Annotated in this window: 29 protein-coding genes; 17 read left to right on the forward strand and 12 right to left on the reverse strand. The window is 74.7% G+C overall.

The features are described from left to right. Positions 1-10 precede the first annotated feature (10 nt). The 9 genes from rimP (at position 11) to T328_RS26795 (ending at position 12,448) form a co-directional block, all read left to right on the forward strand. The gene (rimP, locus tag T328_RS26755) at positions 11-511 is read left to right on the forward strand and encodes a ribosome maturation factor RimP (protein ID WP_496498736.1); all 501 of its coding nucleotides are present in this window, start codon (positions 11-13) and stop codon (positions 509-511) included. A 2-nt stretch (positions 512-513) separates the two neighbouring features. Then, positions 514-1,500 carry a transcription termination factor NusA gene (nusA, locus tag T328_RS26760; protein ID WP_496498737.1) on the forward strand — a complete coding sequence of 329 codons (987 nt, stop codon included), beginning with the start codon at positions 514-516 and terminating at the stop codon, positions 1,498-1,500. 230 nt (positions 1,501-1,730) lie between these two features. After that, complete coding sequence (locus tag T328_RS26765; protein WP_496498767.1) at positions 1,731-2,036, forward strand: YlxR family protein; 306 nt, start codon at positions 1,731-1,733, stop codon at positions 2,034-2,036. 161 nt (positions 2,037-2,197) lie between these two features. Beyond that, positions 2,198-5,224, forward strand: coding sequence for a translation initiation factor IF-2 (infB, locus tag T328_RS26770; RefSeq protein WP_496498738.1), 3,027 nt, complete (start codon positions 2,198-2,200; stop codon positions 5,222-5,224). Between the two features lie 100 nt (positions 5,225-5,324). Beyond that, positions 5,325-5,621 (forward strand): DUF503 domain-containing protein, encoded by a 297-nt coding sequence (locus T328_RS26775; protein WP_496498739.1) that lies wholly within the window; start codon positions 5,325-5,327, stop codon positions 5,619-5,621. A gap of 34 nt (positions 5,622-5,655) precedes the next feature. After that, complete coding sequence (rbfA, locus tag T328_RS26780) at positions 5,656-6,228, forward strand: 30S ribosome-binding factor RbfA (protein WP_496498740.1); 573 nt, start codon at positions 5,656-5,658, stop codon at positions 6,226-6,228. Beyond that, the gene (truB, locus tag T328_RS26785) at positions 6,225-7,127 is read left to right on the forward strand and encodes a tRNA pseudouridine(55) synthase TruB (protein WP_496498741.1); all 903 of its coding nucleotides are present in this window, start codon (positions 6,225-6,227) and stop codon (positions 7,125-7,127) included. The genes rbfA and truB overlap by 4 nt, the downstream gene beginning before the upstream one ends. Positions 7,128-7,365: 238 nt before the next feature. Beyond that, the gene (locus T328_RS26790; protein WP_496498742.1) at positions 7,366-11,322 is read left to right on the forward strand and encodes a serine protease; all 3,957 of its coding nucleotides are present in this window, start codon (positions 7,366-7,368) and stop codon (positions 11,320-11,322) included. A gap of 181 nt (positions 11,323-11,503) precedes the next feature. Further along, complete coding sequence (locus T328_RS26795; RefSeq protein WP_496498743.1) at positions 11,504-12,448, forward strand: bifunctional riboflavin kinase/FAD synthetase; 945 nt, start codon at positions 11,504-11,506, stop codon at positions 12,446-12,448. 200 nt (positions 12,449-12,648) lie between these two features. Here T328_RS26795 and T328_RS26800 read toward each other — a convergent pair whose 3' ends face one another. The 10 genes from T328_RS26800 to T328_RS26845 form a co-directional block, all read right to left on the reverse strand. Then, positions 12,649-13,656, reverse strand: coding sequence for an ABC transporter ATP-binding protein (locus T328_RS26800; protein WP_496498768.1), 1,008 nt, complete (start codon positions 13,654-13,656; stop codon positions 12,649-12,651). A 140-nt stretch (positions 13,657-13,796) separates the two neighbouring features. Continuing rightward, positions 13,797-14,774, reverse strand: a complete 978-nt coding sequence (locus T328_RS26805; RefSeq protein WP_496498744.1) for an ABC transporter ATP-binding protein — start codon at positions 14,772-14,774, stop codon at positions 13,797-13,799. Beyond that, positions 14,771-15,745 (reverse strand): ABC transporter permease, encoded by a 975-nt coding sequence (locus tag T328_RS26810; protein ID WP_496498745.1) that lies wholly within the window; start codon positions 15,743-15,745, stop codon positions 14,771-14,773. Before T328_RS26810 ends, T328_RS26805 begins: the two co-directional genes overlap by 4 nt. Continuing rightward, a complete protein-coding gene (locus tag T328_RS26815) occupies positions 15,742-16,806 on the reverse strand; it encodes an ABC transporter permease (RefSeq protein WP_496498746.1) in 1,065 nt (354 codons plus the stop codon). Before T328_RS26815 ends, T328_RS26810 begins: the two co-directional genes overlap by 4 nt. A 134-nt stretch (positions 16,807-16,940) precedes the next feature. After that, the gene (locus tag T328_RS26820; RefSeq protein ID WP_496498747.1) at positions 16,941-18,848 is read right to left on the reverse strand and encodes an ABC transporter substrate-binding protein; all 1,908 of its coding nucleotides are present in this window, start codon (positions 18,846-18,848) and stop codon (positions 16,941-16,943) included. Positions 18,849-19,183: 335 nt separating this feature from the next. Then, a complete protein-coding gene (locus T328_RS26825; RefSeq protein WP_496498748.1) occupies positions 19,184-23,272 on the reverse strand; it encodes a nucleotide-binding protein in 4,089 nt (1,362 codons plus the stop codon). Between the two features lie 199 nt (positions 23,273-23,471). Then, positions 23,472-25,544, reverse strand: coding sequence for a protein kinase domain-containing protein (locus T328_RS26830; protein WP_496498749.1), 2,073 nt, complete (start codon positions 25,542-25,544; stop codon positions 23,472-23,474). A gap of 25 nt (positions 25,545-25,569) precedes the next feature. Beyond that, positions 25,570-27,816, reverse strand: a complete 2,247-nt coding sequence (locus tag T328_RS26835) for a protein kinase domain-containing protein (protein WP_496498750.1) — start codon at positions 27,814-27,816, stop codon at positions 25,570-25,572. 3 nt (positions 27,817-27,819) lie between these two features. Beyond that, entirely contained in the window at positions 27,820-30,096 is a 2,277-nt protein-coding gene (locus T328_RS26840) for an outer membrane protein assembly factor BamB family protein (protein WP_496498751.1), read from the reverse strand. 28 nt (positions 30,097-30,124) lie between these two features. Next, positions 30,125-32,584, reverse strand: a complete 2,460-nt coding sequence (locus T328_RS26845) for an outer membrane protein assembly factor BamB family protein (RefSeq protein ID WP_496498752.1) — start codon at positions 32,582-32,584, stop codon at positions 30,125-30,127. A gap of 496 nt (positions 32,585-33,080) precedes the next feature. On the opposite strand from T328_RS26845, the gene T328_RS26850 reads away from it, so the two are divergent. From T328_RS26850 to T328_RS26875, 6 genes are all read left to right on the forward strand, one after another. Then, a complete protein-coding gene (locus tag T328_RS26850) occupies positions 33,081-33,599 on the forward strand; it encodes a M23 family metallopeptidase (protein WP_496498753.1) in 519 nt (172 codons plus the stop codon). Between the two features lie 215 nt (positions 33,600-33,814). Beyond that, positions 33,815-34,102 (forward strand): 30S ribosomal protein S15, encoded by a 288-nt coding sequence (gene rpsO, locus T328_RS26855; RefSeq protein WP_496498754.1) that lies wholly within the window; start codon positions 33,815-33,817, stop codon positions 34,100-34,102. Between the two features lie 408 nt (positions 34,103-34,510). Then, a complete protein-coding gene (locus T328_RS26860; protein ID WP_496498755.1) occupies positions 34,511-36,742 on the forward strand; it encodes a polyribonucleotide nucleotidyltransferase in 2,232 nt (743 codons plus the stop codon). Beyond that, positions 36,739-38,133, forward strand: a complete 1,395-nt coding sequence (locus T328_RS26865) for a M16 family metallopeptidase (RefSeq protein ID WP_496498756.1) — start codon at positions 36,739-36,741, stop codon at positions 38,131-38,133. The genes T328_RS26860 and T328_RS26865 overlap by 4 nt, the downstream gene beginning before the upstream one ends. 144 nt (positions 38,134-38,277) lie before the next feature. Further along, on the forward strand, positions 38,278-39,033 hold the full coding sequence (dapB, locus tag T328_RS26870) for a 4-hydroxy-tetrahydrodipicolinate reductase (protein WP_496498757.1): 756 nt from the start codon (positions 38,278-38,280) through the stop codon (positions 39,031-39,033). Between the two features lie 22 nt (positions 39,034-39,055). Further along, positions 39,056-39,499: a hypothetical protein gene (locus tag T328_RS26875; RefSeq protein WP_496498758.1), complete on the forward strand. Its 444-nt coding sequence runs from the start codon at positions 39,056-39,058 to the stop codon at positions 39,497-39,499. A 73-nt stretch (positions 39,500-39,572) separates the two neighbouring features. Here T328_RS26875 and T328_RS26880 read toward each other — a convergent pair whose 3' ends face one another. Continuing rightward, entirely contained in the window at positions 39,573-40,142 is a 570-nt protein-coding gene (locus T328_RS26880) for an SCO5741 family PH domain-containing membrane protein (protein WP_496498759.1), read from the reverse strand. Positions 40,143-40,284: 142 nt separating this feature from the next. Continuing rightward, positions 40,285-40,530 carry a hypothetical protein gene (locus T328_RS26885; protein ID WP_496498760.1) on the reverse strand — a complete coding sequence of 82 codons (246 nt, stop codon included), beginning with the start codon at positions 40,528-40,530 and terminating at the stop codon, positions 40,285-40,287. A 343-nt stretch (positions 40,531-40,873) separates the two neighbouring features. Between T328_RS26885 and dapA the strand changes: the two genes are divergently transcribed. Both dapA and T328_RS26895 read left to right on the forward strand, forming a co-directional pair. Further along, complete coding sequence (gene dapA / locus T328_RS26890; protein ID WP_496498761.1) at positions 40,874-41,773, forward strand: 4-hydroxy-tetrahydrodipicolinate synthase; 900 nt, start codon at positions 40,874-40,876, stop codon at positions 41,771-41,773. A 181-nt stretch (positions 41,774-41,954) separates the two neighbouring features. Continuing rightward, entirely contained in the window at positions 41,955-43,640 is a 1,686-nt protein-coding gene (locus T328_RS26895) for a ribonuclease J (protein ID WP_496498762.1), read from the forward strand. The last annotated feature ends 308 nt before the right edge of the window (positions 43,641-43,948 follow it).

The following is a 43,948-nucleotide window of genomic DNA, read 5'->3' on the forward strand; positions in this document are numbered from 1 at the left end:
AGTCACCCGGATGAGCACCACCCAGAACGAGAGGCTGCGCGATCTGCTGGAGCCGCTCGTCAAGGAACGCGACCTCGACCTGGAGGAGATCGCGCTCACCCCGGCGGGCAAGCGGCGTGTCCTGCGGGTCGTGGTCGACGCCGACGGCGGCGTGGGCCTGGACACCTGCGCGGAGCTGAGCCGGCGCGTCGCGGAGGAACTGGACGCCACCGACGCCATGGGCGATCGCCCGTACGTCCTGGAAGTCACGTCTCCGGGTACGGACCGCCCGCTGACCCTGCCGCGCCACTACCGTCGGGCCGCGGGCCGGATGGTCAAGGTGCGGCTACGGGAGGGCGGCGAGGTCGTGGGACGCATCACCACGGTTGACGACGCGGGGCTGGACCTGGAGGTCCCGGGGGTGAAGGGTCGAAGGCCCGCCGCCCGGCGGCTGGACTTCGGCGAGGTCGCCGGGGCCCGGGTCGAGATCGAGTTCAACCGCAAGGTGACGAAGGACGAGGAGGGCTCGTAGCCGTGGACATCGACATGAGCGCTTTGCGCGGCCTGGTGCGGGAGAAGGAGATCTCCTTCGACCTGCTGGTCGAGGCCATCGAGTCGGCCCTCCTGATCGCCTACCACCGCACCGAGGGCAGCCGCCAGCAGGCCCGTGTGGAGCTGGACCGGGAGACCGGGCACGTCACGGTGTGGGCCAAGGAGGACCCGGACGACGTGCCGGAGGGCGGCGAGGCACGCGAGTTCGACGACACCCCGTCGGGTTTCGGCCGCATCGCCGCGACCACGGCCAAGCAGGTCATCCTGCAGCGGCTGCGGGACGCCGAGGAGGAGATCACCTTCGGCGAGTACGCGGGCCGCGAGGGCGACATCGTCACCGGCGTCGTCCAGCAGGGCAAGGACCCGAACAACGTGCTGGTCGACATCGGCCGGCTGGAGGCCATCCTGCCGGTGCAGGAGCAGGTCCCGGGCGAGGAGTACAAGCACGGCACCCGGCTGCGTACGTACGTGGTGCGGGTGGCCAAGGGCGTACGCGGCCCGTCCGTGACCCTCTCGCGCACCCATCCGAACCTGGTGAAGAAGCTCTTCGCGCTGGAGGTGCCGGAGATCGCCGACGGCTCCGTGGAGATCGCGGCCATCGCGCGCGAGGCCGGGCACCGCACGAAGATCGCCGTACGGTCCACGCGCTCCGGGCTGAACGCGAAGGGCGCCTGCATCGGCCCGATGGGAGGCCGTGTGCGCAACGTGATGGCCGAGCTGGGCGGCGAGAAGATCGACATCGTCGACTGGTCCGACGAGCCGGGGGAGCTGGTCGCCAACGCGCTGTCGCCGGCGCGGGTGAGCAAGGTCGACATCGTCGACCTGGCGGCGCGCTCGGCGCGGGTGACGGTGCCGGACTACCAGCTGTCGCTGGCGATCGGCAAGGAAGGCCAGAACGCGCGGCTGGCGGCGCGGCTCACGGGCTGGCGGATCGACATCCGCCCGGACACGGAGCCGGCGGCGGACTGACGCCCGCGCCGGGTCCGGCCCACCGCCGCCCCCCTCCGGGCCGGAGGGGGGCGGCGGCGACGGACGCGCGAAAACCCGGTCGCTCCGCCGGGACCGGATCACGTATCGTCGGGCCCGCCGTGGGCTGCCTGTCGCCCTGGGCAAGACCCTGGGCAAAACCCTGGGTAAAAACAGCCGTTCGATTGCCACCCCGACGCGGGTGCCCGCCGGTCGGGGAGGTAGACTTGAGCGTGTCTGGCCGGACGCGCGCCCGGGGCTGCCCCGAGCGCACCTGCGTGGGGTGCCGGGTGCGTGCGACCAAAGGCGATCTGCTACGTGTGGTGGAGGCCGGGGGCGCGTGCGTCCCTGATCCCCGCGGTACGCTGCCCGGCCGGGGCGCATATCTGCACCCCGTCAAGGCATGCCTCGACCTGGCGGTCCGCCGTCGGGCGTTCGTCCGGGCCCTGCGGGTCCGGGGGCCGCTCGGCACCGCGGACGTGGATCGTTTCGTGGCGCACGCCGTGCAGGCAGAGCAGACAGAGGCAGAGCAGACATGAGCAGGAAGAAGACGAGCGCCGCGCGAAACCCCGTGCGGCCAGGTACCTCGCGAGTCGGAAGTGGGTCGAGATTGCGATGAGCACTCGATGAGTACGCGATGAGTACGCCCATGCAGAAGTAGCGACGGTCCGGCGGACACCCCCGGACCAGAAGGAGCGAAGTGGCTAAGGTCCGGGTATACGAACTCGCCAAGGAGTTCGGCGTCGAGAGCAAGGTCGTCATGGCCAAGCTCCAAGAACTTGGCGAATTCGTCCGCTCGGCGTCCTCGACAATCGAGGCGCCGGTCGTACGAAAACTGACTGACGCGTTCCAGTCCGGCAACGGCTCGGCTGCGGCCAGGCCCGCCGGCAAGCCCGCCGCGCCGAAGAAGAAGGCCGCCGCCGCCAAGCCCGGCGTGCCCGGCGCGCCCGCGGTGAAGCCCACCCCCGTCCAGCCTGAGCAGGCCGCGGAGCGCAAGCCCGCGCCGCGCCCCGGCGCCGAGGCCGGTAGGCCCGCGCCCGCGCCGGCGCCGCGCCCGGCTCCTGCCCCGGTCTCGCCGGCGCAGAAGGCGCCGGCGCCCGAGGCGCCGGAGTTCACCGCGCCGCCCGCCGCGGACCGCGGCGCCCCGAAGCCCGGGGTGAAGCCGGGTCCGCGTCCGCCGGCCCCCGCGCGGGGCGGCGGCGGTCAGGGCGGTGGCCAGTCCGGCGGTGGCGGCGGCCGTCCCGGCGGTGGGCGCACCGGCGGTCCCGGCCCGCGCCCCGGCGGCCGGCCCGCGGGCCCGCGCCCGGGCAACAACCCGTTCACGTCCAGCGGCTCCACCGGCATGGCCCGGCCGCAGGCCCCGCGCCCGCAGGCCCCCCGCCCCGGCGGCGGCCAGGGCGCCCAGGGCGGCGGCGGCCCGCGCCCGCAGGCGCCGGGCGGCTCCCGGCCCACCCCGGGCGGCATGCCCCGGCCGCAGGGCGGCCAGGGCGGCGGCTCGCGTCCCGGCGGTCCGCGCCCGAACCCCGGCATGATGCCGCAGCGCCCCGCCCCCGGCGGGCGCCCCGGCGCCCCGGCCGGCGGCCGTCCCGGCGGCGGTGGCCGTCCGGGCGGCGGCGGTCCCGGCGGTCGTCCGGGCGGCGGCGGTGGCGGCGGTCGTCCCGGCGGTGGCGGCGGCTTCGGCGGTCGTCCCGGTGGTGGCGGCGGCGGTGGCGGCTTCGGCGGTCGTCCCGGCGGCGGTGGCGGCGGCGGTGGCCGTCCCGGCTTCGGCGGCCGTCCCGGCGGTCCCGGTGGCCGCGGCGGCACGCAGGGCGCCTTCGGGCGTCCCGGCGGTCCCGCGCGCCGCGGTCGCAAGTCGAAGCGGCAGCGCCGCCAGGAGTACGAGCAGATGCAGGCGCCGTCCATCGGCGGCGTGATGCTCCCGCGCGGCAAGGGCGAGACGGTCCGTCTCTCCCGCGGCGCGTCCCTCACCGACTTCGCGGAGAAGATCAACGCCAACCCGGCGTCCCTGGTCCAGGTGATGTTCAACCTGGGCGAGATGGTCACCGCGACGCAGTCCGTCTCCGACGAGACGCTGCACCTCCTGGGCGAGGAGATGAACTACACCGTCCAGGTCGTCAGCCCGGAGGAGGAGGACCGCGAGCTGCTCGAGTCCTTCGACATCGAGTTCGGCGAGGACGAGGGCGGCGAGGAAGCGCTCGTGGCGCGGCCCCCGGTGGTCACCGTCATGGGCCACGTCGACCACGGCAAGACGCGCCTGCTGGACGCGATCCGCAAGACCAACGTCCTGGAGGGCGAGGCCGGCGGCATCACCCAGCACATCGGCGCGTACCAGGTGGCGACCGACGTCAACGGCGAGGAGCGCCGGATCACCTTCATCGACACCCCGGGCCACGAGGCGTTCACCGCCATGCGTGCCCGCGGTGCGAAGGCGACCGACATCGCGATCCTCGTGGTCGCGGCCAACGACGGCGTGATGCCGCAGACGGTCGAGGCGCTGAACCACGCCAAGGCGGCCGACGTGCCGATCGTCGTCGCGGTCAACAAGATCGACGTCGAGGGTGCGGACCCGTCGAAGGTGCGCGGCCAGCTCACCGAGTACGGGCTGGTGGCCGAGGAGTACGGCGGCGAGACGATGTTCGTCGACATCTCCGCCAAGCAGGGCCTGCACATCGAGAACCTGCTGGAGGCCGTCGTCCTCACCGCGGACGCCAGCCTGGACCTGCGCGCGAACCCGAAGCAGGACGCCGAGGGCATCGCGATCGAGGCCCACCTCGACCGCGGCCGCGGCGCCGTGGCGACCGTGCTGGTCCAGCGCGGCACGCTGCGCGTCGGCGACACGATGGTCGTCGGCGACGCCTACGGCCGCGTGCGCGCCATGCTCGACGACCTGGGCAACCCCCTGGACGAGGCCGTGCCCTCGACCCCCGCCCAGGTGCTCGGTCTGACCAGCGTCCCCGGCGCCGGCGACAACTTCCTGGTGGTCGAGGAGGACCGTACGGCCCGCCAGATCGCCGAGAAGCGCGCCGCGCGCGAGCGCAACGCCGCCTTCGCCAAGCGCACCCGCAGGGTGTCGCTGGAGGACCTGGACAAGGTGCTCAAGGCCGGCGAGGTGCAGCAGCTCAACCTCATCATCAAGGGCGACGCGGCGGGTTCCGTCGAGGCGCTGGAGTCCTCGCTCATGCAGCTGGACGTCGGTGAAGAGGTGGACCTGCGCGTGCTGCACCGCGGCGTGGGTGCGGTCACCGAGACCGACATCGACCTGGCCACGGGCTCGGACGCGATCGTGATCGGCTTCAACGTCCGGGCCGAGGGCCGGGCGACGCAGATGGCCGAGCGCGAGGGCGTCGACGTCCGGTACTACTCGGTGATCTACCAGGTCATCGAGGAGATCGAGGCCGCGCTCAAGGGCATGCTCAAGCCGGAGTACGAGGAGGTGGAGCTCGGCACCGCCGAGATCCGCGAGGTCTTCCGCTCCTCCAAGCTGGGCAACATCGCCGGTGTGCTCATCCGCTCCGGCGAGGTCAGGCGCAACACCAAGGCCCGCGTCATCCGCGACAGCAAGGTGGTCGCGGAGAACCTCAACATCGAGGGCCTGCGCCGCTTCAAGGACGACGTCACCGAGATCCGCGAAGGCTTCGAGGGCGGTATCAACCTCGGAAACTACAACGACATCAAGGTGGACGACGTCATCGCGACGTACGAGATGCGCGAGAAGCCGCGCGCCTGATAAGCAGCACCGTCGGCAGGGGGCGGCCCTTCACGAAGGGCCGCCCCCTCGCCGCCACTCCATCCCGTATATCCCGTACCGGCGGGTGATCCGGACACACGTGTACGTAGGGACGCTTTCCTGCGACTTCCTCCTCGGCGACGTACGGTCGCTGAAAGAGAAGCGCTCCGTCGTCCGCCCGATCGTCGCGGAGCTGATCCGCAAGTACGCGGTGACCGCCGCGGAGGTCGGGCACCAGGATCTGCACCGCCGGACCGTGATCGGTCTGGCGACGGTCTCCGGGGACGCCGGGCACCTCACCGAGACGCTGGACCGGTGCGAGCGGATGCTCGCCGCCCGGCCGGAGGTGGAGCTGCTGGCCGTACGGCGGCGGATCCACTGTGACGGCGACGAATAACGACGAGTAGACAAGTGGGCAAGGAGACGGACCAGTGGCCGACAACGCACGGGCGAAGCGCTTGGCGGACCTCATCCGTGAGGTCGTGGCCGAGAAGCTGCAGCGGGGTGTCAAGGACCCGCGGCTCGGCTCCCGGGTGACCATCACCGACACGCGCGTCACCGGCGACCTGCGGGAGGCGACCGTCTTCTACACGGTGTACGGCGACGACGAGGAGCGGGCGCAGGCCGCGAAGGGGCTGGAGAGCGCCAAGGGCGTGCTGCGCTCGGCGGTCGGCGCCGCGGCCGGGGTGAAGTTCACGCCCACGCTGGCCTTCGTGCCGGACGCGCTGCCCGAGAACGCCAAGAACATCGACGACGTGCTGGCGCGCGCCCGGCAGCAGGACGAGCAGGTGCGGTCCACCGCCGCGGGCGCGGAGTACGCGGCGGGGGCGGACCCGTACAAGCGGGACCGGGACGAGGACGACGCGGAGGACGACGGCGGGGCCGGCTCCGGCTCCGGCGGCGTGGGCGCCGGTGAAGGCGACGGCTCCGGCGACGGTCCGCTGGGCCGGGTCCCGGGCGGCGGCGCGGCGGGCGACACGGACGGGGGCCCGGCGGGGGCATGAGCGGGAAGTCGACCGGCCCGGACGGCCTTGTCATCGTCGACAAGCCGGCCGGGCTGACCTCGCACGACGTCGTCGGCCGGCTGCGCCGGCTGGCCCGTACCCGGCGCGTGGGCCACGCCGGGACGCTGGACCCGATGGCGACGGGCGTGCTCGTCGTCGGCGTGGAGAAGGCGACCCGGCTGCTCGGCCACCTCGCGCTCACCGACAAGGAGTACCGGGCCACGATCCGGCTCGGCCAGACGACGGTGACCGACGACGCCGAGGGCGACGTCACCGCCGCCGCGGACGCCGGTGACCTGCCGCCCGGCGCGGTCGACGCCGGCATCGCCGGGCTGACCGGCGACATCATGCAGGTGCCGTCGGCGGTCAGCGCGATCAAGGTGGACGGCAAGCGGTCGTACAAGCGGGTGCTCGACGGCGAGGACGTGGAGCTGCCGGCCCGGCCGGTGACCGTCAGCACGTTCGTGCTGCACGACCTGCGCACGGCGACGGCCGGGGACGGCACGCGGGTGACCGACCTGGACGTGACGGTCGTGTGCTCCTCCGGCACGTACATCCGCGCCCTCGCCCGCGACCTCGGCGCCGGGCTGGGCGTCGGCGGCCACCTCACGGCGCTGCGCCGCACCCGCGTCGGCCCGTACGGGCTGGACGGGGCGCGGACGCTGGAGCAGTTGGAGGAGCGGCTGGACGTGCTGCCGACCGGCGCCGCCGCGGCGGCGGCCTTCCCGCGCTGGGACGTGGACGCCGAGCAGGCGCGGCTGCTGTCGCACGGGGTGCGGGTGGCGGTGCCGGCGGGGCTGGCGGAGGGCCCGAACGCGGTGTTCGGGCCGGACGGGCGGTTCCTGGCGCTGGTGGAGCCGGCCGGGGGGCGGGCCAGAGCGCTGGCGGTGTTCGCGTAGGGCGGGGGCGGTCGCGTCGCGGTACGTGGCCGCCGTCGGGGCCGTCCGCCGTCGGGGCCGTCCGCCGGGCGGGCGGTCCGCGGGCGGGCGGCCCGCGGGCGTCGGGCGTCGGCACCGGGTGTCGGGCGAAAGGATTCCGCCGAACGGGTGTCCCCGGGGGCGTATCGCGCCATTCCTCGTTTCCCGTGATCAGCCGGTGGCAAGCCATGCCCTGGGACCCACCCGGGGAGGCTGGTCGTTGCCGCACTCATCGCCGCCGCCGCGCGCGCCCGGCACCGTCGTACGCATCCGCGACCTCGCCGGCCGTCCGCGGGGCACCGGATTCCTCGTCGACGTCGTGGGCACGGTGCTCACCAGCCACGAGGCCGTCGACGGACTCGCCCGGCTGGTGCTGCACGCCCCCGGCGACGAGCACACGTGGCCGGTCGGGGCCGCGGACGTCACCTCGCTGCCGGGCGCAGACCTCGCGGTCGTACGGGCCCGGGGGCTGGCCGGCGGCCGGCCGTTCGCGCTCGCCGCGGCCGGGGTCGAGGACGGGGCGGAGGTGGCCGTGGCGCTGCCGCGGGCGGGGCGGGTGCCGGAGCGGGTGCCGGGGCGGGTGGTGGCCGCGGGGGCGGCCACGTACACCGCGACCGACCGCTACCACCTCGTCGACGGGGTGCTGCAACTCGCCCTCGCCCCGCACGAATCGCTGCGCGCGGGCGGCGAGGCGAGCGGTGCGCCGGTGCTGGACGCGGCGAGCGGCGCGGTGGTGGCGGTGGTCGGCACCGCACTGCACGCGGGCCGCGGCGGGGTGGCGCACGCGGTGCCGCTGCGCGGTGCGGCGGAGGACGCCGCGGGGACGCTGGCGGCGGCGCTGGACCGGAGCGGGGCGCAGGTGGCGGCGTACGGGCGGGACTTGAACCTGGCGGGGGCGCTGGAGCTGGGGGCGGTGGGGTTCTCTTCGCCGGGGGCGGGGGGTGTGGTGGGTGGCTCGGTTGCGGGCGGCGTCGGTGTTGCTGTGTCCCGGGGCGGTGCCGAGGGGTGTGCGGGCGTCTCGGTCGCGAGGGGCGGCCGGGTGGCGGCGGGTCCGCAGTCTGCGGTGGATCCCGCGGCTTCGGCGGGAGTCGGGAGCTTCGGCGGCGACAGCGGTGCCGCGGGCGCCGCTGGCCGTGGCTGGGGGGAGCCCGTCGAACGATGGGCGGTGCGGGCGGAGTTCGGTCGCTTCCTCGACGGCGCCGCGCACGTCCTCGCGCTCGTCGGCGACCCCGGCACCGGGCGGTCCACCGAACTCGCCGGGCTCGCCGCGCGCCGCGCGGCGAGCGCGGACCCCGCGCCGTCCGTGTGCCTGCGCGGCGCCGACGTCAAGGTCGCGGACGCGGGCGTACGCGACGCCGTGGCCCGGGCGCTGCGCGACGCCGCCGGCGTGGTGACCGCCGCCGCGGGCTCCGCCGGCTGCGCGGGCGACCCGGCGACGGCGAGCCCGGAGGCGGTCGCCGCCCAGGCGCGGGTCGCGGGGCGGCCGTTGCTCGTACTCCTCGACGCCCCGGAGGAGATGCCGCCGGTGCTGGCGTCGCAGGCGCTGGCGGAGTGGACGGCGCACACCGCGGGGTGGCTGCGCGAGCACGGCGTACGGCTGGTCCTGGCGTGCCGGCCGGAGTACTGGGAGCGGGCCGGTGGTCTGTTCCCGGCGGAGATGCTGCACGCGGGGCAGCCGGGGCCGGACGCGTTGCCGCCGTGCGTGCCGCTGGGGGACTTCACCGCGGCGGAGGCGGAGCAGGCCCGCACCCGCTACGGCATCCCCGCCACCGCCCTCCACCCGGCGGACGCGGGCCACCCGCTGACGCTGCGGCTGCTGGCGGAGGTCCGCGGTGCGCTGCCGCGGGGTGGCGGGGCAGAGGCGCCGGGGGCGGTGGCGGACGGTGGCAGCTCGGTGCCGGCCCCGCGGTCGGGCGGGAGCGGGGCGGGTCCTGCCCGGTACGAAGCGAAGCCGCCGGGCGCGAGCCCGAGTTCGGCACTCCCGGGCGACGGCGCCTCGGTGCCGGGGGCGCTGCCGGGCGGGGCGGCGCAGAGCATCGGCTCGGCGCCGGGTGGTGCAGGGCCGCGGCGGTGGGAGGTGTTCGAGGCGTACTTCGCGCTCGTCTGCCTGCGCATCGCCACCCGGCTCGCCCACGAGGCCGGCCCCGCCAGCCCCCGCGGTGCCGCCGTGGGGCGGCTCGCCGCGTACGTCGCGGGGCAGGCGCACGAGGCGGCGCGGCGGTGTCTGGGGCCGGGGCAGGGGGAGCTGGAGCGGGCGGCCTTCGAGGAGCTGTTCCCCTGGCGGGTGCCGGACCACGTCGCCGGCCTCACCGGGTGGGCCGCCGCGGTGCTCGCCGAAGGGCTGCTCGTGCCCGCCGGCGCCGGTTACCGCTTCGCGCACGAGGAGTTCGCCGACTGGCTGCAGGGCGCGCACCTCGACGTCGACGCCGCCCTCGCCGTCCTCGTCCACCGTACCTCCGAGCGCTGGCGTCCCGGCGACCTGCCGTCCTCCGCCGACGGCGGCGCCGGGCGCCGCGCGCTGCCGGTGCCGCCGCACCGCATCGGGTCGTGCGTCGAGGCGCTGCTCCTGCTGGAGCGCCGGCTCGGGCCTACGGAACTGACCCACCGGCTGACGGACCTGCTGGCCGCCGTCGCCGTCGCCGCCGCCCGCCGCCCGTCGTTGCCGGAGCCGCGGCGCGTGCCCGGGGCCGACGGGTCCACCGCCCCCGCCGACGGCGGCTGGTGGGGTGCCCACCTGCTGGGCGAGACCCTGCTGCGGGTGCCCGACGCCCGCCCGTACCGGCAGGTCCTCCGGCGGCTCGCGGCCCGCGTCGCCGACCACGCCGCCCGCCTCGGCGGCACCGCCGAACTCCCCGACGTGCTCGCCCCCTTCGGCCCGTCGTTCTTCACCCGGCTGCCCCTCCCGCTCGCCGACCGGCTCGACCTGCTGCGCCTGCTGGTGCCCGCCGACACCCGCCGCCCGTCCGCGTACCTCACCGCCGCCGGCGAGCTGCTCCACGCCGACCCGACCGCCGCGCAGCCGCTGCTGGTCGCCTGGTTCGACGACGTACGCGACCTGCCCGCCGCGGGCGCCACCGTCGCCGACGCCGCCCAGGCGCTGCTGCACACCCACCGCGCCCGCGCCGTCGACGACCTCGTCGAAGCCCTCGTCGCCGCCGCCCACCCGCGTGCCGGCGAACTCCTCACCGCGCTCGCCGAAGACGAGCCCGCCGCCCTCAGCCGGGCCGTGGACCGCTGGGCGCGCGACCCGCGCGCGGAGCGCCGGGCCGCCGCCGCCGCGTACGCGCCGAAGACCGCCCGGCACGCGCGCGGCGCCGCCGACCGCGCGCTGCTCCGCCACGCCGCCGAGTCCCTGCTCGCGCGGTCCGACGACGACACCCTGCACGGCCCCGCCCTCGCCGTCCTCCTCCGCGACCCCGACAGCCGCGCCGCCCACCTCGCCCGCGCCCTGTCCCTCTTCGCCGCCGACGACCCGCACCTCGCCCCCGCCGACCTCGCCCCCGCCCTCGCCACCCACGCCGCCCCCGTGCTGGACGCCTTCCGCGACCGCCTCCACCGGGCCGGCGGCGGAGCCGCCGCCGACGTGCTGCGCACCCTCGCCCGGGTCCGCGCTCCCGCGCAGGCGACGGCGCGGAGCGCCGCGGACCTCGTCCGCGAGTACGTCGACCACCACCCCGAAGGCGCCGTGGCCGCCGCCGACTTCGTCGACCGGCGGCTGGAACACGGGCAGTCCGACCGCGCCGTGCTCTTCCCGCTCGCCGTGGAGCTGCTGACCGCGCACTCGCCGGTGGTACGCCGCGCGCTGGCGCCGGTCGTCGCCGAGCCGGGAACCCGCACCTCCCGGGCGCCGCGCCGCGAGCTACTGGCCGTGCTGCTGGACCGGGAGCGGGAGCCCGCCGTGCTCGACGCGCTGCTCGCGGCGGTCGGCCGCACGACGGACAGGCGTGCGGAGTGGCGCACGCGGGACCTCGTCCAGCGCGTCGGGCAGCTGCTGATCCGTACGCCGGAGGGGGCCGCCGTGTTCGACCGGCGGCTGGTGGCACTTGCGGCCCAGACGCCGGAGTTCGGGGCGCAGCTGCGCGGCTGGCTGGCGGCGGACCGGGACGCCTGGGCGGTGCTGCTGGGCCCGTGCGCGCAGCTCGCCGTGGGCACGGCGCACCCCCGGCGCGCGTGCTGAGGACGCGGGCGGCGTGCGTACGGGCGCACGGGCGGCGCGTTCGTGCGTACGGCGCGAAACCCGCGGCCCCGCCGTCCACCCGGCGCCCGGGTCCGGCGCCGGGCCGCGCGCATGGCAGTCTTGTGTTCCACAGTCCTGTACCGGGCAGGCACGGACTACGGCGGACCGAGGAGCGGGCACAGTGCAGCGCTGGCGTGGCTTGGAGGACATCCCCGAGGGGTGGGGGCGCAGCGTCGTCACCATCGGCTCGTTCGACGGCGTGCACCGCGGCCACCAGCTGATCATCGGCCGGACGGTGGAGCACGCCCGGGAGCTGGGCGTCGCGTCCGTCGTCGTGACCTTCGACCCGCACCCCAGCGAGGTCGTCCGCCCCGGCAGCCACCCCCCGCTGCTGGCCGCGCACCACCGGCGGGCGGAGCTGATGGCGGACCTCGGCGTGGACGCGCTGCTGATCCTGCCGTTCACCGCGGAGTTCTCGAAGCTGGCGCCCGCGGACTTCGTGGTCAAGGTGCTGGTCGACAAGCTGCACGCGCGGGCGGTGGTGGAGGGGCCGAACTTCCGCTTCGGCCACAGGGCCGCCGGGGACGTCGCGTTCCTCGCCTCGCTCGGCGGGACGTACGACTACACGGTGGACGTCGTCGACCTCCAGGTCAGCGGCGCCGCGGGCGGCGGCGAGCCGTTCTCCTCCACGCTCGCCCGGCGGCTGATCGCCGAGGGTGACATCGCGGGGGCGGCGGAGGTGCTGGGGCGCCCGCACCGGGTCGAGGGCGTCGTCGTACGGGGCGCGCGGCGCGGCCGGGAGCTGGGCTTCCCGACGGCCAACCTGGAGACGCTGCCGCACACCGCGATCCCCGCGGACGGCGTGTACGCGGGCTGGCTGGACGCCGCGGGCGAGCGGATGCCGGCGGCGATCTCGGTCGGTACGAACCCGCAGTTCGACGGCACGGAGCGGACCGTGGAGGCGTACGCGCTCGACCGCGACGACCTCGACCTGTACGGGCTGCACGTGGCCGTCGACTTCCTCGCCTTCGTCCGCGGGCAGCAGCGCTTCGACACCGTCGAGGGCCTGAAGGCCCAGATGCGCCACGACGTCGACGCCTGCCGCGAGCTGACCGCCGGCCGGTGACCGGGCGGGGCCGTCTGGCCCCTGCCGGACGTGGACCCCGCCGGGGACGGCGACAAAAATCCGGTAACCCCGACGGCCCGCCGCCCGGCCCGGACGTCGACTGCGCCGACCTGGCCGGCCCGGTGTGGGTCGGCGACGGCGACCCGCACGACCTCGACCGGGACGTCGACGGCATGGCCGCGACGGAAGCCGATCCGGTGCTACGTCGCCGGGGCTGCCGCGCGCGCCTCGGCCAGGTGGCACGCCACCCCGGCGCGGGCCCCGTCCAGCACCGGCAGGTCCGTGCCACGGCAGGCGCCGGCCACGCCCGCCGACGCCGCCTCACCGGAGGCGAGCAGGTGGCAGCGGGCGTGGAACCGGCAGCCGCCTGGGATCCGCGCCGGGTCCGGCGGCTCGCCCGTCAGCACCACCGGTTCCGTCCCCGACTCCGGCAGCACCGACAGCAGGGCCTTCGTGTACGGATGCCGCGGCGCGGTCAGCACCTGCTCCACCGGGCCCGCCTCCACGATCCGGCCCAGGTACATCACCGCCACCCGGTCGGCGATGTTCCACGCCAGCCCCAGGTCGTGCGTGACGACCAGCGCGGACAGCCCCAGCTGGTCCCGGAGCCGCAGCAGCAGCGCCAGGATCTCGCCGCGCACCGAGGCGTCGAGCGACGCCACCGGCTCGTCCGCGACGATCAGCTGCGGGTCGAGCACGAGCGCGCCGGCGATGACGACCCGCTGCCGCTGCCCGCCGGACAGCTCGTGCGGGTAGCGCAGGAAGAACCGCTCCGGCGGCCGCAGCCCGGCGCGGGAGAGCGCGGAGGCCACGACGGCGCGCTCGTCGCCGCGATGGCCGTGGATGCGCAGGCCCTCGGCGACGGCGTCGTAGACGGTGTGCCGCGGGTTGAGCGACCCGCTGGGGTCCTGCAGCACCAGCTGCACCCGCCGGCGGTACGCCTTGAGCGCCCGGCCGCCGTACGACAGCGGGGAGCCGCGGAAGGAGACCGCGCCGGCGGTGGGGCGGACCAGGCCGAGGAGCGCGCGGGCGAGGGTCGTCTTGCCGCAGCCGGACTCGCCGACGAGCGCGACGATCTCGCCGGCGCCGATGGACAGGTTCACGCCGTCGACCGCCCGCGCGGCCGGGGCGCCGTGCCGCCCGGGGAAGACGACGCGCAGCCCGTCGGCGGCGAGCAGCGGCCCGGGGGTGGCGCCGTCCCCGCGCACGCCCCCGGCGCGTACACCCCCGGCGCGTACGCCGTCGTCCGCCGCTTCCTTACGCGCCGTCACCGGTTCCCGCTTGCGCAGGTCGGGCCGTTCGCCGCCGGGTACGTCCCCGGCCGCCGTCTGCTCCGCCGACTCCCCGCTCACCGTGCCTCCTTGACGCTGTCCACGTGTACGCACGCCGCCCGCCTGCCCGGGCCCGCCTCCCGCAGCCGCGGGTCGTCCGCCGCGCAGCTCTCCAGCGCCACCGGACAGCGCGGGTGGAACGCGCAGCCGCCCGGCAGCCGCGCCGGGTCCGGCGGATCGCCCGGGAGACCCTGCGGGGCGCTGCGGTCCGCGGCCCGGCCGACGGTCGGGAACGCCGCCGCCAGCGCGCCGCTGTACGGGTGCTCCGCCGCCGTGAACACCCGCCGCGCCGGGCCCTCCTCGACGATCCGGCCCGCGTACATCACGGCCAGCCGGTCGCAGGTGTCGGCGAGCACCGCCAGGTCGTGGCTGATCATCAGCAGGCTGATGCCGTGGTCGGCGACCAGCCGCTCGATGAGCCGCAGGATCTGCGCCTGGATCATCACGTCCAGCGCCGTCGTCGGCTCGTCGGCGACGATCAGCCGCGGGTCGCACGCCAGCGCCATCGCGATCATCACCCGCTGCCGCTGGCCGCCGGACAGCTCGTGCGGGTACGCGCCGCCGCGCGCGGCCGGCAGCCCGACCTGCTCCAGCAGCGTCTCCGCCCGCCGCCGGGCCGCGGCCTGGGACGTCTCCAGCCGGTGCAGCAGGATCGGCTCGGCGATCTGGTCGCGGACCCGGTGGACGGCGTTGAGCGAGTGCATCGCGCCCTGGAAGACGATCGACGCGCCCGCCCAGCGCACCGTCCGCAGCCGCCCCCACGACATGGTGAGCACGTCCTCGCCGTCGAACAGGATCTCCCCGCTCAGCCGCGCCGAGCGCGGCAGCAGCCGCAGCAGCGCCAGCGCCAGCGTGGACTTGCCGCAGCCCGACTCCCCGGCGAGGCCGAGCTTCTGCCCGGCGGCCAGGGTGAGGTCGACGCCGCGCACCGCCGGGACGGCGGCGGCGCCCGTACCGTACGTCACGTGCAGGTCCCGCACGTCGAGGAGCGTCATTTCGCCACCCCCAGCTTCGGGTTGAGGACGGACTCCAGCGCCCGGCCGGCGAGCGTGAAGCACAGGGCGACCACCGCGATGGCGATGCCCGGCGGCACCAGGAACGACCAGTGCCCGGAGCTGATCGCACCCGCCTCGCGGGCGTCCTGCAGCATGCCGCCCCACGAGATGACCTGCGGGTCGCCGAGGCCGAGGAACGCGAGCGTCGCCTCGGTGAGGATCGCCTCGGAGATCACCAGCGTGGTCTGGGCGAGGACCAGCGGCATCACGTTCGGCAGCACGTGCCGGAGCATGATGTGCGTGTGCCCGCCGCCCAGCGCCCGGGCCCGTTCGACGTACGGGCGCTGCTCGATGGCCAGCGTCTGCGCCCGCACCAGCCGCGCGGTCTTGGGCCAGGCCGCCACGCCGATGGCGATGATGACCGTGGTGACCGACCGGGACATCACCGTGGCCAGCACGATCGCCAGCACCAGCGTGGGCATGACGAGGAAGAAGTCGGTGACGCGCATGAGCACGCCGGACAGCCAGCCGCCGTAGTGTCCGGCGACCATGCCGACGAGGGTGCCGATGCCGACGGTCAGCGCGGCGGCCAGCAGTCCGACGGTGAGCGAGATACGCGCCCCGTGGACCAGCAGGTCGAGCACCGAACGGCCGAACTGGTCGGTGCCGAGCGGGAACTCGGCGCTGGGGTTCTCCAGCGCCGTGCCCGGCGCGTCGGTGACGCTGTCGGCGTCGGCGCCGGTCAGCAGCGGCGCGGCCAGCGCCGTGCCCGCGATGAGGACGAGCGCGACGAGGCCCACGAGCCCCGCCCGCTGCCGGCGGTACGCGCGCCAGAAGCGCGCCGCGGACCGGCGGCGGCGCGCCCGGGCCAGCGCCCTGGGGTCGGTGGTGGCGGATTCGGCGGGGGGTTCGGCGGCGGGGGGGACGGTGGGATCGACGCCCGGCTCCTTGCCCAGTGCTTCTGCGCTCATCGGCCCACCCGGGGATCGAACAGCGGATAGATCAGGTCGGCGACCACGCTCATCAGGATCATCGAGCCCGCGTAGACGATGAACAGGCCCTGGATCAGCGGCAGGTCGGGGATGCTCAGCGCCTGGTAGAACAGCCCGCCGAGGCCCGGCCAGGAGAAGACCGTCTCCACCAGGATGGAGCCGGCCGCGATGAAGCCGAGGTTGACGAAGACGAGCGTGATCGTCGGCAGCATCGCGTTCGGCACGGCGTGCCGGCGGCGTACGAGGTCGTCGCGCAGCCCCTTGGCGCGCGCGGCCGTCAGATAGTCGCTGCCCATCTCGTCGAGCAGTGAGGAGCGCATGACCAGCAGCGTCTGCGCGTAGCAGGCGGCGACCAGGGTGAGCACCGGCAGGACCATGTGGTGCGCCACGTCCACGACGTACGCGAAGCCCTCCTCGCCGCCGGACTCCATGCCGCCGGTGGGGAACCATCCCGGGATGGGGCCGATGCCGACGGAGAAGACGATGATGAGCAGCATCCCGAGCCAGAAGTGCGGCACCGACCAGAAGGTGAGCGCGATGCCGGTGTTCACCTTGTCGCCGAGCCCGCCGTGCCGCCAGGCCGCGCGGGTGCCCAGCCAGAGGCCGAGCGCGCTGTAGAGCACCACGGCCGTGCCGGTGAGCAGCAGGGTGGCCGGCACCCGCTCCCAGATGAGGTCCAGCACCGGCTCGTTGAACTGGTACGAGTCACCGAGGTTCCCGGTCAGCGCGTCGCCGAGGTAGCGCGTGAACTGCTCCCACAGCGGCAGGTCGAGCCCGTACTGGCGGCGCAGCGCGGCGAGTTGCTCCGCGTCGACCTTGCGGCCGTGCGTCATCGTCTTGACCGGGTCGCCGGGGATGATCCGGAAGAGGAAGAAGCTGGTGACGAGGATGGCGAAGAGCGAGACCGCGGCGCCGGCGAGCTTGCCCGCCACGTAGGCGAGGTAGGCGCGGCGGGAACTGCCCGCGGCGCCGCGGGTGCCGGGTGCGGTGGGCGCCGTTTCCACGGCGGCGGGGGTGACGGGTGGGTCTGCCGTTGACATGGCCCTCGCTTTGCTGGGGTGCCGTCCGGGTACGTGGCGCGGGTGCGGAGTGTGTCTCGGGCGGGTGGGTCGGTCGGGCGGGGTGTCCGGCGCCGCGGCGCCGGACACCCCGGGTGGGCGAGGGGGCGTACGGGCTACTCGCGGTCCTCCGCGGTGGCCCGGCGGCGCAGCGTGAAGACCACGCCCGCGGCGACCGCGACGACGAGCGCCGCACCGCCGCCGAGCACCACGCCCGTGGCCGAGCCGCCGTCGTCGTCCGACGCCTCCCCGGCGGGGACCGCGGTGGCCCAGCTCCAGGAGCCGTCCTGGCCCCAGATGTTGCCGTCGCCCGCGGGCATCGCGGTGATCGACTTGATGTGGTCGGTGCGGTACGCCTCCACGGAGTTCGGGTACGCCAGCACGTTCATGTACCCGGTGTCGTAGAGCACCGACTGCATCTCCCGCACCGTCTCCGCGCGCCCGGCCGGGTCGTCGTACGCGGCCAGCTGCTCGGCGTAGAGCCGGTCGAAGTCCTTGTCGCAGATGAAGTTGTCCGTCTGCCCCACGACGTCCTCCGACTCCGGCAGCGCGGCGCAGGTGTGGATGGCGAGGACGAAGTCCGGGTCGGGGTTGACCGACCAGCCGTCGAACGCGAGATCGTACTCACCGGCCACCCAGGGGTCGCCGACGTTGTCCATGCACTGCAGGTCCAGGCCGATGCCCAGCTCGCCCCACCACTCCTCCAGGAACTTGCCCGCCGCCTTGTCCTTGGGGTCGGTGGCGTGGCACAGCATCCGGAAGTTCAGCGGCTTGCCGTCCTTGCCGACGCGCTTGCCGTCCTTCAGCTCGTAGCCCGCCTCGTCCAGCAGCCGCGCCGCCTCATCGGGGTCGTAGCCGACCTCCTGCCCGGCCGACGGCTTCCAGTGGTAGTCGGCGAAGCGCGGCGGGATGTAGCCCGCACCCTCGACGCCGTGCCCCTGCAGCACCTTGTCCACTATCGCCCCGCGGTCCACCGCGTGGAACAGCGCCTTGCGCACCCGCGGGTCCAGCAGCGCCGGATGGCCGTCGCCGAACTTGCGGCCCTCGACGTCCCGCGCCCCGGGGTTGGTGGCGATGGCCCAGAAGCGCCGGCCCTGGCCGTCGTTGACCTTGATGTCGGGCTGCCCCTCCAGCGACGCGGCGTGCGCCGGCGTCAGGTCCGGCACGAAGGACACCTCGCCCTTCCGCAGCGCGGCGACGGCGGCGTCGGTCTCCTTGTAGTACTTGAACGTCAACTGGTCGAACTTCGGCGCGCCGCGCCAGAAGTTCTCGTTCCGCTCGAAGGTGACGTGTGAGTCGGTCTTGAAGCCGGTGAGCACGAACGGGCCGCTGCCCACCACCGGGAAATCCGCGTCGTTGTTGAACTTGCCGAGGTCGTCGACGTCCTTCCAGACGTGCTTGGGCACGATCGGCAGGTCCATCGAGTTCATCGTGGCCTGCGGCTCCTTCAGCTCCACGACGAGCGTGCGGGCGTCGGGCGCCGAGACCTTCTCGAAGTTGGTGACGTACGAGCCGTTGGCCGTGCCGGCGGCGTCGTCGGTCATCATCGTGTGGAACGTCCAGCGGGCGTCCTCGGCGGTCAGCGGCTTGCCGTCGGACCACTTCACGCCGTCGCGGATGGTGTACGTCCACGTCCTGCCCGCGTTCGAGGGCTCCCACTTCTCCGCCAGCCCGGGGATGGGCTCCTGCGTCTTCACGTCGTAGTTGACGAGGGAGTCGTACATCAGCCGGTTCAAGCTCGTGGCCACCAGATTGACCGCGAGGAACGGGCTGAGCGAGTCGACGCTCTGGGCGACGGCCGCCGTCAGGACCTTCTTGTCGCCGTTGTCGCTGCCGCCGCCGTTGTCCTGGGCGGGCGTCGCCGCGGCCGGGCCCGCCGGGCCGACGGCGGCGGCCCCGACCAGCGCGAGGGCCGCGGCACCCGCGCAGAGCGCGCGGCGCAGCCGGCGGCCGTGGCGGGCGGCGGCGGGGGTCGGTCGCGGGGATGGGCCGGGCGGGAGGGCGTTCTCGTCGGTGGGCTGCATGACACCTCGCGGGTCGGGGGGCGGGATGCCGGCTGACCGGCCTGGGGTCGGGTCTGTCTAGCGAGGTTGGTCTAAACATGTCAACGACCGTGACCGGCCTGTACGAGGGCGATACCCGGCTGAAACGCGAATGAGGCCCGCGCCTTCAAAAAGGCTGCGGGCCTCATTGGTTCAACCCAATGGCGGCAGGAGCGTCGCCGTCCGGCGCGGACCGGCGGATCGGCCGCCGGTGCCGCGCGCGCCACCGCGGGCGTTTCCGCTGGCCGGTCGTGCGGGTCGGCCGGGCGGGCGGCGTGGGCCGGCGGCCGGGGCCGCCGGCGGGACCGGCCGCAGCTTCACCCGTACGGGCTCGGGCCGGACTGCGCCTGCGACGGGCCGGTGCCGGGCGCGCCACCCGGATAGCCGCCTCCGCCCGGGTACCCTCCGCCGGCTCCGTATCCGCCGCCGCTGCCGCCGTACCCGCCGGCGCCACCGGGCTGGCCGGGCTGGCCGGGCTGGCCGGGCTGGCCGGGAAGGGGAGGCGGCATCGCGTGCGGCGGCTGCTGGCCGCCCTCGCCGGTCCACAGGCCCTGCGCCTGCTGGGCGCGGGTGAAGTCCTCGGCGACGAGCGCGGAGAGGTTGAAGTACGCCTCCCTGGTCTTCGGCCGCATCATCGACAGGTCCAGCTCGGCACCGGCCGACAGGTGCTCGTCGAACGGGATCACCTGCACCGCGCGGGTGCGCTGCTCGAAGTGGCCGACTATGTCGTCGATCTTGATCATCTTGGCGGTCTCGCGGACCCCGGAGATGACCGTGATGCTCCGCGACACCAGGTCGGCGTAGCCGTGGGCGTGCAGCCAGTCCAGCGTGGTGCTGGCGCTGGACGCGCCGTCGACGGACGGCGTGGCCACGACGATCAGCTGGTCGGCGAGGTCGAGCACGCCGCGCATGGCGCTGTAGAGCAGGCCGGTGCCGGAGTCGGTGAGGATCACCGGGTACTGCTTGCCGAGCACGTCGATGACGCGGCGGTAGTCCTCGTCGTTGAACGTCGTGGAGACCGCCGGGTCGACGTCGTTGGCCAGGATCTCCAGACCGGACGGCGCCTGCGAGGTGAACCGGCGGATGTCCATGTAGCTGTTGAGGTACGGGATCGCCGTCACCAGGTCGCGGATCGTCGCGCCGGTCTCGCGGCGCACCCGGCGGCCCAGGGTGCCGGCGTCCGGGTTGGCGTCGATGGCGATGACCTTGTCCTGCCGCTCGGCGGCGAGGGTCGCGCCGAGCGCGGTGGTGGTCGTGGTCTTGCCGACGCCGCCCTTGAGGGAGATCACGGCGATGCGGTAGCAGGACAGCACCGGCGTGCGGACGAGGGCGATCTTGCGCTGCCGCTCCTCCTCGGCCGCCTTGCCGCCCAGCTTGAACCGGGACAGGCCGCCGCGGTCCGACTTGCGCTGCGGCTTGTGCTTGTCGTGCAGCAGCTGGTCGGAGGAGAGCTCTACGGCGGCGGTGTAGCCGAGCGGCGCGTTGTGCACCGGCTGGCGGCGCTGCTCCGGCGTGACCTCGGGCCAGCCGCCGGACCGCGGGTCGCCGCCGGGCTGGGCGGGCGGCGCGGGCGACGTCGCGGGGGACAGGGCGCCCTGGCCGGGGGCGCCGGGCTGGGCGCCGGCGGCGGGCGGGAGTCCGGGCTGCTGGCCGGGCTGTTGCTGGCCGGGCTGCTGACCGGGTGGTGCGGAGGGCTGGCCCGGCTGGGCCTGCTGCGGGGGCTGGCCGGGGAGACCCGGGTAGGCGGGCTGTCCGGACGGGGCCTGGTGTCCGGGCTGTCCGGGCTGGCCGCCCTGCTGACCGGGCTGACCGGGCAGCTGACCGGGCTGCTGGCCCGGTTGGGCGCCGGGGGGCTGGGGCCAGCCGTAACCGCCCTGCGGGGCCCGGGAGTCGGGCTGCTGGCCGGCCGGGGGTACGGGCACGCCGGACGGCGACGCCACGGTCCAGCCGGGCGGCGGCTCGGCGGCGGCCCCGGAGCGGGGTGCCTCGCCGCCGGGGGCGGGCGCGGGCGGGGTCTGCGGGGCCGGGAGCCGGCTGCCGGGTGCGGAGCCGGGCGCGGCGTACGCGCCGGGGGCGCCGGGCGGGGTGCCCGGGGCCGCCGGGGCGGCGCCGGGTGCGGGGGCGCCGGGCTGGGCGGCGCCCAGAGCGGGCTGGGCCGGGTACGGCTGCTGGGGCGGTGCCGCGGCGGGTGGTGCGGAGGGCGCCGCCGGGGGAGCCGCGGGGGGCTGCGGCGCGGCCAGCTCGGGTGCGGGCTGCGGGGCGGCGGGCGACTGCCAGGGCGCGCCCGCGGCAGGCGGGGGGCCGGACGGCAGGTCCGGCGCCGGGGAGCGCTGCTGCTCGGCGGCGGGGAACTGCGGGGGGAGCGGCGGCAGCGCCGTCGGGGAGGCGGACGCGTCGGGGATGGGCGCGTCGGGGGTGGGCGCGGGCGCCCAGGGGTTCGCCCCCGCGGGCGCGCGGTCCGTGACGTACGGGCTGGCCTGCGGCGGTGCGTCCTGCGGCTCGTCGTCGCGCGCGGGCGCGGCGTCGGCCGGCACCCGGTCCTGTACGTCCTGCACCTCGGCGGCGGGCACGGCGTCGTTCGGCTCGTCGTCCGCCGGCGTACGGTCCTGGATCCCCGCGGCCTGCTCCCGCAGCGAGGAGGGCGAGAAGCGCATGGTCGCACCGCTCACCACGTCGCCCCTGTCCGGGTCGTCCTGCGGCTCGTCGTCGTCCTGGCCGCGGTCCTGCCCCAGGTCCTGGCTCTGGTCCTGGTTCTGGTCCGGCTGCGCCGCGCCGGGCGGGGCGTGGGCGACGAGCGGCGTCAGCGTCCGCGTGGCGTCGTCCCGGTACGGAGCGGGTGCACCCGGTTCTTCGGCCTCCCGCGGCGGCGGGGGTGCGAACTGCGGGGCGGGGAAGGCGGACTCGCCGGCCGCGGGCGCGTCGTCACCGACCGGCGCCGCCGCGGCGGGTGTCCCGGGAACGGGCGGCCAGGCGGCCCCCGACTCCGGCGCCCCGGCGTCGGCGCCGGACGCGTCGGTCCCGTCGTCCGCGGCCCCCGGGATCCCGGAGGCGGCGGGCCACGACCCGGACTCGTCGCCGTCCGCCTCGGGCACGCTGCTCCGCCAGCTGTTGTCGGCCGGAATGCCGGCCGGGGCCGGCGCCGCTTCGGCGGCTTCGCCGTCGTCCGCGGCGGCGGGCGCGAACGGCCAGCCTGTCCCCGCGTCGGACGCCTCGCCCGCGTCCGCGGCCGGCGCGTCGTCGTCGCCCTGCCAGCCGGTTCCGGTCGCCTCCGGCTCCGCTTCGGTGGACGTCCACGCGGTCGCGGCTTCGGGGGTCTCGTCGCCGTCCACGGTCGCCGCGGCGGCTTCGCCGTCGTCCGCGGTCGCGTCCGCGGAGGTGTCGTCGGAGTCGTCCGCGGACGCCAGGGGCCACGCCGTTTCCGACTCGGTGCCGCGCCAGGTGTCGCCGGGCGCCTCGTCGTCCTCGTCCGCCTGGGCGTCGGGGGCCGTCTCCGGGACGGAGGACCAGTCGGGGCCGGAGGAGGACTCGGACTCGTCGTCCGTGGCCGTCGTCCCCGCGGTCTCGGGCCACGCGCCCTGGGACTCACCGTCGTCGGCTGTGCCGCCGTCCGTGTCGCGGTCCTCGGCCGTGGCGTCGGCCGACTCCGCCGTGGCTCCGGCGGCCTCCGGCTCCGGCTCGGCCGACCCGGCTTCCTGCTCGTCGTACGCCGCCTCATCCACGTCGGCGTCGTCGGTGCTCGCCGGTGCCGCGGAGGCGGCGCCCCCGTACCAACTCGGCGCGCTCGCCGGGGCCGAGGTGAACTCCCCGGTCTCCTCGGCGGCCACAGCGCCGTGGCTCTCCTCCGCCGGCTCGTCGTCGTCCTCGTCCGAGGCGTCCGCCTCGGCCTCCGGCGCCGCCGGGGCCAGCGGCAGCGCCGCGAACGCCACCGCGCCCGGGTCCGTCGCCGCCGTCAGCGGGGCGGAGTTGTCGTCCTCGCCCTCGTCGTCGTACGCGTCCTCGTACGCCTCGTCCTGGTCGTCGTCCTCGTCCGCGGCGTCCGACTCCTCGGTCGCCGGCGTCACCTCCGCCTCCGGCTCCGCCTCGGACGCCGGCGCCGACTCCGGCGACTCGTCCGGCAGCGTGAGCAGGAACGGCGGCGGCGTCATCGAGTCCGGCACCGGCCCGGGGGCCGGGGCGTGGGCGGCGGTGAAGCCGTTGGGCAACGGAGGCATCGCCGAGCCGGCGTGGGACGAGCCGGTGCCCGCCTCCTCGTCCTGTCCCGGGCTGGTGGCCGGCACCCCCTGGGTGTACCAGGCGGCGGGCGGCGGGCTGGTGGTGAACTCGCCCGTGCCCTCCGGATCCGTACCGGACCGCTGGACGTCGGGGCTGGTCCGGCCCGCGCCGTTCTGGTCCCGATCGCTGCTCACTGTGCCTCCCGAGTCCCCTCGCACCACGGCGGTCGTGCCGGCGCCTGCCCGGTGCCGTGTGCCTCTCCCACCCTAAGGGGAGGACCGAGCGCGTCGGCAGGCCGGACTGTCGCAATCGGCAACGGATGTGTCACCGTTCAGAACACCGGACCACGGCGAGCGCGGCGCACGCCCGCGGGCGTCTGCGTACGGCGGCCGGTCAGAACACCGGGTTCGCGGTCAGCGAACCGGTGTAGAGGACGAACACCCGGTTGTTCGCGCCGGCCATGGTCCAGTCGTCGCGCTCCCGCGAGGTGCGCCGGTCGTCCCACGCCATCGCGCCCTTGGCGATGTCGTAGACCTTCAGGGCGTCGGGGTCGGCCCTCTCCGTCGTCCCGCACCACACCGAGTCCCCCTGGACCACCGGCGGGTACTTCAGCGCAACCGCCACGGCGTCCGCCGTGAACTCGGTGTTCTTCGTCTTCGCGTTCATGACGGTGAGCGTCGCATCGTTCACGGCGAAGAGCAGGTCCCCGTCCAACGCCGGTGCGGACCAGATGTACTCGCCCTTCGGGTCCTCGTTCCACTCCGGCTTTCCGTCGCCCTTCAGCGCGTACGCCGTCAGCCCGTCCCCGCCCGCGTACACGACCCCCCCGCCCACCGCGCACGGCAGCGCGTACGCACTGCGCTTCGGGGTGTCCCACACGGTGTCGCCGCTGCCCGTGTCCACCACCGCGAGCTTGCCGTCCGAGCCGGAGAGCACCAGCGTGCCGTCGGCCATCGTGGCCCACGCGGGCTTGCTTGCGCTGGACTTGACCGGGGAGTCGACCGTCCACCGCTCCTTGCCGTCCGTGCCGACGGCGCGCAGCGCGCCGTCCTTCGTCGTCACGTACACCCCGTCCGCGTCCCCCGCCAGCACGACGGCCGCCCCGGCGTCCGGCGCCGACCACTGCTCGCGCCGGTCGCGCCCGCGCAGCCCGTACACGGCGCCCTCCGCGTCCGCCGCGGCGAACGTGTTCTCGTCGAGCGCCACCGCGCGGGCCGCCGCCGCGGCGTCCTCGCGGCGCCATTTCTCCTTGCCGGTGCGTACGTCCAGACCCGCGAGGCTGCCGTCGGCCATCGCCACGACCACCGTCTCGCGCAGTGGAAGCACCAGCGGCGTATCGGAGTTGAGCCCGCTCACCGGGCCCCAGAGCGCCGCCGGGGCGTTGTCGGCGCTGTAGCCCTTCAGCGGCTGCGCCGCCCACTGGTCGCGCCTCGGCGGCGTGGTCGTGCCGCCGTCGTCCTTGCCCAGCCACCACCAGGCGGCCGTGCCCGCGCTCGCCGCCACCACCGCGCCGCCGGCGCCGAGCCCGACGAGCAGTCGCCGCCGCGTGGGCCCCGGGACCTGGGTGTCGCCGGCCGCGGGGAGCGCGGCGAGGCGGGCCGCCTCCTGCTCGCGGCCCGCGATGTCCTCGGCGAGCGGGCCCTGCCGCCACACGGCCTCGGCGCCGGGCGGCGGGGCGAGGGCGGCGGCGATCTGCGGCGGAGTGGGCCGGTACGCGGGGTCCTTGGCCAGGCACGGGGCGATCAGCGGGTACAGGTCGGGCGGCAGCCCTTCGAGCCGCGGCTCGCCGTGCACCACCTCGTACTGCACCGCCGCCACATGGCTGCCCTGGTACGCCGTCTGCCCCGTCGCCGCCAGCGTCAGCACCGCGCCCAGCGCGAAGACGTCCGCGGGCGGGCCCACGCGCTGCCCGAGCACCTGCTCCGGCGGCCCGTAGCCGGGCGTGACGGGCGCCTCGCCGGTGCTGGTGAGCGTCAGGCCGTGCTCGGGGCGGGCGATGCCGAAGTCGATGATGCGCGGCCCGCTCGCCGTCAGCACGATGTTGGGCGGCTTGACGTCGCGGTGGACGAGGCCGGCCGCGTGGATGTCGGTGAGTGTGCTCGCCAGTGCCGCGCCGACCGCGCGCAGCGCCGTTCCGTCCAGCGGCCCATAGCGCTCGACGGCCTCGGCGAGGGTCGGCCCGGCGAGGTATTCGCAGGCGATCCACGGCCGGCCGCCCTCCGTCTCGGCGCCGAGCACCCGCGCCACGCCGGGGCTCTGCACCGCCTGCGCGGCGTGCGCCTCGCGGACGAAGCGCTGCGCCAGGTTCGACTGGTGGGCCAGCTCCGGCCGCAGCACCTTGATCGCGGCGGGGCGGCCGGCGGAGTCCCGGCCGAGGTACACCTTGCCCATGCCGCCCACGCCGAGCACGCCGATGAGGCGGTACGGGCCGAGCCGCAGCGGGTCTCCGGTGCCGAGGGGTTTCATGGACGTGCGCTCCTGATGGAAGTTCCTACTGAAGAGGTAGCCCGCGAACCTCGGCCGCGGTGACGACGAGGACGACCTTGGCGCCCTTCTGTTCGAGGACCATGGGGCGCTCGTTGTCCTCGGGCCCCCGGTACGACCAGGCGGTCCGGTGCTTTTCGAGGTCGACCGCCCGCACCCAGTCGCGCCCGCCGGTGCCCACGTACGCGTACTTCTCGCCGACCACGGGCGCGACGATGAACGCCTGCGGCCCCGCCCAGTCGGCCTTGGCCTCCCACTCGACCTCGCCGCTGGCACCGTCGATCGCGATGAGCCCGTTGCCGTTCTCGACGACGTACACCTTGCCGTCCTTGACCGCGGGGGTGCCGTACAGCCGGGTGTCCGGGCCGAGTGCGGCGCGCGCGTCGCGGTCCTTGCCGAGGGTCCAGCCCACCTTGCCGTCCGACAGCTTCAGCGCGGTGAGATCCCGCAGGCCGAGGAGGACATGGCCCTCGGCGGTGGGGAACTGCTGCAGGCCGGCGAGCGAGTCGCGGTCGGCCTTCGGCGCCTTCCAGGTCCAGCGCACGTCGCCGGTGCGTGCGTCGAGACACGTGAGGGTGGACTCGACGCGGATGAGCGCTTCGTCCTTCGTCAGGGCGGTGGCGTACGAGGGGCCGTTGTCGGGGGACTTGTTGTCGAACCCCCAGAGCAGCTTGCCGGTCTTCATGTCCGCCGCCACGAACTGCGGGGCCCACTCCGTCTTCTCGACGACGCGCTTCTTGGTCTTCTTGTCGCGGTAGACCCGGGTGACCCAGCGGGCGGTGGCGCGCATCAGCAGGACGCCGTTCTCCAGGCCCTCGATGGCCGTCCCCTTGATCTCCGCGCCGTTGAGGACGACGTCCTCCTCCTGCTCGCCCGTCTCGGGGTCGCTGGAGAAGACGGCGTACGTGCCTTCGCCCGAGGCGCTCCGGCTGGAGATCGAGAAGAAGCCGGAGTCGTCGCCGATGACGCCGAGCAGGGGAGTGGCCAGGTCGTCGACGCCGCGCAGCTTGCCGCTGCGTGCGTCCACGAACTGCCCGCCGCCGGTGCTGGTGAGGAGCAGCACATAGTTGCCGCCGGTGGCCAGGCTGAACGCGCCGTCACCGCCCACGACCGGCCGCGTCCACAGCTCCTTCGGCGCCTTCGGCTTCTTCGCCCTGGGCTTCGCCTCCGGCTCCTTGGCGTCGTCGCGGAGGTACGTCCACGCCCCCACCCCAGCGCCGCCGGCCGCGACGGCGCCCGCGCCCGCGAGCACCAGCACCTTGCGCCGCGACGGGCCCGTGCCCGTGCCTGCGCCCAGCTGCGTCGCCGCCGCGGCCTGCTCCGGCGACGGCAGCCGGGGCGGCTGCGGCTGCCAGGCGACGGCGGCGCGGCGCAGGATGTCGGCGTGCAGCGCGTCCGGGAGGTGGTCGGCGAAGTCGGCCGCGCCGCCGGGCAGTCCCGCGGCGAGCAGCCCCGCGAGTTCGTCGGTGCCGGGGCGGACCTCCGGCTCCTTGGCCAGGCAGCGCTGCAGCAGCGGCAGCAGCCCGGCGGGCACGCCGGACAGGTCGGCCTCGCCGTAGCGCACCCGGTACAGCAGGTCCGCGGCCTGCCCGCCGCCGAAGGGGCCGTGGCCCGTACAGGCGAAGACCAGCACGCCGGCGAGCGCGAACACGTCGCCGACCGGGGTGTGTTCGACGCCGGACGCCTGCTCGGGCGACATGAAGGCGGGCGTGCCCGCCGCGGTGCCCGTGCGCGTCAGGCGGTCGTCGCCCGCGGCCCGGGCGATGCCGAAGTCGATGACCTTCGGACCGGCCGACGTGAGCAGGATGTTCGACGGCTTCAGGTCGCGGTGCACGACGCCGGAGCGGTGCAGCTGCCCCAGCGCCTCGCAGAGCGCGGCGCCCAGTGCCCGCGTTGTCGTCTCGGGCAGCGGGCCGCACACCGCGACCGCCTCGTCGAGCGGCGGGCCGAGCACGTACTCCGTCGCCAGCCACGGCGTCTCCGCCAGCGGGTCGGCGTCGACGACCTCGGCGCCGTAGCGGTCGCCGATGACCCGGGCGGCGTCGGTCTCCAGCCGGAACCGGGTGCGGAACTCGGCGCCCGCGGTGCCGACATCGCCGCTGACGAGGTCGGCGTGCATGGTCTTCAGCGCCACAGTGCGCCCGCCCGCGGAGCGGGCGAGGTAGACGGTGCCCATGCCGCCGCTGCCGAGGCGGGCGACGAGCCGGTACGGGCCGAGCTGCTGCGGGTCGTCGTGGGTGAGGGGCGTAGCCATGGATCAGTCCACCGGGAGTGCGTAGAGGGCGTCCTTGGACAAGACGAGGGCGATGCCGTCGCCCGCGGCGAGCACCCGGCCGGAGATGCCGGTGCCGTCGGTGGAGGACCCGCCGGCCTCGCTGACCGTCGCGAACCGCCACAGCGGCGAGCCGTCGCGGGTGTCGAACGCCTGTACCTCGGCGTCGTTGCTGTAGAAAAGGGTCCGGCCGGTGCCGCTGAGAACGATGTCCGTGACGTCGAACCGGCCGCCGGAGTAGACCGGGGTACGCCACAGCCGCTTGCCGTTCTTCACCGAGATCGCCACCACGTGCGCCTCCTGTGTGCCGTACAGCACGCGGGACTTCGGGTCGGTCAGCTCGGCGAAGAAGTGCTCCTTCATCGGCTGCTCCCACAGGTTCTTCGCCCCGCGCAGCTCGAACCCGCGCAGCTTGTCGGCGTCGTTGCTCGGGCTGACGAGCACGCCGGCCCCGGTCGCGTACGTGCTGGGGCCGTCGTAGTCCTTGATCCCGTCGTACTTCTGCTCCCACGCCTTGTCGCCGCCGCGCATGTCGAGCGCGAGGTAGGTGAAGTCGAAGCCGGAGGTGGGGGCGCTGGGGATGAGCACCTCGCCGCCGCGGAGCTTGGCGTGGTCGCCGTCGCTGATCGGGTTGTCGCTGAGGTCGCCGAAGCCCTTGGGCAGCGGGGTGCGCCACGCCTCCTTACGCTTCTTCGTGTCGTACGCCACGGTGTGGAAGTCCTCCAGCTTCCCGCTCTCCACGCCCATGAAGTAGAAGACCCCGTCGGCGGCGCCGATGGGTTCCTGGTAGCTCACCTTGCTGTTGGCCGTGTAGTCCTCGATGGTGCCCTTCGACTTGCCGCCGGCGACGTCGATGATCGCAATACCGGCGAGGGATTGCGGGACCACCGCCAGCCCACCGCCGAGGTCGATCAGGTTCCCGTCCGCGAAGACGTCGGAGTCCCACGCCTTCTTGCCGGTGCGTACGTTCACGGCGGTGAGCGCACCCAACGTCTCCACGACGGCGATCTTGCCGATGAGGCTGACCTTGGCGGCCTCCTGGCCCTGCAGCGGGTACTGCCACAGCGGCCTGGGCGGCGCGCCCTTCGCGGGGGTGGTGCGGTAGACCGGCGGATCCTCTTCCGTCGCCCGCCGGTACGCGTAGACGCCGCCCCCGCCGACCGCGAGGCCGGCGGCGCCGAAGGCGAGGCCGCGCAGCAGCGTGCGCCGCGCCGGGCGCGGCGGGGACACGGCGGTCTCCCCGGCGCCCGCCCCGGCCGCCGTGTGCTGCAGCTGGCCGGGCCCGGTGGGCCCGCCGGGCCCGCCCGGTGCGCCGGGGCCCGGCGGCGGCGTGAGCGGGCCCTGCGCCGGCAGCGCCGGCAGCTGGGCGGTCAGCGCCGCGGCGACGGCGCCGGGCAGCTGCTCCTGCCCCGGCTCCGCGGGCTGTACCTGCTGTGCCTGCTCCACCTGCTGGAGCTGCCGCAGCAGCGCGTCCGCGCGGGGGCGCCGCCCCGCGTCCCCGGCCAGGCAGCCGGCGACGGCCTCGGCCAGCGGCTCCGGCAGCGCGCCCGGGTCGGGGGAGTGGGCGCCGGTGGCGGCGTACGCCAGCACCACGCCCAGCGCGTAGATGTCGCCCAGCGGTCGCGGCACCCCGCCGGCGTGCTGCTCCGGCGGCAGCCACGCGGGCGGCAGCCCGGGCACCGCCGTACGCGGCCCGTCGCCCGGCGCCGCCGCGCGCACCGAGCCGTACGCCACGAGCCGCGGCCCGGCGGACGTCAGCAGCACCGCGGCGGGCGTCAGCCCCGCGTACACCAGGCCCTGCGCGTGCGCCTGCAGCACCGCGGCGGCCAGCGACACGCCCAGCCGGCAGACGTACGGGAGCGGCAGCGGCCCGCCGTGCGCCGCCAGCGCCGCGGGCAGCGGCAGCGCCGGCGCGCAGTCGTACGCCACCCACGGCTCCTCGTCCTGCGGCGCCACCCCGGCCACCGGCGCGGCGGCCGGCCCGGCCAGCCGCGCGGACGTACCGGCCTCGGAGGCGAACCGGACCCGGAAGCCGGGGTCGCCGGCGAGCGCCGCGGGCGGCGTCATGAGCACCACGACCCGGCCCAGCGGCTCGCTGAACGCCAGGTGGAACCGGGGCCCGTCGGCGTCGGGTCCGCCTTCCGGGCCGTACGGGCCGAGCGGCGCGACGACCCGGTGCGGGCCCACCGTCTGCTGCGGGCCGCCCGCGGTCGTACCGCCGGTGGAACTGCCGGTCGCGCCGCCGCCGGTCAACGTGTGCATACGAACATTCCCCCTCGCCGCCGCGCGCTCAGTCCAGCGGCAGCGCGTACACGCTGCTCCCGCTCGCGACCACGGCCGTGTCCTTGCCGACCGCCACCCGGCGCCGGTGAGCGTACTTCGGCTTGCCCGGCCGCATGTCGGTGAAGCGCCACAGCAGGTCGCCGCCCTCCACGTCGTACGCCAGCACCTGCGTGTCGTCGCCCGCGATCAGGAACCGCTCGTCGGGCGTGACGTGCAGCGCCGGGGCCTGGACGAGCACCCCGACGTACGCCAGTTGCGGGTTGCGCTTCCACTGCTCCTCGCCCGAGTCCCGCGCCACCGTGTGCACGGCGCGGAACGTGTCGAGGGCGTGGACCATGCTGCCCTGCACGGCGGGCGGGCCGAAGTTCTGCGGGTTGGACTCCTCGTCCTCCCACGGCTCGGCGGTCAGGTCCCACAGCTCGGCGCCGTCGCCGCCCGCGTCGTAGCCGCGCATGGTGTCGCCGGCGGTGGCGACCAGCACGCTTTTCCCGGCCGCGGCCCAGTGGCCGCCCGCCATGCCGTCGTACTCCTGCGTCCACCGCTCCTCGCCGCTGGCGGCGTCGAGCGCGGTGACCGCGGCCGGCTCGTCGCGGTGCTCTCCGTCCTCGTCGGCCTCGGGCACCAGGAGGACGGTGTCGCCGAGGAAGAGCGCGGCGGTCGCCCCGGCCGTGCCGGGCGAGCGCCACAGCTCGCGGCGCTCGGCGAAGTCGAAGCCGACGACGGTCAGCGCGCCGCCCTCCTTGATCGTGAACGCGGCGGTGCTGCCGGCCACGCCGAGGAGCGCGCCGTACGGCGTCCTGCCGCCCCGGCGGAACTTCTCCGAGGTCCACGAGACCGCGCCGTCCGCGGCGTCGAGCACGGTCAGGTCCTTGCCGGGCACCAGCACCAAGCCGTCGCCGAGCGGCACGGCCGCGCCCGCGGGGCGGACGTCCGGCTGCTCCCACAGCTCGTCGCCGGTGCGCAGGTCCAGCGCGTAGACGCCGGACTTCGCGACGACCAGCGCGGTCCCGTCCCCGGCACCCCCGGCGATCACAGGCGGGCCGACCGTCTCGACCTTGCCCAGGCCCTTGCCCCACAGGACGGTGGGCGGGGCGCCGGTGAAGCGCTTCCCGGCGGTGTTGCGGGAGGCCAGCCGCTCAGCGGTGGTCGGCGGCGGGGGCGGGTCCTCGGCGGTCGCGGCCCACGCCGCGGCGCCGCCGGCCGTGACGCCCACCGCCCCGCCGGCGATGCCGGCGAGCAGCGCGCGGCGGGTGCCGGGGCGGCCGACGACGGTGGTGGCGCCGATCGGGTCCGGGGCGCCGGGGGTGCCGGGGGCCGGGGCCGCGAGGAAGTTCGGATCCGGCTCGGTCTCGGCGGCGAGCACGTCGGCGGCCTGCCGGGCCAGGGCGGCGCTGACCCGGCGGGGCAGCCAGCCGGGGGCCAGGGCGGCGCCGGAGCGGGTGGTCGCCGCGTCGAGCACGGTGCCGGGGGCGGCGGCCATGCCCGGGCCCGGTGCCGCCGCCCCCTGGCCGGCTCCCGGCGCGGCGCCGCGGAGCAGCTCGGGCAGGAGCGCGGCGGCGGCGGGGCGGCGGGCGGGGTCGGGGTGGAGGCAGGGCTCCAGGGCGGCGCGGAGAGCGGGCGTGAGGAGGTCCAGCGGGTTCGCCGGGGCGCCGTGGGGGTCGGCGGCGTACGGATCCTGGGCGCGCGGGTCCGTGCCGTACGGGTCGGCGCCGTACGCGGGATCGCCGGTGAGCGGGTCCGTCAGCGGGTCCGACAGCGGTTCTGTCTGCGGGTCGGCGATGGGATCCGCCGCCGTGTGGTCGCCGGGAGTCCGGCCGGTCGCGGCGTACAGGAGCACCGCGGCCAGCGCGTACACGTCCCCCAGCGGCCGTGGCCGCCCGCCCGCCGCCTGCTCCGGCGGCAGGAACTCCGGTATCAGCCCGGCGAGGCTCTCGCGTGGGCTTCCGTCGGCTCCGGCCGCGCCCACCGTGCCGTACCCGGTCAGCAGCGGGCCGTCGCCGGTGAGCAGCACGGCCGTCGGGTCGAGCCCTCCGTGCGCCACCCCCGCGGCGTGCAGCGCGGCCAGCGTCTCGGCCAGCGCGGCGCCCACGGCGTACACGGTGCGCTCCGGCAGCAGCCCCTGCTGTGCGTCCAGCGCGGCGGGCAGCGGCAGCGCCGGGCGGTACGGCATCGCCCACCACGGCGCGCCGGCGGCCGACAGCTCGCTCACGGGCGCCAGCCACGGGCCGCCCGTGCCCGCGAGGCGCTGGGCCTCACCGGCGGCGGCGTGGAAGCGCCCGGCGTGGCCGTGGTCGGCGGCCGTCGTCTCGGTGCGCGGTGCGGTGATCAGGACGGTGCGTTCGCCACCCGGTGCCTGCGCGATGTAGCGCGCGGCCGGCGCGCGCATGTCGCTCGCGTCCGCATCCAGGCGCCCCACCGGCCGGTACGCCCCGAACTGCTCGGGGTCGTCGAGTCGCAGCGGTTCCATACCCCCTCCTAGGAACTGGCCGCAGGCAGCCTACCGGGGACTGCCGGGCGCCGCGCCAGGCGGGGGGTAAAAGGTCCCGCGTCGCAGGGGAGAAAGCCCCGCTCGCGAGCCGCGCATTCTTATCCGGAAGTGGCGTGCGACACAGCCCTCTGAAGGAATTCTAAAGGCGGTAGTAGGTGAATGAGACGAGGGTCCGGGACTTTCGCCTCTGCGGTCACCGGACTTTCGGCAGGGGAGTTCGCCGGACTTTTGGAAACGGTCCCGAATCAAGGCTCTGACCTGCATGTTCTCTCGCCTCCAGTCCTCCGGAACGGTATCCGGAGCCGTTCTCGCGGGTGGTCTCCGTGAGTGGGCGACGGGCAGAAAAACCCGACTCGTCGCTACGACTCCGGATCGTACCAAGGGTCCTTGTCCGTCCCGGTCCGGCGGGTTACCAAGGTGGAGCGACCTCGGAGCGCAGCCGGGGTCGAAACCTTGTCTGGAGGGAATTCCGAGAATGTTCAAGCACGCCAAGCTCACCGCCCCGATAGCCACGTCCGCCATGCTCGCCGCCGGCGCCGGCATGGTCGTCGCCCTCGGTTCCGGGGTGGCCACGGCCGACAGCAAGCCCGCCTGGGTCAAGCCCGTCTCGGCCGACTACGACCTCACCGCCTCGTACAACCAGGGCGGTGCCCGCTGGACCTCGACGCACAGTGGCCAGGACTTCGCCGCCCCCACGGGCACGAAGGTGCAGTCGGCCCACACGGGCACCGTCGTCGAGGCCGGCTGGGGCGGCGCGTACGGCAACAACATCGTGATCAAGCACAGCGAGGGCGTCTACACCCAGTACGCCCACCTGTCCAAGATCGACGTCTCGGTCGGCGAGCAGGTCAACGCCAAGACCGAGATCGGCAAGATCGGCACGACCGGCAACTCCACCGGCCCGCACCTGCACTTCGAGGTCCGGACCTCGCCCGTCTACGGCTCCGCCGTGGACCCGGTCGCGTTCCTGACCAAGCACGACGTCAAGATCTGACATCTGACCCGCACCCCCGGCCCCGCCGGGCGGCGCGGGCGGCGGTCCTCGGGCCGCCGCAGGGCTGGTAGGCTGGCGGACGGTTCGCGTGAGCGCCCCCGTACCCACTCGGGTGAGGCGCCGCGACCGCCCCCGCCTACCGAGTTACCGCAGTTTCCCCTGTGATCTGGACCAGGGGCGCTCGGCGGCGCCGACCCGAGGAGTTGGGAACGAGCATGGCGCTCGACACCGCGACGAAGAAGAAGATCATGGCCGAGTACGCCACGAAGGACGGCGACACCGGCTCCCCCGAGGTGCAGGTGGCGATGCTCAGCCAGCGCATCTCCGACCTCACCGAGCACCTGAAGACCCACAAGCACGACCACCACTCGCGCCGCGGTCTGCTCCTGCTCGTCGGCCGCCGCCGCCGGCTCCTGCAGTACCTGGCGAAGAAGGACATCACCCGCTTCCGTACGCTGGTCGACCGCCTCGGCATCCGCCGCGGCGCCGCCGGCGCCCGCTAGCGCCGTACGAGGGAGCGGCTCCCGCGCCGGGAGCCGCTCCCTCGGCGTATGCCCGCAGCGCTCCGGTTCCGCCCGGACGCCGGGCGGGTCCGTCCGTACGGACCCTTACCGATCGGTTGCCTGCCAGCCGTCGAGACGCCGCCCGGGGGACTTGTACTCTGGTCGGCAGGACATCAGCACAGAGTGAACACGGGGAGCAACCGCCCGCAGCCGCCGGACCTGTGCCGACAGCGGGCGCCGGTCCTCGGTAGTGGCCTTCGGAGCACGCGAGAGCGCGCCCCCCGATGGCTTCGATCGAAGACCGGCCCGGCCTACAGCCGCTCATCCGGCCCGAGCCTGCCGCGCGGGTGCTCCACCGCTCACCGCCCACGCCATACGGGCGTGGGCGCAGACGAGGAGAATTTCCTGGTGGAGAACGAAACCCACTACAGCGAGGCCGTCATCGACAACGGCTCGTTCGGTACCCGCACCATCCGCTTCGAGACCGGCCGGCTCGCCAAGCTCGCCGCCGGCTCCGCGGTCGCCTACCTCGACGACGAGACCATGGTCCTCGCGGCGACCAGCGCCTCCAAGCATCCCAAGGACCAGCTCGACTTCTTCCCCCTGACGGTGGACGTCGAAGAGCGCATGTACGCCATCGGCAAGATCCCCGGCTCCTTCTTCCGCCGCGAGGGCCGCCCCAGCGAGGACGCCATCCTCACCTGCCGGCTCATCGACCGGCCGCTGCGCCCCTCGTTCAAGAAGGGCCTGCGCAACGAGATCCAGATCGTCGCGACCATCGAGGCGCTCAACCCCGACCACCTCTACGACGTGGTCGCCATCAACGCCGCCTCCGCCTCCACCCAGCTGGCGGGCCTGCCCTTCTCCGGCCCCATCGGCGGCACCCGCGTCGCCCTCATCCGCGGCCAGTGGGTGGCCTTCCCCACCCACGCCGAGCTGGACGAGGCCGTCTTCGACATGGTCGTCGCCGGCCGCGTCCTCGACGACGGCGACGTCGCGATCATGATGGTCGAGGCCGAGGCCACCGACCAGACCGTCGAGCTGGTCAAGGGCGGCGCCGTCGCGCCGACCGAGGAGGTCGTCGCCGCCGGCCTGGAGGCCGCGAAGCCCTTCATCAAGGCCCTCTGCAAGGCGCAGGCCGACCTCGCCGCCAAGGCCGCCAAGCCCACCGGCGAGTTCCCCGTCTTCCTCGACTACCAGGACGACGTGCTGCAGGCGCTCACCCAGGCCGTCCGCGACGAGCTGGCCCAGGCCCTCACCCTCAGCAACAAGCTGGAGCGCGAGGCCGAGCTGGACCGCGTCAAGGACGTCGCCGCCGAGAAGCTGCTGCCGCAGTTCGAGGGCCGCGAGAAGGAGATCTCCGCGGCGTACCGCGCGCTCACCAAGGAGCTGGTGCGCGAGCGCGTCATCCGCGAGAAGGTCCGTATCGACGGCCGCGGCGTCACCGACATCAGGCCGCTGGCCGTCGAGGTCGAGGCGATCCCGCGGGTGCACGGCTCGGCGCTCTTCGAGCGCGGCGAGACCCAGATCATGGGCGTGACGACGCTGAACATGCTGCGCATGGAGCAGCTGCTGGACACCCTCAACCCGGTGACCCGCAAGCGCTACATGCACAACTACATCTTCCCGCCCTACTCCACCGGCGAGACCGGCCGCGTCGGCACCCCCAAGCGCCGCGAGATCGGCCATGGCGCGCTCGCCGAGCGCGCCATCGTGCCGGTGCTGCCGGCCCGCGAGGACTTCCCGTACGCCATCCGCCAGGTCTCCGAGGCGCTCGGCTCCAACGGCTCGACCTCCATGGGCTCCGTCTGCGCCTCCACGATGTCGCTGCTGAACGCCGGTGTGCCGCTGAAGGCCCCGGTCGCCGGCATCGCCATGGGCCTGATCTCCAAGGAGATCGAGGGCGAGACGCGGTACGTGACCCTGACCGACATCCTCGGCGCCGAGGACGCCTTCGGCGACATGGACTTCAAGGTCGCCGGCACCAAGGAGTTCGTCACCGCCCTGCAGCTCGACACCAAGCTCGACGGCATCCCCGCCTCCGTGCTGGCCGCGGCCCTGAAGCAGGCCCGCGACGCCCGGCTGCACATCCTCGACGTGATGATGGAGGCCATCGACCGGCCGGACGAGATGTCCCCGCACGCCCCGCGGATCATCACCATCAAGATCCCGGTGGACAAGATCGGCGAGGTCATCGGCCCCAAGGGCAAGATGATCAACCAGATCCAGGAGGACACCGGCGCCGAGATCACCATCGAGGACGACGGCACGATCTACATCGGCGCCGCCGACGGCCCGGCCGCCGAGGCCGCCCGTACGACCATCAACGGCATCGCCAACCCGACGATGCCCGAGATCGGCGAGCGCTACCTGGGCACGGTCGTGAAGACCACCTCGTTCGGTGCCTTCGTCTCGCTGCTGCCCGGCAAGGACGGCCTGCTGCACATCTCGCAGATCCGCAAGCTCGCCGGCGGCAAGCGCGTCGAGAACGTCGAGGACGTCCTCGGCGTCGGCCAGAAGGTACAGGTCGAGATCGCCGAGATCGACCAGCGCGGCAAGCTCTCCCTCATCCCCGTCCTGGAGGACGAGGAGAAGGACGGCGACGACGCCGGGGAGTCCGGGGACGAGTCCGCGAAGTGACCCATCCCCGCACCAGTCGGAAGGCGGCCCGCCCCCCGTACCGGGGGCGGGCCGTCCCCCGTCCGCGCGCCACCGCCGCGACCCTGCTCGACGGGAGCGAGGGCGCCGGCACCGTACGCAAGACGGTGCTGCCCGGAGGCCTGCGCGTGCTCACCGAGACGCTGCCCGCCGTCCGCTCCGCGACCTTCGGCATCTGGGCGCACGTCGGCTCCCGCGACGAGACCCCCGCGCTCGGCGGCGCCACCCACTACCTGGAGCACCTGCTCTTCAAGGGCACCCGGACGCGCTCCGCCCTCGACATCTCCGCGCCCGTCGAAGCGGTCGGCGGCGAGATGAACGCGTTCACGGCCAAGGAGTACACCTGCTACTACGCGCGGGTCCTCGACACCGACCTGCCGTTGGCCATCGACATCGTCTGCGACATGCTCACCGGCTCCGTCATCCGCGCCGAGGACGTCGAGGCCGAACGCGGCGTCGTCCTCGAAGAGATCGCGATGACCGAGGACGACCCCGGCGACTGCGTCCACGACCTCTTCGCCCGCACGATGCTCGGCGACACCCCGCTCGGCCGCCCCGTGCTCGGCACCGTCGAGACCGTCACGGCGCTCACCCGCGACCGCGTCGCCCGCTTCTACCAGCGCCACTACACACCGCCCCGGCTCGTCGTCGCCGCCGCGGGCAACGTCGACCACGACGATGTCGTACGCCGCGTCGCCGCCGCCTTCGACCGCGCCGGCGCCCTCGGCGGCCCCGACGCGGCCCCGCACGCCGCCCGCGCCGGCAGCCGCGCGCTGCGTACCGCCGGCCGCTTCGAGCTGCTGGAGCGCCGCACCGAGCAGACGCACCTGGTCCTCGGCACCCCCGGCGTCGGCCGGCACGACGAGCGCCGCTGGGCGCTGAGCGTGCTGTCCGCGGCCCTCGGCGGCGGCATGAGCTCCCGGCTCTTCCAGGAGGTCCGGGAGAAGCGCGGCCTGGCCTACGCCGTGTACTCCTACACCTCCGGCTTTGCCGACTGCGGCCTCTTCGGCGTCTACGCCGGCTGCCGCCCCGCGCAGGCAGCCGACGTGCTCAAGCTCTGCCGCGAGGAGCTGGCGCACGTCGCCGGGCACGGTCTCGCCGACGAGGAGGTCACCCGCGCCGTCGGCCAGCTGTGCGGCTCGCTGGTGCTGGGCCTGGAGGACACCAGCGCGCTCATGCACCGCCTCGGCAAGAGCGAGCTGTGCTGGGGCGAGCAGATGTCGGTCGACGACATGCTGGCCCGTATCCGCGCCGTCACCCCCGACGACGTCCGCGAGGTGGCGGCGGACGTCCTGGGCCGCCGCCCGTCCCTGTCCGTCATCGGGCCGGTGACCGACAGGCAGGCCACCGCGCTGCAGGAGGCGGTGGCCTGACGAGAGGTCGCCGGGCGGGGGACGTAACGTGTGGGAACGCCCTTCGGGCAGGGGCGGCGCGCCGGCGGGGTCCGGGGCGGCCGGTCCCGGCTTCGGGAAGGGCGGGGTAGGGGACCACCCCCAGTGATACCGGAGGTAACTCGCATGACCACCCAGCTCAGGGTCGCCGTCATCGGCGCCCTCGGCCGTATCGGCTCCGAGGCCGCCCGGGCCGTCGAGGCCGCCGACGACATGGACCTCGTCGCCGCCGTCGACCGCGACGACGACCTCGCGGAGCTGCCGGAGGCCGGCGCCGAGGTCGCCGTCGAGCTGACCCACCCCGACTCCGCCCCGGCCAACGTCGACTTCTGCGTACGCCACGGGATCCACGCCGTCGTCGGCACCACCGGCTGGACCGACGAGCGCCTCGACGCGCTGCGCGCCCGGCTCGCCGACAGCCCCGGCACCGGCGTGCTCATTGCCCCGAACTTCTCCCTCGGCGCCGTCCTCACCATGCACTTCGCCCGCCAGGCCGCCCGGTTCTTCGAATCCGCCGAGGTCGTCGAGCTGCACCACCCGGACAAGGCCGACGCCCCGTCCGGCACCGCCACCCGCACCGCCCGCCTCATCGCCGAGGCCCGCCGCGAGGCCGGTCTGCCGCCGCAGCCCGACGCCACCGCCACCGCCCTGCCCGGCGCCCGCGGCGCCGACGTCGACGGGGTGCCCGTCCACGCCGTACGGCTGCGGGGGCTCCTCGCCCACCAGGAGGTGCTGCTCGGCGACACCGGGGAGACGCTCACCATCCGGCACGACTCGCTGCACCACAGCAGCTTCATGCCGGGCATCCTGCTCGCCGCCCGCCGGGTGCGGGAGACCCCGGGTCTGACGGTCGGCCTGGAACACCTCCTCGACCTCGGCTGACGGCGACGGCTGGACCCTGCTGATGCGCTCGAAGATCACCTACGCGGTGCTGTCGGCCGTGCTCGTCGTCTACTTCTTCCTCGCCGGCACCCGCGGCTGGTACCTGCTGCGCGAGGGCACGCCGGTGACCGTCGCCTTCGGCATCGCCGTGCTGGTGCTCCCCGCCATCGGCCTGTGGTTCCTCTGGCACACCACCGCCTTCGCGCGCGCCGCGGACGCGCTCGCGCGGGAGCTGGACGCGGAGGGCGGGCTGCCGGTGGACGAGCTGGAGCGCACGCCCAGCGGCCGCATCGACAGGGACTCGGCCGACGAGGTCTTCCGGCGGCGCAAGGCGGAGACGGAGGCGGCCCCGGAGGACTGGCGGTGCTGGTTCCGGCTGGCGGTGGCGTACCACGACGCGCGGGACACCCCGCGGGCGCGCAAGGCGATGCAGCGGGCGATCGCGCTGCGCAGGACGGCGGGCTAGCGGGTCGTACGACCCGGGCGGGGCCGGCGGCCCGGGCGGGCGGCGCGGGCAGGCCGGCGGCGCCACGGGAGCGTCAGCGCAGCTCCGTCGCCCACGCCTCGACGGTGTCGGCCGCCCGGTCGAACGCCTCGGGGCGGCTCAGGAAGTCGGCGTTGTTGTCCGTGAGCAGCGGCCGCAGCGGCGTGCCCGCGCCGCCCCGCCCGCGCCGGCGCGCCGCGGTGGTCACGACGAGCGCCTGCCCCTGCACCGTACGGGGCAGGCCGAGCCATTTGACCGGCTGCTGCACGGTGCGTACGGCGGCGATCTCGTCCCACGCCAGGGTGACGGTGTGGAAGAGGTGGACCTGCCGGAGCCCGTGCGCGCTCACCCACACCCCGACCCGCAGCAGCCGCAGCGCCGCCATGATGAACAGCACCGCCACGCCCGCGCACGTCAGCCCGCCGGTGACCGAGCGCGCGAGCAGCATGATGACGGTGGCGAAGAGCAGGTACGAGGCGAGCAGCAGCTCGACGGCGGCGCCGAACACCCGCCAGGGCCCCGGGCGGTACGGCCGGCGCCAGCGGTCGCGGTCGGCGTAGGGGAGCGGCGCGTCGCCGGCGACGTCTCCGAAGTCGCGGTCGGCGGTCAGAAAGGGCAGTGGCACGCTTGCGAGGCTAGCGAGGCCCCGCCGGGCTCACCACCCCGGGGGTGCGGACGGGGCAGCCGAGGCGGCTGGGACGGCTGGGACGGCAGCGATCGCGGGAACGGCAGGGACCGCGGCACGGGTGGCGCCGCGAGCCGCCGCGTCAGGGGTTCCGCACGGTCTCGGTGTCCTGCGCGGACCCGTGGTCGTCGGTGAGCTGCATCGCCGGCACGCCGAACACCACCGCGCCGACGAGCCCCGCCACGACCAGCACACTCACCAGCACCCGCCCGGCGATCTCGCCGATCCCGGCGCGTTTCACCGGCGGCGGTACGGGGACGTCGCCGCGGAAGCGGTCCGCCTCCGCTGTGAAGGGGAACGGAACGGGCTCACGCCGACGGCGAAGCATGCGGTGACACCACCTCGGGACTCGTGGGTTTGTCGACTTGACTCCTGCCACCCGGACAACGTCGGAACGTCCCGTAAAGTGCCCAGATCCTCGGGCATGCGGCGAATACCCCTCAAAGGTACCAAGGTGCAGACGGCGTCCCGAACGCCCGCGCGACACGGGTGCTCGAAAGTCGCTGCGAAATGTCCGGAATGGTGATTATCGCGAAGCTCACCTAGGCTGAGGACAGGAACCCGGTACTGCTTGAACCCCCGAGCAGGCAGTGCCGGGTTCTCCCGCGCCTGCGGCACCGCACGCCACCCAAGCGCGCACTCCGGGCATTCTTACGAGTAGCGTGTCACTCATGGCTCCGACATCCACCCCGCAGACGCCCTTCGGACGGATGCTGACCGCCATGGTCACGCCGTTCACCCCCGACGGCGCCCTCGACCTCGACGGCGCCCAGCGACTCGCCGCCCACCTCGTCGACGCAGGCAACGACGGGCTCGTGCTCAACGGCACCACCGGTGAGTCCCCGACCACCAGCGATGCGGAGAAAGCCCAACTCGTACGGGCCGTGGTGGACGCCGTCGGCGACCGCGCCCACGTCGTCGCCGGAGCCTCGACGAACGACACCCGGCACAGCATCGAGCTGGCCCGCGCCGCCCAGGACGCCGGCGCCCACGGCCTGCTGACCGTCACGCCGTACTACAGCAAGCCTCCGCAACAGGGGCTCTACGCGCACTTCACGGCCATCGCCGACGCCACCGACCTGCCCGTGATGCTCTACGACATCCCCGGCCGCAGCGGCGTCCCGATCAACACCGAGACCATGGTCCGGCTGGCCGAGCACCCCCGGATCGTCGCCAACAAGGACGCCAAGGGCGACCTCGGCCGCGCCAGCTGGGCCATCGCCCAGACCGGCCTCGCCTGGTACTCCGGCGACGACATGCTGAACCTGCCGCTGCTCTCCGTCGGCGGCGTCGGCTTCGTCTCCGTCGTCGGTCACCTCGTCACCCCGGAGCTGGTCGCCCTCATCGAGGCGTACACCGGCGGCGACGTGGCCAAGGCCACCGAACTCCACCAACAGCTGCTCCCCGTCTACACCGGCATGTTCCGCACCCAGGGCGTGATCACCGTCAAGGCCGCGCTCGCCCTGCGGCAGCTGCCCGGCGGCCCGCTGCGACTGCCGCTCGTCGGGCTCTCCCCGGAGGAGACCGAGCAGCTCAAGCGGGACCTCAAGGGCGGCGGCGTGCACGTCTAGCCGTACGCCCCGAGCCGTACGCGTCGCGCACCCGCCGTCCTCACCGCCACCGAGACGTCACAACCGCATACCGAGAAACCCGCGGCGCGGCTTCAGGGAAGCCGCCGCCGCACGCATCCATGTGCGCCCCGCCCGGGCCCACCGCCGGGACCCGGCCGGTGCGCATGGTGAGGAGAGACCTTTGAGCCACCCCCATCCCGAACTCGGCCCGCCGCCGGCACTCGCGGAGGGCGCCCTGCGCGTCACGCCGCTCGGCGGACTCGGCGAGATCGGCCGCAACATGACCGTCTTCGAGTACGGCGGCCGTCTGCTGATCGTCGACTGCGGCGTCCTCTTCCCCGAGGAGGAACAACCCGGCGTCGACCTGATCCTCCCCGACTTCTCCACCATCAGGGACCGCCTCGACGACATCGAGGGCATCGTCCTCACGCACGGGCACGAGGACCACATCGGCGCGGTGCCCTACCTGCTGCGCGAGAAGGCGGACATCCCGCTGATCGGCTCCAAGCTGACCCTCGCCCTGATCGAGGCCAAGCTCCAGGAGCACCGCATCCGCCCGTACACCCTCCAGGTCGCCGAGGGCGGCAGGGAGCGCATCGGGCCCTTCGACTGCGAGTTCGTCGCCGTCAACCACTCCATTCCGGACGGGCTCGCCGTCGCCATCCGCACCCCCGCGGGCCTCGCCGTCCACACCGGCGACTTCAAGATGGACCAACTGCCCCTCGACGGCCGCCTCACCGACCTGCCCGCGTTCGCGCGGCTCGGCGAGGAGGGCATCGACCTGCTGCTCGCCGACTCCACGAACGCCGAGGTACCCGGCTTCGTGGCAGCGGAGAAGGACATCTCCGGGGTGCTGCGGGGCATCTTCGCGTCGACGCAGCGCCGCATCATCGTGGCCAGCTTCGCCAGCCACGTACACCGCATCCAGCAGGTCCTGGACACCGCCCACGCGTACGGGCGGAGGGTCGCCTTCGTCGGCCGCTCGATGGTCCGCAACATGGGCATCGCCCGCGACCTCGGCTACCTGCGCGTGCCCGCCGGACTCGTCGTCGACGTGAAGACCCTCGACGACCTGCCGGACCACGAGGTCGTCCTCGTCTGTACGGGCTCGCAGGGCGAGCCGATGGCCGCCCTGTCCCGTATGGCCAACCGCGACCACCAGATCCGCATCGTCCCCGGCGACACCGTCATCCTCGCCTCGTCCCTGATCCCGGGGAACGAGAACGCGGTCTACCGGGTCATCAACGGCCTCACGCGCTGGGGCGCCAACGTCGTCCACAAGGGCAACGCCAAGGTCCACGTCTCGGGCCACGCCTCGGCCGGCGAACTGCTGTACTTCTACAACATCTGCAAGCCCCGCAACGTCATGCCCGTCCACGGCGAATGGCGACACCTGCGCGCGAACGCCGAACTCGCGGCGGCCACGGGCGTCCGCGCCGACCGCATCGTCATCGCGGAGGACGGCGTGGCCGTCGACCTGGTCGACGGCGTCGCCAAGATCTCCGGCAAGGTCCAGGCGGGATACGTGTACGTCGACGGCCTCTCCGTCGGCGACGTGACGGAATCCTCGCTCAAGGACCGCCGGATCCTCGGCGAAGAGGGCATCATCAGCGTCTTCGTCGTGGTGGACAGCACCACCGGCAAGATCGTCGGCGGCCCCCACGTCCAGAGCCGCGGCTCCGGCATCGAGGACGCGGCGTTCCGGGACGTCATCCCGAAGCTTGAGGAAGCCCTGGCCAAGTCCGCTTCCGACGGCGTCGCCGAGACGCACCAGCTCCAGCAGTTGGTACGGCGCACCGTGGGCAAGTGGGTCTCGGACACCTTCCGCCGCCGCCCGATGATCCTCCCGGTCGTCGTCGAGGTCTGACCCCTCACCGGACCCGTCCCGACCACCCGCCCCGGACCCGACCCCCGCCTCGGACGTTGCCCGGGGCGGGGGTTGGGCCGGGGCCGATTTGCACGGAGGCCGAACGTCCAGTAGGTTTACGGCACCGCCCGACGAGCCCGAGGGCCGTCGTGCCCGCTCAACTGGGCCCGAGGGGCGGTCATTTCAACCCTGAGAAAGCTGTTAGGGTTGGAACACACCGAAGGGAAACGCCCGGAGAAGCCTGGTGAGGGTTTTGATGGAAGTGTCCGTTCTTTGAGAACTCAACAGTGTGCCAAGTAGTCGATGCC

This window comes from Streptomyces sp. CNX435 (assembly GCF_059570575.1).

Excerpts from the sequence above, each read along its gene's own strand:
- T328_RS26845 (WP_496498752.1), bottom strand. The coding sequence starts at position 32,584 with ATGGAACCGCTGCGACTCGACGACCCCGAGCAGTTCGGGGCGTACCGG.
- T328_RS26805 (WP_496498744.1), bottom strand. The coding sequence starts at position 14,774 with ATGACGCTCCTCGACGTGCGGGACCTGCACGTGACGTACGGTACGGGC.
- T328_RS26875 (WP_496498758.1), top strand. The coding sequence starts at position 39,056 with ATGCGCTCGAAGATCACCTACGCGGTGCTGTCGGCCGTGCTCGTCGTC.
- T328_RS26850 (WP_496498753.1), top strand. The coding sequence starts at position 33,081 with ATGTTCAAGCACGCCAAGCTCACCGCCCCGATAGCCACGTCCGCCATG.
- T328_RS26835 (WP_496498750.1), bottom strand. The coding sequence starts at position 27,816 with ATGGCTACGCCCCTCACCCACGACGACCCGCAGCAGCTCGGCCCGTAC.
- rimP (WP_496498736.1), top strand. The coding sequence starts at position 11 with ATGAGCACCACCCAGAACGAGAGGCTGCGCGATCTGCTGGAGCCGCTC.
- T328_RS26815 (WP_496498746.1), bottom strand. The coding sequence starts at position 16,806 with ATGTCAACGGCAGACCCACCCGTCACCCCCGCCGCCGTGGAAACGGCG.
- T328_RS26840 (WP_496498751.1), bottom strand. The coding sequence starts at position 30,096 with ATGCACACGTTGACCGGCGGCGGCGCGACCGGCAGTTCCACCGGCGGT.
- rpsO (WP_496498754.1), top strand. The coding sequence starts at position 33,815 with ATGGCGCTCGACACCGCGACGAAGAAGAAGATCATGGCCGAGTACGCC.
- dapA (WP_496498761.1), top strand. The coding sequence starts at position 40,874 with ATGGCTCCGACATCCACCCCGCAGACGCCCTTCGGACGGATGCTGACC.
- truB (WP_496498741.1), top strand. The coding sequence starts at position 6,225 with ATGAGCGGGAAGTCGACCGGCCCGGACGGCCTTGTCATCGTCGACAAG.
- T328_RS26830 (WP_496498749.1), bottom strand. The coding sequence starts at position 25,544 with ATGAAACCCCTCGGCACCGGAGACCCGCTGCGGCTCGGCCCGTACCGC.
- T328_RS26820 (WP_496498747.1), bottom strand. The coding sequence starts at position 18,848 with ATGCAGCCCACCGACGAGAACGCCCTCCCGCCCGGCCCATCCCCGCGA.
- T328_RS26810 (WP_496498745.1), bottom strand. The coding sequence starts at position 15,745 with ATGAGCGCAGAAGCACTGGGCAAGGAGCCGGGCGTCGATCCCACCGTC.
- dapB (WP_496498757.1), top strand. The coding sequence starts at position 38,278 with ATGACCACCCAGCTCAGGGTCGCCGTCATCGGCGCCCTCGGCCGTATC.
- T328_RS26885 (WP_496498760.1), bottom strand. The coding sequence starts at position 40,530 with ATGCTTCGCCGTCGGCGTGAGCCCGTTCCGTTCCCCTTCACAGCGGAG.